Here is a 57,029-nt window from a genome sequence, read left to right as displayed (position 1 = left end):
TTCCAACGAAGTCAACAAGCTGCTCGCCGGATTGCTCGGAACCGTTTTCGTGGTGTTCTCGGTCGGCATCGTGTCGGACGCGCTGTTTGCCTCGCCCGCTCCGGAAAAGCCCGGCTTCGCTATCGAGGCCGCCGAGCCCGCCGAGGGCGGCCCCGCCGCTCCGGCAGCAGCCGAAAAGCCGATCGCGGATCTTCTGGCCAACGCAAGTGCCGAACAGGGCGCTGCCATCTTCAAGAAATGCCAGGCCTGCCACTCCGGCGAGAAGGGCGGCCCGAACAAGGTCGGCCCGGATTTGTGGGATCTCATCGATCGCCCGGTCGCCGAGCATGAGGGCTTCGCCTATTCGGCCGGCATGAAGGAGTTTTCCAAGGGCGGCACCGAGAAGTGGACCTACGACAACATCAACCACTTCATCACCTCGCCGAAAAAATTCGTGAAAGGCACGGCGATGGGCTTTGCCGGCCTGCCGAAGGAAGAAGACCGCGCCAACGTCATTGCCTATCTGCGCACGCTGTCGGACAATCCCAAGCCGCTGCCCGCGCCGGGCGCTGCCGCCGATGCATCCGCCCCCGCCAAGCCCGTCGAAGGGACCGCACCGGCCAAGCCGGCCGAAGGCGCAGCTCCTGCCAAGCCGGCGGCACCTGCTCCGGCCGCTCCCGCACCGGCGCCTGCTCAATAATCCGGATATCGTCTCGATGACCTTGAAAAAGCCGGGTTCAGCCCGGCTTTTTCGTTAGGAAACCGCATATGCGGCGACAAAGCCGCGCATGGCGGTTTTCACGCGCGGCAAATCATCTAGATTGCCTTTCTGGATGATGGCACGCATTGCGAAGAGGACAGTGGATGACGCTTGGCCGAGTGCTTCTCAAATCGTTGCTGGCGGCCGCCCTGCTGGCCGCGGGGTTGCAGGCGGCCCTGGCCGATGAATGGCGCACCACATCATCGCTGATCGGCCAATCCAAATACGGCGACAATTTCCAGCACTACGACTACGTGAACCCCAACGCGCCCAAAGGCGGTACGCTGAATTCGGTGGTGCTGGGCACGTTCGACAGCTTCAATCCCTATATCGTGCAGGGTTCGCCGGCCGCCGGCCTGGTCGGCTTCGGCGGCGGCCTGCTCTACGACACGCTGATGGAGCAGGCGACCGACGAGGGCAGTGTCAGCCATCCGCTGATCGCCGACGCTTACAAATACCCGGCCGACTTTTCCTCGGCGACCTATCGGCTCGATCCGCGCGCGAAATGGCATGACGGCCAGCCGATCACCGTCGACGACGTGATCTGGTCATTCCAGGTGCTGAAGGCGAACAGCCCGATGTACAGCCGTTATTTCGAGAACGTCACGGATGCCGTGGCCGTCTCGGACCGTGAAGTCGAGTTTCATTTCAACCAGAAGGGCAATCGCGAGCTGCCTAAGATCCTGGGTGATCTCGCCGTGCTGCCGAAACACTGGTGGGAAGGCACCGATGCCAACGGCAAGAAGCGCGACGTCACCAGGCCGACGCTGGAGCCGCCGCTCGGCTCCGCCGCCTACAAGATCGCCAGCTTCAAGCCGGGCTCGGAAATCGTCTGGCAGCGCGTGCCGGACTATTGGGGCGCCAAGCTGCCGGTGAAGATCGGCCGCGAGAATTTCGACAGGCAGCGTTTCACCTACATCCTTGATGACAATGCCGCCTGGCAGGCCTTCACCAAGGGCGGACTTGACGACATCAAACCGGAAAACAGTTCGAAGCGCTGGAAGACATTCTATGATTTCCCGGCGGTCAAGGCCGGCGATGTCATCAAGCAGGAATTCAAGACCACCTCGCCAGAGCCGATGCAGGCTTTCATGCTCAACCAGAGGCGCCCGCTGTTCCAGGATCGCCTGGTGCGGGCCGCGCTGACCTATCCTTTCGACTTCGAGACGATGAACCGCACGCTGTTCTACGGCTTCAACACCCGCACCAGCAGCTATTTCCAGGGAACCGAACTGGCTTCCAGCGGCTTGCCGCAAGGCAAGGAGCTGGAAATCCTGGAACAGTATCGCGACAAGCTGCCGCCCGAACTGTTCACACAGGAATTCAAGCTGCCGGTCTATGATTCACCGCAGGCCGAGCGCAAATATCTGAAGCAAGCCGTTGATCTGTTCGCCAAGGCCGGGTGGGTGATCAAAGGCGGCAAGATGGTCAACGCCAAGACCGGCGAGCCGTTCAAATTCGAGATACTCGGCTGGAACGACACCGACCAGGTCATCTCCAGCCCCTATATCGCCAATCTGCGCAAGATCGGCGTCGATGCCACATTGCGCATCATAGACCAGACCCAATATGTCAACCGGGTCAACAATTTCGACTACGATGTCATTATCGGGCAACTCGGCCAGTCGGAATCGCCTGGCAATGAGCAGCGCGACTTCTGGAGTTCCAAGGCCGCCGACCGTCCGGGGTCGCGCAACTACGCCGGCATCAAGAACCCGGTCGTCGATGCCCTGGTCGACCGCATCATCTTCGCCACCGACCGCGAGGATCTGGTTGCCGCCACCCATGCACTCGACCGCGTGCTGCTGTGGAATTACTACGTCGTGCCGCAGTACTATCGCGCCGTGGTCTGGCTGGCTTACTGGAACAAATTCGGCATTCCCGCCAAACAGCCGAGCTATATCGGCGCCGACCAGAATTCCTGGTGGATCGATCCGGAGAAGGAAAAGGCGCTGGCGGCCAAGTACAAGGGCAACAATTGATGGCGCTGCTGCCGCGTCGCGATTTCCTGGCCCTGGGCGGTGCCGCCGCAGCCACCGCCCTGTTGCCCGCAAAAGCCTTTGCCGACATTGCGACCGGCACAAAACTGCACGGCCTGTCCGCCTTCGGCGACCTCAAATACAAACCGGATTTCGCACATTTCGACTACGTCAATCCGGACGCCCCCAAGGGCGGCCAGATGAATTTCGCGCCGCCGAACGCCACGTTCAACCAGAGCTTCCTGACCTTCAACACATTGAATTCCCTGGTGTTAAAAGGAGATGCGCCGCCGCGCACCGAACTCTGTTTCGATTCACTGATGGCAAGCGCGCTCGATGAGCCGGATGCGGTCTACGGCCTGCTTGCAGAGTCCGTCACCTTGTCGCAGGACCGCAACGGCTTCCGCTTCGCGCTTCGACCGCAAGCGCGTTTCCACGACGGCTCGCCGCTGACCGCCGAGGACGTCGTCTTCGCGTTGAAACTTTACAAAGAGCAAGGGCATCCGAACCTTTCCCAGGCGTTGCGGTATATGACCGACGCGGTCGCCGAGGATCCGCTCACCCTCAATCTTACCTTCAACGGCGAACAGTCCGCGCAAAACATCCTCAGGATCGTGGCAATGCCGATCGTGTCCAAGGCCTTTTATGCGGTCAATGATTTCAATGCCTCGACGATGACGCCGCCGCTCGGCTCGGGACCGTACAAAATCGGGCGAGTGGCCGCGGGACAGACAGTCGAATATGAGCGCGTGGCCGACTATTGGGGCCGCGACCTCCCGGTAAACCGCGGCCAGTACAATTTCGACCGTATCCGCATCGACTTCTATCTCGACCGGCAGGCGGCGTTCGAAGCCTTCAAGAAGGGCGACACGCATTTTCGCGAGGAATTTACCGCACGTGTCTGGGCGACCGGCTACGATTTTCCCGCGCTGAAGGGCGGCAAGGTCGTCAAGCGGGAATTTCCCGGCGAGAAGACGCCAGACATGCAGGGCGCCGCACTGAACCAGCGCCGTCCGCAATTCCGCGATCCGCGCGTGCGACGGGCGATCGCCAGATGCTTCGATTTCGAATGGATGAAGCGGGCCCTGTTCTACGGCTCCTATGAACGCTCCCAATCGAACTTCGAACGGTCACAGTACAAGGCCGAAGGCCTGCCTTCGCCCGCGGAATTGGCCCTGCTGGAGCCGTTTCGAGCCGAGTTGCCGCCTGAGGTGTTTGGCGAGCCGGTGACGCAGCGTGCGTCCGACGGTTCGGGCCATGACCGCAAGCTGCTGGGCGAGGCTTCGAGGCTGCTTGCCGAAGCCGGCTGGAAGCGGGCGGGCAATTTCGTCGTCAACGACAAGGGCGAGCGACTGCGGGTGGAGATGCTGGCGCAAGAGGATGGCATCGTCCGCATCTTTACCCCATGGTCGGAGAATATGAGGGCGATCGGGATCGACGCTTCGATCCGACAGGTCGATTCGGCGCAATATGAACAGCGGCAGAACGATTTCGACTTTGATCTTACCCTGCTGCATTGGTCGATCGGGGCGACGCCGACTGACGACAGCCTGGAGATGCTCTATGATTCTCGAATGGCGAAAATCCCAGGGCAGCGCAACTACCCCGGGACGCAAAGCAAGGCCATAGACGCGTTGATCGTGGCAGCCGGCAAGGCGCGAAGCCGGACAGAACTCGTCACCGCGCTCAGAGCCCTCGACCGGGTCTTGCGCGCGCGGCTGGACTGGATTCCAACATACTATCTGGCGAATCACCGCGTCTCCTATTGGGACATGTTCGGCTTCGTCGAGCAAAAGCCCGATTTCGGCTTTCCGGTCGAGACGCTGTGGTGGTTTGATAAGGGCAAGGCGGCAAGAATTGGCAAAGGCTGAGATATCGCTCCGCAGAGGGCAAGAAGCCTGATGGGCGCCTACATCCTGCGCCGCATCCTTTTGATGATCCCGACCCTGTTCGGCATCATGGCGATCTCGTTCGCCGTCATCCAGTTTGCGCCGGGCGGCCCGGTCGAGCAGGTCATCGCCAAGCTGACGAACCAGGGCGGCAGCGACCGTCTCGGCGGTGGCGGCGGCGATGCGGGCGGCGGCAATTTCGATGCTGCCGGCGACGTCGGCTCAAAATATCGCGGCGCGCAGGGGCTCGATCCGGAATTCATCAAGAAGCTGGAGAAGCAGTTCGGCTTCGACAAGCCGCCGCTCGAGCGCTTCGGCCTGATGCTGTGGAATTATATCAGGTTCGATTTCGGCGACAGCTATTTCCGCGACATCTCGGTGCTCAACCTGATCCTGGAGAAGATGCCGGTGTCGATCTCGATCGGGCTGTGGATCACGCTTCTGTCCTACCTGATCTCGATCCCGCTCGGCATCCGCAAGGCGGTGAAGGACGGCAGCCCCTTCGATATCTGGACCAGCGGCGTCGTCATCGTCGGCTACGCCATTCCGGGTTTCCTGTTCGGCATCATGCTGATGGTGCTGTTTGCCGGCGGTTCGTTCTGGGACTGGTTCCCGCTGCGCGGCATCGTCTCGGACAACTGGGACCAGTTGTCGTGGCCGGCCAAGATCGCGGACTATCTCTGGCACATGACCTTGCCGCTGACGGCGCTGGTGCTGTCGGCCTTCGCCACGACGACGCTGCTGACCAAGAATTCCTTCCTGGAGGAAATCCGCAAGCAATATGTGGTGACCGCCCGCGCCAAGGGCCTCTCGGAACGACAGGTGCTCTATGGCCATGTCTTCCGCAACGCCATGCTGATCGTCATCGCCGGTTTTCCCGGCGCCTTCATCTCGGCCTTCTTCACCGGTTCGCTGCTGATCGAAAACATCTTCTCGCTCGATGGGCTCGGCCTGCTCGGCTTCCGGTCGGTGGTCGAACGCGACTATCCCGTGGTGTTCGCCAACCTCTACATCTTCTCGCTTCTCGGCCTGTTCGTCGGATTGCTGTCGGACCTCATCTACACCTGGGTCGATCCGCGCATCGATTTCGAGCGGAGAGACGTTTGATGTCGGAGGCAAGCGTTACCGCCGGGGTCGTGCCGGAGCGGATGCCGCGGCCGTTTCTGTCGCCGCTCAACAAGCGCCGCCTGGAGAACTTCAAGGCCAACCGGCGCGGCTACTGGTCGCTGTGGATCTTCCTTGTCCTGTTCGTGCTGTCGCTGTTCGCCGAATTCATCGCCAATGACAAGCCGATCATCGCCTCCTACAAGGGCGAGATCCTGTTTCCGGTGCTGGTCGCCTATCCCGAAGAGAAGTTCGGCGGCTTCTACGCCGTCACCGACTATCGCGACCCGGTCATCCAGGACGAGATCAACGCCAATGGCTGGATGATCTGGCCGCCGATCCGCTATTCCTACCAGACCGTCAACAATGCCATTCCCGAGGCAGCCCCCGCCAAGCCGTCCTGGCAGTATGACGCCAAGACGCGCTGCAACCAGTACCCGCAAGGGGCTGCCGATCCGGCCTGCAGCGTCGGTAACTGGAACTGGCTGGGCACCGACGACCAGGCGCGCGACGTGCTGGCGCGGGTCATCTACGGCTTCCGCATCTCGGTGCTGTTCGGACTGATCCTGACCGCCGGCTCGGCTCTGATCGGCGTCGCGGCTGGAGCCCTGCAGGGCTATTTCGGCGGCTGGACGGACCTGCTGTTCCAGCGCTTCATCGAGATCTGGTCGGCTATTCCCGTGCTCTATCTCCTGCTCATCGTCGCGGCCATACTGCCGCCGGGCTTCTTCATCCTGCTCGGGCTGATGCTGCTGTTCTCCTGGGTGGCGCTGGTCGGCGTGGTGCGGGCCGAATTCCTGCGCGCGCGCAATTTCGAGTACGTCAACGCGGCGCGCGCGCTCGGCGTGCGCAACCGCACCATCATGTTCCGGCACCTGTTGCCCAATGCCATGGTGGCGACACTGACCTTTCTGCCGTTCCTGCTCTCAGGCTCGATCTCGACGCTGACCTCGCTCGACTATCTCGGTTTCGGCCTGCCGCCGGGCTCGGCCTCGCTTGGCGAATTGCTCAAGCAGGCGCAGCGCAATCTCAACGCGCCGTGGCTCGGCATTTCCGGTTTCGTCGTCATCTCGCTGATGCTGTCGCTGCTGGTCTTCGTCGGCGAGGCGACACGCGACGCCTTCGATCCGCGCAAGACGTTCCGATGAGCGAGACCCCCTTGCTCAGCGTGCGGGACCTCAGCGTCGCCTTCAGCCAGGGCGGCGGCCAGTCGCTGGCCGTCGATCACATCTCCTTCGACATCGCCAAGGGCGAGACGGTGGCGCTCGTCGGCGAATCCGGCTCCGGCAAATCGGTCTCGGCGCTGTCGGTGCTGAAGCTCTTGCCCTATCCCAGCGCCAGCCACCCCTCGGGCAGAATCCTGTTCCAGGGCGCCGACCTGCTCGCCATGAACGAGAAGCAATTGCGGCAGGTGCGCGGCAACAAGATCACCATGATCTTCCAGGAGCCGATGACCTCGCTCAATCCGCTGCACACGATCGAGCAGCAGATCGTCGAGATCCTGAAGCTGCACCAAGGCATGGCCGACCGCGCGGCCAAGGCGCGCACGCTGGCACTCCTCAACGAAGTCGGCATTCGCGAGCCGCAGAAGCGGCTCGACGCCTATCCGCACCAGCTCTCCGGCGGCCAGCGCCAGCGCGTCATGATCGCCATGGCGCTGGCCAACGAGCCGGAACTCCTGATCGCCGACGAGCCGACGACGGCGCTCGATGTCACCGTGCAGGCGCAGATCCTCGAGCTGCTGGCCGGCTTGAAAAGCCGCAAGGGCATGTCGATGCTGTTCATCACCCATGATCTCGGCATCGTGCGCAAGATCGCCGACCGGGTGTGCGTGATGACCAAGGGCAAGATCGTCGAGATGGGGCCTACCAAGGACATCTTCGCCAATCCGCAGCACGCCTATACGCGCCATCTCCTGGCGGCCGAGCCCAAGGGCAAGCCACCCGCGGCCAACAGCGCCGCGGCACCCGTGATGACCGGCAAGGACATCAAAGTCTGGTTTCCGATCAAGCAGGGCTTCTTCCGGCGCACCGTCGACCATGTGAAGGCGGTCGACGGCATCGATGTCACCGTGCGGGCCGGCCAGACGCTGGGTGTGGTTGGAGAGTCCGGGTCGGGCAAGACCACGCTCGGCCTAGCGCTGGCGCGGATGATCTCGTCAAGCGGAACCATCCAGTTCAACGGGCGCGACATCAACCAGCTCTCGTTCAACGCCATGCGCCCGCTCAGGCGCGAATTGCAGATCGTCTTCCAGGATCCTTTCGGCTCGCTGAGCCCCCGCATGTCCATCGCCGAGATCATCGAAGAAGGCTTGAAGATCCACGAGCCGAAGCTGTCGCTCGACGAGCGCGACGACAAGGTGGTCGACGTGCTGAAGGAAGTCGGGCTCGATCCGGCCACGCGCAACCGCTATCCGCACGAATTCTCCGGCGGCCAGCGCCAGCGCGTCGCCATTGCACGCGCCATGGTGCTCAACCCGCGTTTCGTCATGCTGGACGAGCCGACCTCGGCGCTCGACATGAGCGTGCAGGCGCAGGTGGTCGACCTCCTGCGCAGCCTGCAGGCCAAGCATGACCTCGCCTATCTCTTCATCAGCCACGACCTCAAGGTCATCCGGGCCCTGGCCAACGATGTCATCGTTATGCGCAATGGCCAGATCGTCGAAGCCGGTCCTTCCGAACAGATTTTTGAAAAGCCGCAAACCGACTATACTCGGGCGCTGATTTCGGCCGCCTTCAAGATAGAAACCGCCCCGACCGGGGTCGTCAGCGAGTGACTTCTCCCTTCGCAATTCCGGACGGAAAGCCGCCGCGCGCCTTTCCCGCAATTGCTCCAAACCGAACAACAGGACAAAATCCATAAATGGAAAAAGGCAAAATCCTGCTTGCCGTCACCGGCTTTCACCCGCAGCGCTGGCGTGAACTGCTGTCCGCAGAGCGCGAGGTCGTGCTCGAGCCGGACGGCGCCAGCGATCCTTCCATCACCTATGCGGTGGTGTGGAAGCAGCGGCCGAACCTGTTGGGGTCGCTGCCCAATCTGCGCGCCATCTTCTCGATCGGCGCCGGCGTCGACCACATCTTCTCCGATCCCAGCCTGCCGGACGTGCCGATCGTCAAGGTCGTCGCCGGCAATTTGGCCCAGCACATGACCGAATATGTCGTCTGGCGGGTGCTCGATCATCACCGCCAGGGCCTGCTCTACCGGTCGCAGCAGCCGAAGAAGATATGGCGCGAGCCGGCGCAGCGCACCGCTGAAGACATCTCTGTCGGCATCATGGGGCTCGGCAGTCTCGGCCGCGCTGCGGCGTCGGCGCTATTGTCGCTCGGCTTCGCGGTCAATGGCTGGTCGCGCACCGACCGGCCGATGGAAGGTGTCGCGACCTATTGCGGCGAGGCCGGGCTGATCCCGTTCCTCAATGCGACAGACATATTGGTCGTGCTGCTGCCGCTGACGCCGGATACCAAGGGTATCATCAATTACGGCGTGCTGAAGGAATTGCGCAAGCGCAACGGTCTTGGCGGCTCGGTGCTGATCAATGCCGGTCGCGGTCGCCTGCAGAAGGACGCCGACATCGTGCGCGCGCTCGACGACGGCACGCTGAAGGAAGCGAGCCTCGACGTGTTCGAGGTCGAACCGCTGCCGAAGACCAGCCCGCTCTGGGCCCATCCGAAGGTGTTCGTGACGCCGCACGCCGCGGCCACGTCCGATCCCGTCCACCTGGCGCCGATCATGCTGCGCCAGATGGACGCCTTCGAGCGGGGCGAAAAGCTGGAGAACCTGGTGGACCGGAAAGCGGGGTATTAGCGGATCTCGACGCGGCTCGTGCTTCCCGCTGTCCGGCGGGACGGTGAGGGTGGGGTATCGCAGAGGCCAGCTTAGCCGGGCAGAGCGAGCTTCTTCTGCTTGTCCGGCTTGCCGCAATCGCGGCGCTCGATCGACCGGTTCATGGCGTCGATCTCGCCGCTTGCCTTGTCGGCATCGCGCTTGGCCTTGGAGCGCATGTCCGGGATGAACGGGCCAAAACCCATCGCCGGATTGGAGAATGTCGGCTTGGCCTGCTGAGAAAGGTTGTGTTGCTGCGCCAATGCGTTGCGTTGCGCCAGCAACTGGCCGCAAGGCACGCTGTCATATTGCAGTGAGGACTGGACGTTTTCATCCTGGCGCTCGGACATGGAGTTGCCGACACAGCCGGCCGTAATGAGGCAAGATGCCAAGGCCATCATGTTCCAGCGCATGGAAATCCCTCCGTACGACACCGCCCCTGCATAATCCGACACGCGATTGGGGCTTTTTCGCAGCAGAGGCGCCCCGGAAGCCTCAGACCGCGTGGCCTGACTGCTGCCCGGCGGCTGGCTGTAGGACGAGTCAGCAGTCTCTTGCAACAGGCTTCCCGCGCCCGAATTAGCCACTATCTTGGAACAATGCGCGCCAGCGACCTGCTCCATCCCCGGCCCGAGGGCCTTTACTGCCCGCCGGGCGACTTCTTCATCGACCCGGTGCGGCCGGTCAACCGGGCGCTGATCACGCACGGCCATTCCGACCACGCCCGCTCCGGCCACGGCTCGGTGCTGGCGACGCAGCAGACGCTGGACATTATGGGGCTTCGCTATGGCGAGGGCTTCGCAGGCACGACACAGGCGGCCAGACTGGGCGAGCGAATTGCCTTCAACGGCGTCGACATCAGCTTTCATCCGGCCGGCCATGTGCTGGGCTCGGCGCAGATCGCGGTCGAGCACCAGGGTATACGCATCGTCGCCTCCGGCGACTACAAGCGACAGCAGGACGCGACATGCCTGCCGTTCGAGCCGATCGCGTGCGACGTGTTCATCACCGAAGCGACCTTCGGCCTGCCGGTGTTTCGCCATCCGCCAGACGAGGAGGAGATCGCCCGGCTCCTGAAATCGGCGGCGCAGTTCCCCGAACGCTCGCATCTCATCGGCGCCTACGCGCTGGGCAAGGCACAACGCGTGATGCGGCTGTTGCGCGACGCCGGCTACGACAGGCCGATCTATATCCACGGCGCGCTGGCCAAGCTCAGCGACTATTACCAGAGCCAGGGCATCGATCTCGGCACGCTGGAGCCGGCGACGGTGGAAAGCGCCAGCAAGGATGATTTCACCGGCGCCATCGTCGTCGGGCCGCCGGCCGCCTTCGCCGATCGCTGGGCGCGGCGCTTTCCCGATCCGATCTCCTGCTTCGCCTCGGGCTGGATGCGCATCCGCCAGCGCGCCAAGCAGGGTGGCGTCGAGCTGCCGCTGATCATTTCGGACCATGCCGACTGGGACGAACTGACCGCCACGATCAGGGAAACCGGGGCAGAGGAAATCTGGGTGACACACGGCCGCGAGGAGGCGCTGGTGCGCTGGTGCGAACTTGAAGGCATCGCGGCGCGGCCCCTGCATCTGGTGGGGTATGAGGACGAGGGCGATTGATGATGGAGTGCTCGCCAACCGTCACAGCCGAGCTCTACGGCGCCCCCTTCTGGCCTGCCGGCCATCTCCCCCTCAAGGGGGGAGATTGGCAGCTTCATTGGCTCCGCTCTTTGTGCAGCGTTAGCGATTGGCGAAAGCAGATACGATATCCGATCTCCCCCCTTGAGGGGGAGATGGCCGGCAGGCCAGAGGGGGGCGCCTCGCGCCGGGTTTCGCTATTGGCGAGTTGCACCTCGCCATGAACCGCTTCGCCGAACTGCTCGACCGCCTTGTGCTGACGCCGTCGCGCAACGGCAAGCTGACGCTGCTGATCGATTATTTCCGCAGCGTCGAGGATCCTGATCGCGGGCTGGCGCTGGCTGCCATCACCGGCGATCTCAACATTGCCGCGATCAAGCCGGCGATGCTGCGCACCCTGGTGACCGAACGCATGGACCCGGTGCTGTTCGGCTATTCCTACGACTATGTCGGCGATCTCGCCGAGACCGTGTCGCTGGTCTGGCCGCAGATGCCCGGAACCATACCGAACCGTGAGCCGACGCTCGGTGAGGTGGTCGCGAAACTGCAGGCGGCGAGCCGCTCCGACGGCCCGAAAGTGCTGTCAAACCTGCTCGACAGTGCCGGCATCTCGGCCCGTTTCGCCATCATCAAGCTGGTCACCGGCGGGTTGCGCATCGGCGTGTCGGCGCGGCTGGCCAAGCAGGCACTGGCGGATTTCGGCAAGGTCGACGTCGCCGAGATCGAGGAACTCTGGCACGGGCTGTCGCCGCCGTACACAGCCTTGTTCGCATGGCTGGAAGGCAAGGCCGCAAAGCCCGAGAGGGCCGCGCGGGCACTGTTCCGGCCGGTGATGCTGTCCAATCCGGTCGGTGACGGCGATCTCGACAGGCTCGACCCCGCCGACTATGCGGCCGAGTGGAAATGGGACGGCATCCGCGTCCAGGCGGTGTCGGAAGGCGGCATCCGCCGGCTCTATTCGCGCACCGGCGACGACGTCTCCGGCGCCTTTCCCGACCTCGCCGAGGCGATGGTTTTCTCGGCCACGCTCGACGGGGAATTGCTGGTCGGCGATCCCCGGGAAACGACAGGGACGTTCTCGGATCTCCAGCAGCGGTTGAACCGCAAGACGGTGTCACTGAAGATGCAGCAGCAATACCCGGCTTTCATGCGTTGCTATGACCTTTTGCAGGTCGGCGCGGAGGATTTGCGGGGGTTGCCCTTCCGGGAGCGGCGCGGCCGCCTCGAAAGCTTCGTGAAAACGCTCGACCCGAGCCGCTTCGATCTTTCGCCATTCGTCGCGTTCTCGGACTGGCAGGCGCTGGAGGACCTGCGCCGGGCGCCGCCGCACCCGATCATCGAAGGCGTGATGCTGAAGCGCTGGGATTCGCCCTATGTCGCCGGCCGGCCGAAGGGCCCGTGGTTCAAATGGAAACGCGACCCGCACACGGTGGACGCCGTGCTCATGTACGCCCAGCGCGGCCACGGCAAGCGCTCGAGCTTCTACTCCGACTATACGTTCGGCGTCTGGTCCGGGGCGGAAGGCGAGGAGGAACTGGTGCCGGTCGGCAAGGCCTATTTCGGCTTCACCGACGAGGAATTGAGGCAGATCGACAAATATGTCCGCGACAACACGATCGAGCGTTTCGGGCCTGTGCGCTCGGTGCGCGCCGACCGCGACAACGGACTGGTACTGGAAGTGGCCTTCGAAGGGCTCAACCGTTCGACGCGCCACAAATCCGGCGTCGCCATGCGTTTCCCCCGCATCTCGCGGCTGCGCTGGGACAAGCCCGCCAATGAGGCCGACCGCATCGAGACGCTGCAGACGCTACTCGATCGTTGATCGCACCCTTTCCGGTGCCGGCCCTCAAGGCTCGATGGAGACGCGGATCTCGTAGATGTTGACCGCCTTGCCCTGCTTGTCGAAATCGGAGTTGATGGCGATCGTCCCGGCCGAGCCGGGCCGCTTGTCGGGGAATTTCACGTCGAACAGATATTCGTTGCGCTGCTGGCCGACCGCATAGCGTTTGCGGCCGCAATCACCGAGCTCGCCGAAATTGCAGTCGATGGAGATCTGCGTGTCCTTGCCATCCTCGGCGCGGGCGACGATATCGAACACGGCATGCTTGCCGGCGAGCTTCTCCAGCACGCCTTGCCCCACATCGAAGCTGATCGCCGAACCGGAAGCGCCGGACTGGATGCGCAGGAATGGCCCGGAATCGTCCTTCATCGCTTCCGCCTTGGCATCCGACGGGGCGCTGACATGCGCCGGGTCGGTGGGCGAAAACACGTTGATCCAGTTGCGCGCCTGATCGGCAGCGCCAGGCTTTTCCGGCCCGGTCTCGCCATCCGCCGGCGTGAAATCGTCGTCCTCGACGGTCGGTGGCGCTTCGGGCGGCGCGGTGTCGAGCTGGGCCTGGGTCTTGAACACGCCGGTCTGCATGGCGAAAAACAGACCGATGCCGACCGCGGCGAGCAGCGTCACGGTGAGGAAAATGGCGGTCAGTGGCAGGCGCCGGCCCCTGATGCGCCTCTCGTCGCGATCGGGCGCCACTTCAGCCGTGGCTTCGGACGAAGCAGGAGCCGACATATCGATGGACGGCACGCCGGGAAGGGTCGCATCGGGCATGATGTCTGGAACGACCGGCAAGACGCGCGAGCGCGGCGCATCGGCAGCGGGCTGTGCAGGCTCGTCGAGCGAAACTGCGGGCGGTGCGGCGCTCTCGCCGGTTACGGCGGGCGCGACCGGGCTCGCCGGAAGCTCGACCGCAGGTGCATCGGACTCAGCCTGGGGAGCGGCATCCGGCACCGCCGGCAGGAATTCGGATTCGATTTCGGTGATCTTGGCCTGTATCGCCTTACGGCGCTTGATGGCGAGTTCCACCGTCACGCCGGGATTGGCCTGGAGCGCACGGTCGAGCGCGGCGAAAGCCGAGCGATAGACCTTCTCGCGGTACCCGCGGTCCTCGGCATTGCCTCGTTCGAGGGCGTTCCGGATCGCTTTTTCGATTGCGTCCAAGCGAGATCCCTCTGTGCGTTGCCCAAACCTCGCCATGATCGTTAGCCGCAGCCGACCAATCAATCAACGGGCGAGCGTCCGCATTCTGCCTCGTTGGAGTGTCCAAAGTCCATCTTGGCGGTATTCCGGCAACGAAATCAACATGCTTCATTGATCTTTGCCGGCACGGAGGCACGGGCCAAGCGCCATGTCCCGGCCGATCGGTAAAGGGCGTGGCAGCCGGCTTTGTCGGCGATGTGTCGGGGCGGAACGACGCGCAACACGAATTGCCGGGCCGCATCCTGAATTCGCGATCGCCCATCTTGAATTCGCCGTCGGTTGAGTCTATCACCCAGCCCATCTTGGAGGCCTAACGCTTCCCGGGCCGCTTTAGCTCAGTTGGTAGAGCACATCATTCGTAATGATGGGGTCGCGTGTTCGAGTCACGCAAGCGGCACCACTTCCCGTCCGCTGCCGTCCTTACGGCATCTGTCCCTGCCACAAGGGCAATCCACTTTCCGTAGCGAATTCTTTGTCCTCGGCGTAGATCGGTTCGCCTCTTCTCACCACCCGTCGAAGCAGATCCGCATCTTCGTTGGCGTGATATCGAAAGGCATTTCGGGTGTCGTATCCATGCCCGGCCTGGGACAGGGAAAACCCGCTGACCACCACAGGGGCGAAACCGGCGAAACGCGCCAGTATGATCGCGAAGGCTCCGGTGGAGATTTTCCGGTGCCAGCCGCGGAACATATGATACTTGCCGCTAAGCTGCCAGACGACGTTGGCAAGCTGCCATTTGGTAAGCGCCTGCAAGGTTTCATAACGATAGTTGAAGGTGCGACAACCGGCTTTCAGCTTGTCCTCGACATCAGGCCAAACCGGGATGATCAGGTGCTTTGCCTGCCGTCCGTTTAACAAATCACGCTTGTAGAAATCCTGCTCGCTGGCATCGACGAAAATGCCGCGGCGGATCACGGCGATATCGGGAACGGGGAGGCCGACGGTTTCCGCCAAAAGCTGGGAAGCATTGACGGTCACAAGTGCCCAATCGGCATCATATCCCTGCGGGAGGCGAAAATTCGGCGCCGACCCCATCACCAAGGCGGGCCCCGTGGCCCTGGGCAGGCGAAGAATTGGCTTTGAGAAGGCTGGCAAGAGATCCGAAAGCGGAGTTTTCATCCGGGAATCTGGACCGCCTGTTCCTCAAACGCGCGCAGGATGCTCTCTTCCCGGCTCCACAATTCGTCCCATTGCGTGGTCCCGGACCAGCCCGCAAACCAAGGGCCGCCGAGCGTGTAGTGCGCCAGAGAGACATCGGCGGGATCGAGTTCGGAAGCCGAAGCCCCGACGAGATAGTTCCACGCCAGGGGCAATTCGCCGATCTCATGATCCTCAAGCCATTTGAAGGCGTGGAGGTCACGTCCGGGCCACGTATTGAGCATCTCCTTGGTCAACCGCTTGTTGGCGGGATGATCCAGATTCCATAAAACGACCGACGACCAGTTTTTGCGGCGATAGAACGTCTGCGTTTGTCCGTCCATCTTGACCGCTTCGGATTCGCGTTGCTGGTGCTTGACCGCCATGATCGCGTAGGAAGGATCGAGTAGATCGAGCAGCTTGACCGGATCCTTCAGGAACAGGACGTCGCAATCGCAGAACATGGCCCAGCCGCTCTGCCTCATGAACGGAACGGCAAAGCGCGATATGGCGAACTCGGTCGCCATCGGTGCCTCGGAAATCGGGCACCAGAGCTTACCGTCACGGACTTCCATCGGTCGCGTCATGATTCCTTGGGCTACAAGGTCCTTGAGCACGAGCGGCTGTATCTGCAACGGGGTGCTTGTCCGCCGGTAGGCGCTCCATCGCGCCACGTCTAGAACTCGGGATTCGCGCGGATCATAGCCAATGTAGATTGGTATCATGTGGCAGTTCTACAATCTGATGTGAATTTACACGAATCTAGCATGGCAGCACTGGACGCGGAAGACCAGAAGCACATTCGCCAATGCCGTGCGTCTGGTTGCCAGGACCGTTTCATCTCGAAAGGTGTGGATGGTGTTTTGCGCGACAAGAGCCAGCCACCGCATCGCGCCTCTTCACGACGGAGCTGTCCATCAGATCGTCGCACTCACATTTCAGACAGCTCACCAGCAAGCCACATCGACCGTTGTCATTGGACCTCACATCTCCTGGCCTGGCCCGTCCAGAGTGGCAGACCGAGTGAGTCCGCCACATGCGGATCGCTCGTATAAAGGGGGAAACCGAGCGCCAACAGCGCTAGCAGGGTGGCACGGTCGGAGCCGACGTGCATCCGGTCGATGTTCAGCTTGTTGTACACATGGCCGTGCGAACCCGGGTCAATACCCGTGATGATCACGGCCGGCGCGCCGTTATGCAAGGCGTAAAGGACCGCTGTGATCCCGGTCGAGAACTTCTCCTCCAGATGCATCTCGAAATTGGGCACACCCATCACTGCTTCGTAGAGCGCCATGCGCTGGTGGCGGGTCATCGTGCGCAGGTCGCGGCAGCGGTAGTTGAAGGCCGCGATGTTGCAGCGCAATTCCTCCATCGTGCGGTGTGCGCGCACAATCCAGAGCAGATCGGTTTCCTGGCCGGTCAAGACGGCGCGCACGGCCAAAGCGTTGGGCTTGGTCGCGTCAAGCTGGTTGACGTAAAGAAATGTTGCGTCAGGGGTCCCCATCCCCCAGCGGGCTGTGACGGTCTGCGAGCCATTCACGGTAAAGAGTGTGAAAGCATCGCGCTGAAAACCCACCGGCGGGTTTGAGACCGGCGCGGAGCCCACGACGAGGACCGGCTTTGTAAGCGGCACAGGGTGCCGTGGCGCCTGGGGGTGCAGCAGGCGATATAACAGTTTCCGCTTAACCACGAGAAGCGGGTGGTCGAACAAGCGCTTGCGCAGCGGCTTCTGTGCATCGGGATTCGCTGCGCTATGCTCTGCAATCTCTAGAGCGATCCCCTTGGCCTTCGCCAAAACTGTCCTCCTCTCAATGCTTCCCGGGCATGTACTCGCCTGCCAGCCCTCGTTGATCAGCGGCCTGATCGTTGGGACAGGCAGCAACCATGACGCGACGAATCATTTCCTCCGGCGCTCTGATGGGAACCCCTCGCCTTTCCCCAAGCGCTTCAAGTCTCTTTCAGTCAATGTCGCAACTCTACTGTATTCGGAATCAGGATGCATACGGGTTGCTTTTGTTTGTTGCTTCTGATCACGGCGCAATAAGATCCCGTTCGAAACTCACAGTGCCGGATCCGCAGCATCGCAGAAGCGATAGCAGCGCTCAATACTCGGCAGATGCCAATCTCGGCCAGCCGAACGGAAATTTCAACATCCAATTTCGACAACCAACGGCAACACACATTGCTGCATATGCGGCCGGATCTACAACCCGACCGGGCCCCAAAACGCCGCCTGGCACTGTGGATCGCGATGCTGGTCGAACGCATCCGCCATTGTCGAGACCGAGGTTTGATGTGAAACTCCCGGCGTCAGCATGGGAGGCCAAAATGCCCAACAGTTTCAAGACCGGAGACGTCGTCAAGCTGAAGTCCGGAGGCCCGAAGATGACGATAAGCGACGGTGCCGCCTCCGGCACATATATGTGCCATTGGTTCAATCGCGAGGGCGATGTGTGGACCCCGCAGCATGCCGGCTTCAAGCCGGACCAGTTGGTGATGGCGGACCAATCGACATAATTCCTGCCCTTCGGCTGAAGGGTTCGAATATGGCGCAAGCAGCGCCCGATCGGGCGCATTGTTGCGGCATTCGCCCGCCGGCACAAAAGTCACCGACGGATTTTTCCCGCCGCTGCGTTTAACGGGAGAAGCGTCGCCACGGCACAACGTGGCAGCGCGCCAACCGGAGACGCCAGCATGATACGCCGTTCGATCCTTGCCGCTGCCTTGAGCCTGCTGACCGCCACGGCGTTCGCCCAGACGGCGACACAGCCTCCGGCCGCGACGCCACCTTCTGCACCGCCCCCCGCTGCCGCGCCAGCCACGTCAAAGACCAGGCCCGACATCACGCTGGCCAAGTTCCAGAAGCGGCGTGAAAAGGCGGTCATGGCCGCCGACACGGATGGCGACGGCAAGATCAGCCTGCAGGAATGGGAGGCCTTCCAGGCAAAGCGTGGCACCAAGGGCGACCCGACACAGTCCTTCGCGCGCGCGGACTCGGACCATGACGGCTTCATCGACCGCGCCGAACTCGATGCCCTCTTCGCCAAGCGCTTTGCCAGGCTGGACAAGAACGGCGACGGCGTTCTGAGCGTCGACGAAATGCCGGGCCACAAAACCGCTCCCAAGGCGGAGCAATGAACGGGGGTAATGGCACGCGATGACCATCAGGAGTGCGCCAGCCGATGAGCGCGGATCCGGACGAGGAGCTGGTTCGCCGTGTCGGCGCCGGCGATCCGGCGGCCGTGCAAACGCTCGTCGCGCGCAAACTGCCGCGTATCCTGGCGCTTGCCGTGCGCATGCTGGGCGACGCGGCGGAGGCCGAGGATGTCGCGCAGGAGACTTTCGTCCGAATCTGGCGCCATGCTTCGAGCTGGCGGCGCGGCAATGCCCGTTTCGACAGCTGGATCCACCGGGTGACGCTGAACCTTTGCTACGACCGGCTGCGCCGCCGCCGCGAATGGGTGACAGACGATTTGCCGGAGGTGACAGACCCGGCGCCGCTTCCGGATGCCCAGCCGCGGGAAGACACGCAGCGCGTCGAACATGCCTTGCAAGCCATCGCGCCGCGCCAGCGCGAAGCCATCATCCTGGTCTACTATCAGGGCATGTCGAACATCGAGGCGGCCACGACCCTGGAGATCAGCGTCGATGCCCTGGAGAGCCTGCTTTCGCGCGGCCGCAGGGCGCTGCAGGCGATCCTGGCCAGGGACCGTGTCCATGAATGAGAACCGCGCCGGCATGAAGGCGCAGCGTTCGCGCCTTGCCGACACCGCCTGGCGGCCGGCCCCGACGATCGCCGCCCCGTGCGGGCACGCGATGCCAGCAGGCAAGGGGCCAACAGGCAAGGGAAAGACCAATGTCTGACCGATCCAGGGACGCACCGACGATGGATGCCGAACGCTTTGCCGCGCTAGCGGGAGCCTATGGCGGCGATTTGCGGCGATGGCCGCAGGCCGAACGCGCGGCGGGCAGCATCCTTGCCGCAAGCGACGCGGGCGCGGCCATTCTGAGGGACGCCGGCAAGCTCGACGCCCTGCTCGACAGCTATCGCGTCGAAGCGCCCGGCAAGGCGCTGCACGGCGGCATATTGAGGGCTGCCGACGGTCATCTTGCCCAACGCTGGCGCCAGCGTCTGTGGTGGCTGGGGCTCGGACTTGCCGGCATCGGCCTGGCCGGCGCGGTTGCCGGATCGGCTTTGGTGATCGTCGCCACTCCCCAGGTTCAGCCCGATCAGTATGTGCTGGACGCCAATGCGACGGCGTTCGGCGATGCCGGTCCCGACGGCGACACGATCGAGGAAAACCTATGAGCACGGGCCGCAAGCTCCTCATCGCGTCCGTTGCGCTCAACGTCTTCCTCGCCGGCGCCCTTGCCGGCGGGGCAGTCTGGCTGAGAAGCGGCAAAGCGGGCCAGGGCTATTCGCTGGAAGCGGCCGGAGGCCGGCTTCCGGACCAGGAACGCAGGATATTCCGCAAGGCGCTGCGTGAGGTCCGGCGCGAATCCCGCCAGGTCATTCTCGACGGCCAGCAGGCCAGGCGCGAGGCCGCCGACCTGCTGCGTCAGCCCGCCCTCGACACCGCAGCCCTGACAGCCGCGCTCGAGCGGGCCCGCAACGCCGATGTCACCATGCGCGCGCGGCTGGAGCAGCGCATCGTCGAGTTCGCCGCGGCGAGTTCCGCCGAGGATCGCGGCGTGCTGGCGGAGGGGCTGACAAGACGCGCGGGGCTGCCGCCGGCGGCAAAAAAATCGCCATAAGCACCGACGGAATGCGCCGAAGCCGCCGTTTAAGGCAAGAAGGGCACACCTGCCGGACCGCCCGGTACGAACAGGTTTTCAGCTTCGAGACCATTGGAGTATCGTCATGAACCGTCTCACACAATACGCGGCCGCCGCCGCGCTTGCCTTGACCGGAACGGCCGCGACCGTTGCGGCGGCATCCGCCGTGCCAATGATGGCCCAGCCAAGCGCCCCGGCGCTGATCGAGCATGTGGCGTGGGGTTGCGGCCCCGGCTGGCATCCCAATCGCTGGGGGCGCTGCGTGCCTAACCGGGTGGTGGTGTATCCGCGTTATTACCGGCCCGGCCCAGTATTCCACGTCTGGCACCCCCATCGTGTCTGGCACCCACATCGGGTCTGGCACCGCTGGCATCACTGATAAGTTTTGGCGGGCCGGGCGCGCTTCACCGACCGGCCCGCTCCACCGCAGCAGCCGATCCGACCTAAGCGCATCGCGCCGAAAACGGGGTTCATGCGCCGCGCTGGGCCTGAACAAGGAGAGCTGACGTGGCTATCCCGGCCAAAGGCTCCATGCCGCCAGATGCCGCCCTGGTCGCGTTCAACCGCTTCGGGCTTGGGGCGCGGCCGGGCGATCGAGACAGGCTGCTCGGCGATCCGCGCGGCTATCTCAAGGCGGAACTCAGACGGCCCGACATTGCCCTGATTTCGCTCGACGATCCGGTCTATGCGGATCTCAAGGGCAGCACGTTCGCCATCCAGGCGAGCATGGCGGAAAATCTCCAGCGCAAGCTGGACCGAAAGCGGATGGCGGCGGTGGATGGCGCCCCGGCAGCATCGCCCGCGGTTCCGGCCAAACCCGCCATGCCGCGCAGCGAGGGCACGCTGTTCCGGGCCGAAGCACAGGCACGCTTCGACAAGGCCTTGCGGGCCGAGGCCGGTTTCATCGAACGCCTGGTCTATTTCTGGTCGAACCATTTCTGCGTCTCGGCGGCGAAGGGCGCCATCGTGCGGGCCAGCGCCGGCTCCTTCGAGCGCGAAGCCATCCGCCCTTTCGTGCTTGGCCGCTTCGCCGACATGCTTCTCGCGGTGGAGCGTCACCCGGCGATGCTGTTCTATCTCGACAACCAGCAATCGGTCGGTCCGGATTCGCGCGCCGGCAGGAACCGCAAGCGTGGCCTCAACGAGAACCTCGCCCGCGAAATCCTCGAACTGCACACGCTCGGCGTCGGCGGCGGCTACACCCAGGCGGACGTCACCAGCTTCGCGCGCATCCTTACCGGCTGGACCATGGCCGGGCGGGAAGGACGGCTGGGCGAACCCGGCAATTTCGTCTTCAACGCCAATGCGCATGAGCCCGGCGATGCGATGCTGCTCGGCAAGACCTATCCGGCCGGCGGCATGGGCCAGGCCGAGGCCGCGCTCAACGATATCGCCCGGCATCCGGCGACGGCGCAGCATATCGCCGCCAAGCTCGCCCGCCATTTCATATCGGACGATCCCCCGCAGGCTGCGGTCGCCCGCCTCGCCACGGTCTTCGCCAAGCGCGACGGCGATCTGCGGGCGCTGGCCTCGGCCCTCATCGACATGCCGGAGGCCTGGTCGACGCCACTGGCCAAGATGCGCTCGCCGTTCGATTACGTCGTCGCCGTCAGAAGGGCGGCCGGCCCAGGCCCGGCGAGCGGTCCCGGCCAATCGCTTGGCTGGCTCGCCGCGCTGGGCGAGCCGCTGTGGCAGCCGCCGGGGCCGAACGGCTTTCCCGACCGGGCGGACAGTTGGGCATCGGCAGCGGGCATGAAGACCCGGCTCGACATCGCCTGGCAGGCGGCCCGCCAGATCAAGGAGATCGGCAACCCCAACGACATGGTCGACGCGATCATCGGCCCCTCCGCCTCGCCGGATACGCGGCACGCGGTCGCCCACGCCGAGTCCAAGCAGCAAGGGCTGGCGCTGCTGCTGATGGCGCCCGAATTTCAGCGAAGATAGGGAAAATGATCCCGGCGGAGACAATGCCATGACCCTGCTGTGCGAAGTGCCTCACCCTTCCCGTCGCTCCATGCTGAAGGCAAGCGGCGCCCTGTTTGCCTGGGCCTATCTGCCCCGCTTTGCCCGTGCCGCCGACAATCGCGACCCGCGCCTCATCGTCATCGTCCTGCGCGGCGCGCTGGACGGGCTTTCGACGGTCGGGCCGGTCGGTGATCCCGATTATGCCGGGCTGCACGGCGACATCGCGCTGTCGCTCGCCGGTCCGCACGCGGCGCTGCCGCTCGACGGCTTCTTCGCGCTCAACCCGGCCATGCCGGTGTTCGCGCGGCTGTTCGGGAACAAGCAGGCGGCGGTCGTGCACGCGGCCGCGACCGGCTATCGCGACCGTTCCCATTTCGACGGTCAGGATGTGCTGGAAAGCGGCTATGCCGGCCCCGGCCATGTCGCCACCGGCTGGCTCAACCGGGCGCTGGCGAGCCTGCCGCCGGGCGAGCGCGTGGCAACGCTCGGCGGGCTGGCCGTCGGGCCGTCGACGCCGCTGGTGATGCGCGGGGCGGCGCCGGTGCTCGGCTGGGCGCCGCAATCCCTGCCTGCGTCCGGCGACGGCCTCGCCGCACGGGTGCTCGATCTCTATCGGCATCGCGACCCGGTCCTGGCGGTGGCTCTGCAAAAAGGGCTCGATGCCGAGCGCATGGCGCTAGAGGGACAGATGGGCGCCAAGGCGATGAAGCCACATGCCGGCCTCGGCAGCGCAGCCGGCATGCGGCAGGCGGCAAAGGGCGCGGCCAGGCTGATGAACGCCGACGAGGGGCCTCGTGTCGCAGCGCTTGCCTTCGACGGCTGGGACACGCATGTCAACGAAGGCGGCGCGACGGGCCGGCTTGCCTCCCTGCTCGGCGGCCTCGACGGCGCCTTCGAGGAATTCGAGACAGGCCTCGGCGAGCGCTGGAAGGACACGGCGATCGTCGCGGTCACCGAGTTCGGCCGCACCGCCCGCATCAACGGCACCATCGGCACCGATCACGGCACCGGCACGGTGGTGCTGCTCGCCGGCGGCGCGATCAAGGGCGGCCGCGTCATAGCCGACTGGCCGGGCCTGAAGCCCGCCCAACTCTACGAACAGCGCGATCTGGCGCCGACCAGCGATGTCAGGGCGGTGCTGAAAGGCCTGCTCGCCGACCAGTTCGGGCTTTCGGCAGCGGTGCTCGGCGACAAGGTGTTCCCGGGGTCCGCGGCGGTGAAGCCGACGCGCGATCTGGTCGTCTGAATTCCCGTTACCTACGGCGGTTAAGGTTAAATTTACTATGGAATTGTTCGAAAGCGGCAAATGACACAAAGCTCCCCCAAAGGAACGCACAGACATGTTCGTGGGGAAAGCAATATCTCGACTTCAAGGGCCTTTGCGGGCCTTCTGCCATCCGCTGGCGTTGGTGCTGATCAGCCTTGCGGGCGTTTTTGGTGCCGGCCGGGCCGAGCATGAATGGCTGTCGGTGCCGTTCTCGCTGACATTGGTGGCGGCGCTCGCGGGAGCCGTGTTCCTGACATCGGGGCGCCTCGCCTTTTCCGTCTATCTTGCCTGGATGGCCGTTGCCCTCGTGACGCTGATCTCGGCGGTGAAATTCCGGATGAAGGGGTTCTCGCTGCACTTCTACGACACGATCTTCGTGTCAACGGATCCGGGAGTGTATCGCTTCCTGCTCGGCTCCTATCTCCACCTCATCCTGCCTGTCGCCGCGGCGTTGGTACTTGGCATCGCCGCAGCGATCCTGATCTTTCGCGCCGACCGGAAGCTTGGCTGGCCCGCATCGGCGCGCGCCCTGCTTCTGGCCGTCCTCGTCACACTGGTGCCGCTGACCTTTCCAGCCGAGGCTTCGAAGGACCGGTACTTCTACTATATGCAGGGCCGGCACATGTCGGCCTTCTTCATCTCACTGATGGATCTGCGCAACCTGGTCGTCGAGCCGGCGTTCGAGAAGCGGCTGCAGGCCGTCGCGCCACAGCCACCCTTCGCCGACACGGTCGACTGCGGCGACCGGACAGCGCTTCCCGATATTTTCTTCGTGTTGAGCGAAAGCCAGTCCGATCCAAGCTATTTTCCGCAGATCGCCAGTGGCGCGGGATTCCTGCAGCGATTTGCACCTGCCGCCGCCGAGCCTCACCCGATGCAGGTCGAGACGTTCGGCGGCGGCACCTGGATCAGCAATTTGTCGTTGATGACCGGGGTTTCGGCCACAGACTTCGGCTGGCGAAGTCCCTATCTGACGATCACGCTACAGGATAAGGTCGCCGGAGCATTGCCGGAGTTGCTGGCGCGCTGCGGCTATCGAACGGCCGTCATGACGCCGATGGACTTTACCTTCGTCAACGAGGGACCTTTTTTGAAGTCGATCGGGTTCGAGAACGTCCTCGACATCAGGGATATCGCCGCGCCCTTCTACCATCTGCGCGACAGTTTCTATTATCAGGCGGCGGAGGCATTCATCGGCAGGCACCGCCGGGAAGACGGCCGGCCACTGTTCCTCGAAATCCAGACCATGTTTCCGCACTCGCCCTATGAGGGGCGGATGGAGCCGGGATTGAAGATGGAAGGCGAGCCCTTCACGGACGATTTCCAGGCCGGCGAATATCTGCGCCGCATGGCGATCGCGCGCGGCGACTTTCAGGATTTTCTCAAGCAGCGGGAAGCGGAGGCCGGCACGCGCGGCGCCGTGGTGCTCGAATTTGGCGACCACCAGTCCTCGGCGACAAAGCCATTTGTCGATGCGACCGCAGGCAGTGACGCGCTGGCCAAGCTTGACTCGCTCGCCTATCGCACCTTCTACACCCTCACGACCTTCCATCATCCACTGCGTCATCCGATGCCTGATATGGCGTCGCTCGATATTGCCTTTCTCAGCGCAAGCCTGCTCGATGCCGCCGGCCTGCCGATGTCACCCCTCATGTCTGATCTGGTGCGGTTGCGTGACCATTGCGGCGGCAGGTTCCATGGCTGTGCTGATCGGGCCGAGGTGGATGCACATCTGCGCCGCCGCGCCGATTCAGGACTGCTGCATCTTTTCCCGCAAGCTGCGCCGCTTCATTCACAAGTCGGAACACAGTGACGTCGCGACGCGGCCTCAGCGTGTCGGCCCGGCCCCCAACGTCGCCACCGTCTTGAGGGCGCCATCGAGCATGTCGCCCTTCTCGTCCTTCAGCGCCGCCTCGCGCAGCCGGCGGATCCAGTCGGCGGCATCTTCGCGCCCCTTGAGCAGGTCGAGCGCCGACAGCACGCGGTCGAATTTCGACTGGGCACGGACATGGGTGTCGCTGTAGCCCTTGATCAGACGGCGGCAGTTGAGGATCTCGACGGCCAATGCATAGTCGTCACGCGCATGGCCCAGCGCCAGCGCGTACCAGCGCTCCAGATGCGCGGCTTCCACCTTGTGGCGCAGCAGCCGGCGGCGCCAGCGGCGCAGGCCGCCGATGAACCACAGAGCGGTGAAGCCGGCAAAACTGTCGGTACGGATGCGCCGGCCGCGATTGATGCGACGGTCAAGGAAGGCGGCGAGCTTCGGCCGGTTCTCGATGTAGCTGCCCAGCGCCGCCGGCAGCGTGCCGCAGAACTCCTCGATGCGCGGATGGAAATACTCGGTCACCTGCAGGACCGAGCCATCCTTGACGCCGACCTCCTTGCGCACGCGTTTGTCGCGGGTCGAGCGCGTTTTGAGATCGGCGACCCGGATCATGTCGTCGTAACATAGGGCGTTCGCCAGATGCTTGGCGGCGGCGATCGAGAGGGCATAGGCTCGATCAGGCCCATCCAGCACGACGGCTTTGTCCAGGCGGTCGAGATATTCGCGCCCATAGGCAATGTCCTGATAGTCCACGACCTTTCGCAGACCGCGCAATGCCATGTCGCGCACTGCCACGGGCATCACGTCGATGCGGGCGGCCAGAGCCTGCCAGCCTTGCAGGAGGTTTTGCGGGCCACGCACCTGTCCGGCAGCAAGGGCGGAGCCGACGACAGCTGCTTTCACCGGTCTTGGTGCAGCGGATGACGCCGTGCCGCGCGCGCGATCATAGGCGGCATCGAAGGCGGCGAGGCTGGCCTTGACGCCGCGGCCGCCGGCGCCGATCGCCTCCTGGTAGCTTTCGCGCGTGAACGGCAGGGCGTCAGAGCCCGCCAGCGCGCCAAGCAGGCTGGCCGAGATCATCGACCCGTTGTCGGCGGCGATCTTTTCCATGTCGAAGGCGATGAAGCGCTTCGATGCGGCTTGCGCCGTCGCGTGCACCTTCGACGATGACGCCCTGCCGTCGCCGGGCTCGATCTTTTCCGACACGGCGGCGATGCGGTGCGAAGAGGTGATCAGCGTCGTGCGCTCGGGGGTGACGAAGCCGCGGATAATGGCGCGGCCGGCTTCCATCAGTTCGGCGGCGATCAATATGTCGACGTCGCCTTGCGAGGGCGACAGCGCGAAGACCGGCAGGCGGCCGGTGTCACGGGCCATCTCGACGTAATAAATCGTGGCGCCGGTGCGCTGGGCGACGCCGGCCACCGAGGTCGATTGCGCGACGTAACCGTTGCGCTCGGCGACATCGGTGATCCAGTCGGCAAGCACGCCGCCGCCCTGGCCGCCGACGGCGAGCACCGCAAGCTTGATAACGCGTTCATCGTCGGCGGCGCCTGTCTTCGGGCGCAGTGAGGCGTTGTGATCAAGCATCGGCGAACACCAGGCGGCGGCCTTCGCGGCGACGCTGCAAAAGGCCGATGACAGCGCGCCGGGCGCTCTCGAGGAAGCGGTCCCAGCGGCTCGGATTGTGCACGACATCGGCGCGATAGAAGGACGGGCACAGCACGGCCGCATCGGCGACCTCGCCGCAATTGCCGCAGCCGACGCAGTTCTGGTCGATGCTCGCGACGGGATCGTCGCGCAGCGGATCGTCGAGCGACTTCACCGACAGCGACGGGCAGCCGGACAGCCGCATGCAGGCATGGTCGCCGGTGCAGATATCCTCATCGACGCCGAACTTCGGTTTGACGACGCGGGTCCCACCCTTGATCGCGTTGTCGACCAGAGGCTTTTCGCGGCGCTGGCGGTTGAGCATGCATTCAGACGAGGCGACGATGACCTTCGGCCCTTTCTCGTCGGTCGTCAGCGCTTCACGCAGCGTGTCCTGCATCTTGCCGACATCATAGGTGCGGTCGACATGGCGCAGCCACTTGACGCCCATGCCTTTCACCGCCTCGGTGATGGGATGCTTGGTCGACTTGGTCTTGTTGCCGGCGCGGGACGACAGGATGTCCTGCCCTCCCGTCGCGGCCGAGTAGAAATTATCGACGATGACGATGACGCCGTCGTTCTTGTTGAACACCGCATTGCCGATCGAGGAAGTCAGGCCGTTGTGCCAGAAGCCGCCATCACCGACGAAGGAGATCGAGCGGCGTTTTGCATCGGGCGAATTGAAGGCCGAGGCCGAGGCCGGGCCGAGCCCGTAGCCCATTGTGGTGGCGCCGAGTTCGAAGGGCGGCATGATCGAGAACAGGTGGCAGCCGATGTCGGATGCGATGTGGTGCTTGCCGAGGTCCTGTTCGACCAGTTTTGTCGCGGCAAAGATCGGCCGCTCCGGGCAGCCGATGCAAAAACCGGGCGGTCGTCCTGGAACGACATTGATGAGGTCCGCCGTATCGACGCCCTCACCGACCTTGTTGGGCGCCCGCACTTCGCCGGGCAGAAGGTGCGGCGCCTCGGCGCGCAGGAAGGCGCCGATGCCGTCGAGCATGACCTGCCCGGTATATTCGCCGGCCATCGGCAGGTGCTCCTTGCCGACCAGGCGGGTGCCACGCCCGGCCTTGTGCAGCATGGCGGCAAAGGCCTGTTCGATGTAATTGGGCTGGCCTTCCTCGACGACCAGCACCGCCTGCTTGCCTTCGCAGAAGGACAGGAATTCGTCGTCGATCAGCGGATACACGGCATTGAGCACGTAGAGCGGCACGTCGGTCCCGCCATAGGTGTCGGCAAGGCCGAGCCGCTGCAAAGCGCGGATGACGGAATTGTACATGCCGCCCTGCATGACGATGCCGATGGAGCCGTGATCGGAACCGAAGAATTCGTTGATCTTGCGGCTCTTGATGAAATCCACCGCCGCCGGCCAGCGCTTCGCGACCTTCTCCTTCTCGTGCAGGAAGGAAGCGGGCGGCAGCACGATGCGGCCGGTGTCGCGGCGCGGCGCTGCAAGCGCATCGGCCACCGTCATCGGCGGCCGCTTGTTGTCCTTGGCGATGAAATGGCCGTGGACATGGCAGCAACGGATACGCACCTGCAGCATGACAGGCGTGTTGGAGGCCTCGGACAGTTCGAAGCCGTCCTCCACCGCCTTGACGATCGAGGGCAGGTTCGGGCGCGGGTCGAGCAGCCAGACCTGGCTCTTCATGGCGAAGGCATGGCTGCGCTCCTGCATGATCGAGGAGCCCTCGCCATAGTCCTCGCCGACGATGATCAGCGCGCCGCCGGTGACGCCGCCGGAGGCGAGGTTGGCAAGCGCGTCGGAGGCGACGTTGGTGCCGACCGTCGACTTGAAGGTCGCCGCGCCGCGGATCGGATAATGCACCGAGGCCGCCAGCATGGCGGTGGCGGTTGCCTCCGAGGCGCTCGCCTCGAAATGCACGCCGAGTTCGCCCAGAATGTCCTGCGCGTCAGCCAGCACGTCCATCAGATGGCTGATCGGCGCACCCTGGTAGCCGCCGACATAGCCGACGCCGCATTGCAGCAGCGCCTTGGTGATGGCGAGGATGCCTTCGCCGGCAAATTCTTCGCCGGCGCCGAGCCTCAGCTTTTCGACTTCCTTGGCAAAAGACCGTTCGGCCATTTTTGGCCTCCTTCCGTTGCCGCCCGGCTTCGGCGGCGCGTAGCTCTAGATGTCGTGCTTGCGAATGTTCTTCAGCATCTTCTGCAATGTCGCGATCAGCGCGGCGTATTCGACGTCGTCCACATCGTCGAACATGGCCTCGAAAGCGTCATGCATGGCCGGCCAGGCACGGGTGAACTCGGCACGGCCTTCGTCGGTCAGGAACACATGGCGGATGCGACTGTCGCTAACCCCCTGCTCGCGCCGCACAAGCCCCTGCCCCTCAAGCGTGTCGAGCGTGCGGCTCAAGGTGGACTGCTCGATCACAGTGTAGACCGAGAGGTCGTTGACGGTGACGCCGTCGGTGACCGACAGCACGGCAAGCGCCCGCACCTGCGAAATGGTCAGGCCCTGCTTGCGGAAATCGTCGCGCAAGGTGGCGTTGTAGCGGCCCATGATGCGGTTCATCAGATAGGGCGCGAATTGCTGCAGGCCGATCTGACCCAAGGTCGAAATGCGCTGGCGCTTTTCCGCGATTTTTTGCTCCATCACAGTCTCCCCGCCAGGAGAAAGCCGGAGCCGCCGCCGAGGCCCGCGCCGGGATGGGTAGAGGCGCCGATGTGATAGAGGTTCTTGATGCCGGTCTGGTGGTTGCGGCTGGTCTTGAACGGCCGCCACAGGAAGGACTGGTCGATGGTCGAGGAACCGCCATAGGGGTCGCCGCCGACCAGGTTGATGTTCATCGCTTCGAGATCGGCCGGCGAATAGGCGCGGCGCGCGATGACGCTGTCCTTGAAGCCATCGATATGGCCGGCAAGGATCGCTTCGGCGCGATCGGCATAGGCCTCGCGCAGGCCGTCGGTCCATTGCCCGTCCGCCGGCGCCTGCAGCTTGCCGGCGGCATCACCCTTGATGTGACGGGGCGCCTCGGGCAGTTGCAGCCACAGGATCGCCTTGCCTTGCGGGCAACGCGAGGGATCGAGCGCGTGCGGCTGGCCGACACAGATGGTCGGCACTTGGGGCAGCATGCCCCGCACCGCCTCGTTGCAGGCCTTCGACACACCGTCCAACCCAGGCGTCAGATGCAGCAGCGCCACCTTGTCCAACCCCTGGCCCCGCCAGGACGGCGGCTTGTCGAGGGCATAGTGGATCTGGAAATTGCCTTTGCCGTAGCGGTATTTTTGCGTCGCCTCGATGTCATTCCCGGGGCTGTCGTTGCCGAGCAGCCGGCCGTAAAGCTGCGTCGGCGTGACCGAGCAGATGACGCTCTTCTTCGCATTGACGGTCTCGCCCGAGGCCAGCCGCACGCCGGTGGCGCGACCTTCGGTCAGGATGATCGAGGCAACGTCGGCGTTGGTGGAGATGACCCCGCCTCGCTCCTTGATGAGCGCCTCGAAGGCCGACAGCAGGTTCTTCGCCCCGCCCTTGACGACCGGTGCGCCCGCAGCCTCCAGCGCGAAGGCGATGACCTTGGCGATCTGGCCGGAGAAAGCATCTTCCGGCCCAAGTCCGGCATGCAGCACCCAGGGCGCCCACAGTGCGCGAATGGTCTCGGACCGATAGGTGCTTTCCAGCCATCCGCGCGCCGGCACCAGCGCTTCGCCGAGAAAGGCGGCCAGCCCGCGCGGGCTCCGCTGCCAGGCATCACCGGCCAGCAACTTCGCCGTCGGATAGGACCACAGGCTGCCGCCGAGCAGGCCGAACAGCAGCCCGGCATTGCGCTCGATGCCGCCGACGTCCTCGGCGTGCCGATCGCCGTCGCCTGCCTGGATCGCATTGAAGGCGGCGATGTTGGCGGCGCGGTCGGTGCCGAGCACCGCATGGCTGCCGTCCGGGCGCAGCACGCCGGTCGGGGTGGCCGCGTGACAGAACTCCAGGCCATGCCGGGCGAGGTCCTTGCCCAGCGCCGCATAGGCCGGCGAGGTGATGAACAGCACGAAGGTCGTCGCCATCACATCATGGATGAAACCGGGCGCGGTGATTTCCTCGGTGCGCATGCAGCCGCCGATGCGGTCGTTGCGCTCGAGCACCAGCACTTTGGCGCCCTTGCCGCCCAGCATCGCCGCGCAGACCAGCGCGTTGATGCCGCTGCCGACGATGATGTGGTCGGGGGCGTTCATTGGCGGTTCCCCGTAGACAGCGGATAAGCTTGGGAGGTCAGCCCTCTACGGCGCCCCCCTCTGTCCTGCCGGACATCTCCCCCTCCAGGGGGGAGATCGAATGTCGTCTCGGATTTCGTCAATCTCCAATGTTGCAAGAAGCGAGCCGTCGGCGAAGCTGCCAATCTCCCCCCTCGAGGGGGAGATGTCCGGCAGGACAGAGGGGGGCGCCGTAGAGCTCCAGCGTTGCCCTTCTCCCACCTCGTCACTGCATCATCGCCCGCGCGCATGATCTTCTCCCGAAGACCGCCACCCTCGCCTATTTGCCCGGCACCAGCGCCAGTGCGCGGATCGGGCTGCCGGTGCCGTGCTCGATCTTGAGCGGCGCGGCGATCAGGATGGCGCCCTTCGGCGGCAATTGGTCGAGATTGCACAGGCTGGCCAGGCCGTAGCGGTTGGCCTTGTGCATCAGCGTGTGGGCCGGGAATGGCGGCTCCATGCCGCCGGCCTTGCCGGCATCGGTGCCGATCGTCTCCGAGCCCCAGCCCTTGATGTCCTTGCTGATCAGGAACTGGATTGCTTCCGCCGTGGGGCCGGGCGTGTGCGGGCCGGTCTCGTTGGCGTTGAGGAATTCGGCTTCCGAGCCGTTGCGCTTGTACCAGTCGGTGCGCATCACCACCCATTCGCCTGATTTGATGGCGCCATGCTTGGCTTCCCACGCCTTGATGTGGTCGACGGTGAGCAGGAAATCATGGTCTGCGGCGGCTTCTTTGGAGCAGTCGATGACATTCACCGGACCGATGAAGTTCTGCGCCGGAATGGTATCGGTGGCGCCGTCGGGATAATCCTTGCCGCTGATCCAGTGCTGCGGCGCGTCGAAATGCGTGCCGGAATGCTCGCCGAGCTTCAGCCAGTTCCAGGCCCACCAGGGACCATTCTTGTCGTAACGGGAGATGTTATGGATCTCGACCTTCGGCGTGTCGACGGCGAGTTCGGGCGGCAGTTTGATCAGCGGCGTGTCGGGACCGAGCGGCGCCGACAGGTCGACCACCTTGATGGCGCCTGAAAGAAGCTGGCCGGCGACCTCGCCGAGGAGTTTTTGCGTGTCCATGGTCTCTGTTCCCTCTTGTCTGATGTGCTGAAGGCTCGTCTCGGCCCTTAATATCCTACTAGACGAAAACATATGCATCTGCAATTATCTTTAAGCATAAAGGAAATGGGTGCGGGGCGTGAGCGAGTTCGACGCCATCTTTGTCGGGGCGGGCCACAACAGTCTGGCTTGCGCCGCGCATCTGGCGCTCAAAGGCTGGAAAACCGCGATTTTCGAGCGCAGTGCAACAATCGGCGGCGCCGTGCAGACCCGCGAATTCACGCTGCCGGGGTTCCGCCACGATTTCGGCGCGATGAATCTGAGCCTGTTCGCCGGCTCCGCCTTCCACCGGAAATATGCAAATGAATTGAACGCCCACGGGTTGGAGTTCGTGCCGGTCGCCGACTGTTTCGCCAGCGCCTTCCCGGAGGGACGCTGGTTCGGCGTCAGCAACGATCTGGAAAAGACGGCCTCGCGCATGGCTGCCTTCTCCGCCGCCGACGCCGCCACATGGCGCAAGCTGGTCGCCGCCTTCCCGGCGGAGGCCGAGCATCTGTTTCGCCTCTTGGGATCGCCGATGGGCGCACGCGCGCTTGCCGGCACGGCGTGGAAGCTGTGGCGCAAGAAGGGCCTTGCCGGGGCGCTCGGCACCGGCCGCCTGCTGCTGTCATCGCCTCGCGCGTGGCTGGAGGAGACTTTCGAGTCGCCCCATGTGCGGGCGACGCTCGCCACCTGGGGCATGCATCTCGACTTCGCGCCCGACATCGCCGGCGGCGCCGTGTTCCCTTATCTGGAATCGATGGCCAACCAGAGCTTCGGCATGGTGCTGGGCAAGGGCGGCGCAGACACCATCATCCGTGCCTTGTCGGGCATGGTCACGGCAGCCGGCGGCAAGATATTCACCGACGCCGAGGTAGCCGAAATCACGGTTTCCGCCGGCAAGGCGACGGGTGTGCGGCTCGCGTCCGGTGAGACGCACACGGCCACAAGGGCGGTCATTGCCGGCGTTGCACCCAAGGCGTTGGCCGGCACGCTTTTGCCCAACGGTTCCGGCGACGCCGGCTTCGACACGGCGATGCGGAAATTCCGCCACGCGCCGGGCACGATGATGATCCATCTGGCGCTGGACGACCCGCCGGATTGGCGCGCCGGCGCCGAGTTACGGCAGTTCGCCTATGTGCATCTGTCACCGTCGCTGGACGCCATGTCGCGCACCTATCAGCAGGCGATGGCCGGCATACTGCCGGACGAGCCGGTGCTGGTCGTCGGCCAACCGACGGCGGTCGATCCGTCGCGCGCGCCTCAAGGCAAGCACGTTCTGTGGGTGCAGGTGCGCATGCTCCCCGCTGAGATCCTCGGCGATGCCGCCGGCAAGATCGCGCCCGCGCATTGGGATCAGGCCAAGGATCGCTATGCCGGGCGCGTGCTCGACATCATCGAAACCTACGCGCCTGGCCTGCAAGCCAAGATCCTTGGCCAGGCGGCGTTTTCGCCCATCGACCTCGAGCGCGAGAACCCGAACCTCGTCGGCGGCGACCAGCTTTGCGGCAGCCACCACCTGGCGCAGAACTTCCTTTTTCGCCCGGCACGCGGCTACGCCGGCTGGAACACGCCGGTGGCCAATCTGCATCTCACCGGTGCCGCGACCTGGCCGGGCGCCGGCACGGGTGCCGCCTCGGGCTTCATGCTCGCGCAACAGCTTGGCGGGAGGTAGGAGCCGAAACAGATTGGGGCGAGCAAGGCGAGGCGCGGTTGCCCAGCAAACCCACTGATCAGACAATGAAGCCGCGCGCAGAAAACAGAAAACCAATAAGGGGAACGACCATGACAATCAACAGACGCGAATTGCTCGGATACGGTGCCGCCGCACTGGGAGCCACTGCCATCGGCCTGCCGAAGGTCGCCAGGGCGGCGGCCGGCGAACTGACCATCGCCTACAATGTCAACCTGCCGTCCTGGGATCCGACCACCGGACCTTCGGCGGTCAATCCGACCATCCAGGGCCTTTACCAGTCGGTGTTCGACCAGTTCATCCCGCAGAAGCCGGACCTGTCCTTCGCGCCGGGCCTGCTCACCGAATGGGGCTGGAACGACGACCGCACCAAGATCATGATGACGGTCCGCGAAGGCGTGACCTGGCATGACGGCTCGCCGTTCACGCCCGAGGACGTGGTCTGGTCGTTGCAGCGGGCTGGCGATGAAAAGACCGGCAACCCGATCCAGTTCGTGTGGAAGAACGTCAACAACTTCAAGATCGACGGCAACAAGATCACGGGCGATGTCGTGCAGTTCGACCCGGTCTATTTCAAGTGGATGTCGTTCCTCACCGGCTACATCATGCCGAAGGCCTATTACGAGAAGGTCGGCGCCGAAGGCTTCGAAAAGGCTCCGATCGGCACCGGCCCCTACATGGTCGAGAAGTTCGAACGCAACGCCTTCCTGCGGCTCAAGGCCAATCCGAAATACTGGGGCGGCAAGCCGGCATTCGAGAATGTGACGATCAAATTCGTCACCGACGCGGCGAGCCGTGTCGCCGAGATCGAATCCGGCTCCTCGCAAGTGACGCTCGAGATCCCCTATGAGGAGTATGACCGCCTGATCGCCAAGGACGGCCTTGCCGGCTCGATCAAGAATGTTTCCGACATCGGCATGATCTTCTTCAACGACATCGAGGCGATGCTGGACAAGAACGTGCGCCAGGCAGCCGTCATGGCGGTCGACAAGGAGCTTCTGGTCAAGCGGCTGCTGCGCGGCTACGGACAGCCGCTCGCCACGCTGGAAACGCCGGAATACGCGGCCTACGATGCCTCGATCAAGGTCGAGCACAATCCGGAAAAGGCCAAGGAATTGCTGGCCGCTTCCGGCTACTCGCCGGAGAAGCCGGTCAAGTTCACCATTCAGACGACCAAGGGCTTCAAGCCCAAGGACTATGAGATGATCCAGGCGATCGTCGGCATGTGGCGCAAGGTCGGCATCGAGGCGACGATCGAGGTCTACGAGATCGCCAAGCACTACGAACTGCGCGCCGCCGACAAGCTGGCGCCGGCGGCCTTCTACAACTGGGGCAATGCCATCGGCGACCCGACCACCTCGACCGGTTTCGCCATGTATGGGCCGAGCCCGCACTCGGTGTGGGACAGCCAGGACCTGATCGACATGATCAACCCACTGTGGGGCGAGAAGGATGAGGCCAAGCGCATCGCCGGCTGGAAGGCGGTCGACAAATACATCGCCGAGCAGGCCTATGTGCTGCCGCTGATGCAGTACGCGCAGCCGATCGTGCATGCCAAGGGCGTCAACGTCGTCCAGCACGTGTCCGGCGCGCTGTTGCCGGCCCTGATGACCCCGGCTTGATTTGTGGCGGGAGGCACGCTGTCGCGATACGGCGCGCCTCCTCCAACGTCGCTGTTTCACTCCGACAGTCAATGGAATGCGTAGGCCTACGCTAGAATGCTCCTGCAACGATTCCTGATCCGTCTTTTGACGATGCTGATCACGCTGTTCGGCGTGGCCGTCGTCGTCTTCGTCGTGATCCGCATCGCGCCCGGCGATCCGATCGCCATGATGCTGCCGCCCGGCGCGACCGATGCCGACATCGCTCGGCTGCGGGCGCTCTACGGCCTCGACAAGACGATCATCGAGCAGTTCTTCATCTGGCTGTCCGGCGTCGTCAGGGGCGATTTCGGCACCTCGATCTCGCTGCGCCAGGATGTGCTGGGACTGGTCTTCAACCGGCTGCCGGCGACGTTGGAGCTTGCCATCGTCGCACTTGTCATGGCGGTGGCTATCGGGGGGACGACGGCAATCCTCGGCGCCCGCGAACGAGGCACGGCGGTCGAAGCCGGCATCGACATCGCCAGCGGGGCGGCACTTTCCATTCCCGACTTTCTCTGGGGCCTGGTGCTGATCCTGCTGTTCGGGGTGCTGGTGCCGATCTTCGACATTTCCGGGCGGGTCTCGCCGCAGCTAGACCTGCCCTTCGTCAGCCAGTTCTATCTGTTCGAAAGCTTGCTTCGGCTGCGCCTCGATCTCACATGGGACCTCCTGAAGCACATGCTTATGCCGGCAGTGGCGTTGGCATTGCCGCTGGCGGCGATCATCTCTCAGCTGCTGAAACAGTCGCTGAAGGAAGTGCTCGACCTCGACTATGTCGTGCTTGCGCGGGTGAAGGGTTTTTCGGAAACGCAGGTCATCCTGCGCGAGGCGCTGAAGAATGCCGCACTGCCGACGCTGACGCTGGTCGGCGTGCAGTTCACCTTCCTGATCGGCGGCACGGTCATCGTCGAGCGGCTGTTTTCCTATGAAGGCCTCGGCAACATGGCGATCGACGCCGTCATCAACCGTGACCTGCCGCTGATCCAGGGCATCGTGCTGGTCTTCGCGCTGCTGTTCGTGCTGATCAATCTCGCGGTGGACATGATGTATGCGCTGCTCAATCCGAGGCTGCGCCATGGATGACGGCCGCATCTCGAGACACGGCTCAAGCGCCAGGCTTTGGCTGGCCGGCGGCTGGCTGCTGCTGGCGCTGGTGGCGGCCATCCTGGCGCCGCTGGTCGCGCCACAGGATCCGTTGGCGCAGGATCTGATGCTGGAACGGCTGCCGCCGTTCTGGCTCGATGGCGCCGAGCCCGGCTATTGGCTAGGCACCGACAGCCTCGGGCGAGATCTCTTGTCTCGCCTGATCTTCGGCGGGCGCATCGCCTTCATCGTTGCCTTCGCCGCCGCCGTCGCTGCATGCCTGGTCGGCTCGACCCTTGGGCTGATCGCCGGCTATTTCGGCGGCTGGGCCGACCGCATCATCTCGCGCATCGTCGATGTCTGGATGGCCTTCCCGCCGGTGCTGTTCGCCATCCTGCTGGTCGCGGTGCTGGGGACAGGCCTCAGTTCCGTCATCCTCGCCATCGCCATCATCGACTGGACGCGTTTCTGCCGGGTGATCCGCGCCGAGGCGATGGGCCAGTCGCGCATGGACTATGTCGAGAACGCCCGCATCGCCGGCTATGGCCGCATCGGCATCATGCTGCTCGAAGTGCTGCCCAATGTGGTGCCGTCGATCGTGGCGCTGCTGTCGCTGGAAATGGGCATCGCCGTCATCGTCGAGGCGATCCTGTCCTTCGTCAACCTGTCGATCTCGACCGACGACCCGACCTGGGGCGGCATCATCGCCGAGGGCCGGCTGTCGATCCACCAGGCCTGGTGGGTGCTGGTATTCCCGCTGATCACGCTGATCCTGACCGTGCTGTCGTTCAGCCAGTTCGGCGAAGCGCTGAAGACGCGTTTCGATCCGGTGCTGCGATGAGCGCCTGTCTCGACATCAAGGAGTTGAGCGCCGTGCTGCCGAACGGCCAGCGCGTGCTGCGCTCGGTGTCGCTTTCCGTGCAGTCCGGCGAAGTCCGCGCGCTGGTCGGTGAAAGCGGCGCCGGCAAGACGATGATCGGCAAGGCGGTGCTGGGCGTCTTGCCGTCGAGCGTGCGTGTCGTCGAGGGCGCCATGCAGCTCGAGGGCGAGGACCTCGGCAAGCTCACCCCGAAGGCACGGCGCACGCTGATCGGCGCGCGTACCGCACTCATCCCGCAGGATCCGCTGACCGCGCTCAACCCGTCGCGCCGCATCGGCCCGCAGATGACCGACCGGCTGGTGCGCATCCTGGGCTGGAGCGGCGGGAGGGCCGAAACCCGCATCCGGCAATTGCTGGACGAGGTGCAGATCCGCGACCCCGACCGCGTGCTGAAAAGCTATCCGCACGAGCTCTCCGGCGGCATGCGCCAGCGCGTGCTGATCGCCGCCGCCTTCGCCGCCGAGCCCCGGCTGATCGTCGCCGACGAGCCGACCACGGCGCTCGACGTCACCGTGCAGAAGCAGATCCTGAGGCTCATCGCTGCATTGCAGCGCGAGCACGGCACGGCAATCCTGTTCGTCACCCACGATCTCGGAGTGGTCGCAAAGATAAGCCAGAAGGTCTCTGTGCTCTATGCCGGCAAGGTGGTGGAAGAGGCCGAAACGGCTGCTCTCTTCGCCGCCCCGCAGCACCCCTATACGCGGGCGCTGATGGCCGCCACGCCGCGCTACACCGATCCCTTCGCCTCGCTAAAGCCGGTGGACGAGGCAGTGCTGGCCGGGCTTGCTGCTGAGATCACGGCCGCCGATCAGGTCTGGAAGCGCCCGCATGGCTGAGCCGCTGTTTTCCGTGCGCGGGTTGAAAGTCGCGCTGCCCGACATGACGCGCAAGCCGCTGATCGGCCGCGCGCCGCTGGGGGAAATCCTAAAAGGCCTGGACTTCGACCTGCCCAGGGGATCGGTGACCGGCATCGTCGGCGAGTCCGGATCCGGGAAGTCGACGCTCGGCCGTGCCCTGGTGCGACTGCTGGAGCCCAGCGCCGGCAGCATCAGTTTCGAGGGCCGCGACATCACGCATCTGCCGGAGGCGGAGTTGCGGCCGCTGCGGCGCAATCTGCAGATGATCTTCCAGGATCCGATGTCGTCGCTCAACCCGCGCCGCACCATTGCCAGCATCATCGCCGCGCCGCTGAAGCAGAACGGGCTTGGCGACAATCTCAGGGACCGCGTGGCCGAGGCCTTGCAGCGCGTCGGCCTGCCGCAGAGCTTCGCCGGCCGCTACCGCCACGAACTTTCGGGCGGCCAGCGCCAGCGCGTCGGCATAGCGCGCGCCCTGGCGCTGTCGCCGAAATTCGTGCTGGCCGACGAGATCGTCTCCGGCCTCGACGTCTCGACGCAGGCGCAGATCCTCACCCTTCTGGAGAAGCTGGCGGCGGAGATGGGGCTGACGGTCGCCTTCATCAGCCACGATCTGTCGGTCATCCGGCGGCTGTGCCGGCAGGTCATCGTCATGCGCGAAGGCAGGATCGTCGAAGCGAGCGCGACGGACGCTCTATTCCAGAATCCCCAACAGAACTACACGCGCGACCTTATCTCGGCCATCCCGCTGCCCGAAATCGACGAAGGCTGGCTGGACATTCCTGCCGCCGCCAAGCTCCGACATGAATGCATACGCACGCCGAAAAGCGGGCTCGGATGTGCGACCGGCCAATAACAAAGCCCCGCCAAATGGAGGAGAAACTGACATGAAGATAATAATTCGAAATGCCGCGCTCGCTGCCGCCATCCTCGGCAGCACCGGTATGGCAGCAGCCAGCTCGATCCCCGGCATGCGCGGGCACGACCACACCGGCATCACGGTTCCCGACATGAAGCAGGCGGTCGACTTCTTCACCGACGTGGTCGGCTGCAAGAAGGCGATGTCGTTCGGCCCGTTCGCCGACGACAAAGGCACCTTCATGCAGGATCTTCTCGGCGTCGATCCGAAGGCTGTCATCGAGCAGGTCACCATGGTTCGCTGCGGCTATGGCTCGAACATCGAGCTGTTCAAATACACCGCGCCGGACCAGAAGAACCTGACACCGAAGAACAGCGACATTGGCGGTTTTCACATCGCCTTCTATGTCGACGACGTCGCGGCGGCGAAAGCCTATCTCGAGGCCAAGGGCGTCAAGACCAGGTTGGGGCCGCTGCCGGTCAAGGAAGGACCCGCTGCCGGCCAGACCATCCTCTACTTTCAGGCGCCCTGGGGATTGCAACTGGAGGCGATCAGCTATCCCGACGGGATGGCTTACGAGAAGGGTGCCGAGACGGTGCTGTGGAGCCCGAAGAACCCGGAAAAGTGACCCCAAGGGCCGCGCGTGCGGCAATGCGCGAGCGCGCGGTCCGCTATTTCGCATAATCGTTTCGGCATAAAACTTTAAGCTTGAAATATCTTGCCCCTGGCGCGATACTGAAATCCAGCAAGCGAAGAGGAGATCGCACAGATGAAGGTTGCGGTTCTCGGCGGCGGACCAGCCGGCCTTTACTTCGCCATTTCGATGAAGCTGAGGGACGCCGCGCACGATGTGACGGTGTTCGAGCGTAATCGCGCCGACGACACGTTCGGCTGGGGCGTCGTTCTGTCAGCCGAAACGCTCGAGAATCTGGCCAGGAACGATCCGGTCAGCGCCGTCTGGATCAAGAAGCATTTTGCGTATTGGGACGACATCGCCGTGGTCCATGACGGCGTGCGCACTGTGTCCTCAGGCCACGGCTTCTGCGGCATCGGCCGCAAGCGGCTCTTGATCCTGTTGCAGCGGCGCGCACGCGAGCTCGGCGTCAAGCTGATGTTCGAGACCGACATCGCCGATCCGAAGCCCTATATGGAGACGCATGACCTGGTCGTCGCCGCAGACGGACTGAACTCCAAGGCGCGCAACAGTTTCGTCGATATCTTCAGGCCCGACATCGACACGCGCAAATGCAAGTTCGTGTGGCTCGGCACCCACCAGAAATTCGACGACGCGTTTACGTTCATTTTCGAGAAGACCGAGCATGGCTGGGTGTGGGCGCACGCCTACCAGTTCGACAGCGACACCGCGACCTTCATCGTCGAGTGCAGCGAACAGACCTGGGCCGCCTTCGGCTTCGGCGCGATGACGCAGCAGGAATCCATCGCCGTCTGCGAACGCATCTTCGAAAAACATCTTGGCGGCCATGCGCTGATGACCAATGCCAACCATATCAGGGGTTCGGCCTGGATCAATTTCCCGCGCGTGCTGTGCGAACGCTGGTCGTTCGAGAATCTGGCGCTGATGGGCGATGCTGCGGCATCGGCGCATTTCTCGATCGGCTCCGGCACCAAGCTGGCGCTGGAAAGCGCGGTGGCGCTGGCCGAGTATGTCGAAACCGAATCGGACCTCGACGCCGCCTTCCGCAAATATGAGGATGCGCGCCGCACCGAGGTGCTGAAGCTGCAGTCGGCGGCGCGCAATTCGCTCGAATGGTTCGAGGAGGTGGAGCGCTATCTCGGTCTCGATCCGGTGCAGTTCAACTATTCGCTGCTGACCCGCTCGCAGCGCATCAGCCACGAGAATTTGCGGCTGCGCGACGCCGAATGGCTTGAAAGCGCGGAGGAATGGTTCCAGCGCCAGGCGGGCGCGGGCGCCAACAGGCTCCGCCGCGCACCGATGTTCGCGCCCTTCAAGCTGCGCGACATGCGGCTCAGCAACCGCGTGGTCGTCTCGCCGATGGCACAATACAAGGCTGTCGATGGGTGCCCGACGGACTGGCATTTCACGCACTATGCCGAGCGCGCCAAGGGCGGCGCCGGGCTCATCTATATCGAGATGACCTGCGTCAGCCCGGAAGGGCGGATCACGCCCGGCTGCCCGGGCTTCTATGCGCCCGAACATGAGGTGGCGTGGAAACGGCTGGTCGATTTCGTCCATACCGAGACCGAAGCGAAGATCTGCGCACAGATCGGCCATTCCGGCGCCAAGGGCTCGACACGGGTTGGTTGGGAAGGCACCGACGTGCCGCTGGCCTCCGGCAACTGGCCCGTCATGGCGGCATCGGCGGTCGCGTGGTCACCTGAGAATCAGGTGCCGAAGGCGATGGACCGCGCCGACATGGACAGAGTGCGCGACGAATTCGTGGCTTCGGCGCAGATGGCCGACCGCTGCGGCTTCGACATGCTGGAGATCCACGCCGCGCACGGCTATCTCCTGTCGTCCTTCATCACGCCGGTCACCAACCGGCGCACCGACGACTATGGCGGTTCGCTTGACAACCGCATGCGCTATCCTCTCGAAATCTTCCGCGCCGTGCGCGCCGCCTGGCCGGCGCAGAAGCCGATCTCGATGCGCATTTCGGCCAATGACTGGGTCGGCATCGAAGGCGTGACACCTGCCGACGCCGTCGAGATCGCGCGGCTGTTGCATGAGGCCGGCGTCGACATTTGCGACGTCTCGGCAGGACAAACTTCGGTGCTGGCCAAGCCGGTCTATGGCCGCATGTTCCAGACGCCGTTTTCCGACCGCATCCGCAACGAGGTCGGCATGGCGACGATGGCGGTGGGCAACATCTATGAGCCGGACCATGTCAATTCGATCCTGATGGCCGGCCGCGCCGACCTGGTGGCGCTGGCACGGCCGCATCTCGCCGATCCCTACTGGACGCTGCATGCGGCGGTGACGCTCGGCGACCGTGGCGTCAAATGGCCGGATCCCTATCTGCCGGGGCGCGACCAGACCTACCGGCTGGCCGAACGCGACGCCGCGGCGGGGCTGAAAGTATGACGGCCGCCGCGATGATCGCCGGCAGCCACGCCCTTGTCACCGGCGGCGGGTCCGGTGTCGGCCGCGCCATCGCGCTGGCGCTGGCCGGTGCCGGCATCGACGTCACCATATGCGGCCGGCGCGAGGCGGAGCTGGCCAAGGTGGCTGGCGAAAGCAAAGGCATTTTCGCCATCACTGCCGATGTCACCAATGAGGCGGCGATGGCATCGCTTTACGAGGCGGCTGAAGCGGCGCGAGGCCCTTTCGACATCGTCGTCGCTAATGCCGGGATGGCGGGCAGCACGCCGGCGCACAAGACCACATTTGCCGACTGGCAGCGGACGCTGGACGTCAACCTGACCGGCGCCTTCCTGACGGTGAAGCCGGCGCTCGCCGGCATGGCCGCGCGCAAGGCGGGGCGGATCGTGTTCATTGCCTCAACGGCGGGACTGAAGGGCTATGCCTATGTCGCGCCTTACGTGGCGGCCAAGCATGGCGTCATCGGCCTGATGCGGGCGCTTGCCGCAGAGACAGCGAAGTCCGGCGTGACCGTCAATGCGGTGTGCCCGGGTTTCGTGGAAACCGAAATGCTGGAGGAGTCCATCCAGCGCATCGTCGAAAAAACCGGCCGCTCGACTGAACAGGCGCGGGCGAGCCTTGCCTCGACCAATCCGCAAGGCCGCTTCATCCAGCCGCAGGAAATTGCCGCAGCCGTGCTGTGGCTGTGCGGCGATGCGGCGGCGTCGATCACCGGACAGGCAATTTCGATCTCAGGAGGCGAAACATGGTAGCCGGCCCCCTGCCCGCGCCGTCGGGACCCGGCAAGGACCGCTTGCGGCTGTGGATCAGGCTGCTGCGCGCCTCGCGCACGATCGAGGCCGAACTGCGCGAGCGCCTGAAGAAGGAATTCAACACGACACTGCCGCGCTTCGACGTGATGGCCGCGCTCTACCGCGCGCCCGAAGGCATGCTGATGAGCGACCTGTCACGCTTCCTGCTGGTGTCTAACGGCAATGTGACGGGGATCGTCGACCGGCTCGTGTCCGAGGGGCTGGTCGCCCGCGCCCGCCGCAATGGCGACCGCCGCACCTCGATGGTGCGGCTGACGGATGAAGGCTCCAAATCCTTCGCCGTCATCGCTGCCGCTCACGAGGGCTGGGTCGGCGAATTGCTGGGCAAGGTGAGCGAGGACGACGCGCGCCGGCTGACCGGCATGCTGACCTCGTTCCGCAGCAACTGGGAGGGACGCGAATGAGCAAGATGGCCGGCTTCAAGCCGAAGCATTTCCTCTGGGAGGTCGAAGAGCGGATCGCCAAGATCCGGCTCGACCGGCCGGAGCGCAAGAACCCGCTGACCTTCGACAGCTATGCGGAACTGCGCGATACGTTTCGCGACCTCGTCTATGCCGACGACGTCGACGCCGTGGTGTTCCTTTCCAATGGCGGCAATTTCTGCTCCGGCGGCGATGTCCACGACATTATCGGGCCGCTGGTCAAGATGGACATGAAGCAGCTCCTGGCCTTCACCCGCATGACCGGCGATTTCGTCAAGGCGATGCTGAACTGCGGCAAGCCGATCATTGCGGCGGTGGATGGCGTGGCGGTCGGCGCCGGCGCCATCATCGCCATGAGCTCCGACATCCGCATCGCCACGCCGGAAGCCAAGACCGCGTTCCTGTTCACCCGCGTCGGCCTCGCCGGCTGCGACATGGGCGCCTGCGCGATCCTGCCGCGCATCATCGGCCAGGGCCGCGCCGCCGAACTGCTCTACACCGGCCGCACCATGATGGCTGCCGAAGGCGAGCGCTGGGGGTTTTACAACAGGCTTGTAGAGGCAGCTTCCTTGGAAGCTGACGCGCTCGACATGGCGGCGCGCATCGTCTCCGGCCCGACCTTCGCCCACGGCATCACCAAGACGCAGTTGAACCAGGAATGGTCGATGGGGCTCGACCAGGCGATCGAGGCGGAAGCGCAGGCGCAGGCGATCTGCATGCAGACGCGCGATTTCGAGCGGGCGTACAAGGCGTTTGTTGCCAAGGAAAAGCCGGTGTTCGAGGGGGATTGAGATGGTCGCTTTGCTGGAGACGCTGGCGGACCAACGTAGAGCGCAGCTCCTAAGGAACAGCGGCGGAGGCCAACATGCCTGACCGTTCCTTCCTCGGCTGGCCGTTCTTCGAGGACCGCCATCGCGAACTGGCCGGACACCTCGAGGCATGGTGCGCGAAGAACCTGCCTGTCGATCATCATGACGTCGACGCCGCCTGCCGCGAGCTGGTGCAAAAACTCGGCCGCGACGGCTGGCTGAAACCGACGGCGCTCGACACCGACAATCCCGGGCCGCTCGACGTGCGCAGCTTGTGCATCACGCGCGAGACGCTGGCGCGGCATGACGGGCTCGCCGATTTCGCCTTCGCCATGCAAGGGCTCGGCACCGGAGCGCTCAGCCTGTTCGGCACGCCGGATCAGCAGCAATGGCTGGCGAAGACGCGCGCCGGCAAGGTCATTTCCGCCTTTGCGCTGTCGGAACCGCGCTCGGGATCGGATGTCGCCAATATGGAGATGACCGCGAGCCGCGATGGTGACGGCTATGTTCTGTCGGGCGAGAAGACCTGGATCTCCAATGGCGGCATCGCCGATCTCTATGTCGTCTTTGCCCGCACAGGCGAGGCACCCGGCGCCAAGGGATTATCAGCCTTCATCGTGCCGGGGGACAGCAAGGGCCTCGGCATCGCGGAGCGCCTGGAAGTCATCGCGCCGCATCCGCTGGCACGCCTGTCCTTCGATCAGGTGCGCCTGCCGGCCGCCGCACTGATCGGCAAACCGGGCGACGGCTTTCGCATCGCCATGTCGGTGCTCGACGTGTTCCGCTCGACCGTCGGCGCGGCGGCACTCGGCTTTGCGCGCCGCGCACTCTATGAAAGCATCAAGCGGGTGGCCGAACGCAAACTGTTCGGCGCGCCGATGACCGAGCTGCAGATGGTGCAGGGCCATATCGCCGACATGGCGCTCGACGTCGATGCCGCGGCGCTCCTGGTCTACCGCGCCGCCTGGACCAAGGACAGGGGCGCGGCGCGGGTGACGCGCGAGGCGGCGATGGCCAAACTGTTCGCCACCGACAAGGCGCAGGAGGTGATCGACAAAGCGGTGCAACTGCATGGCGGCGACGGCGTCCGCAAGGGTCACATCGTCGAAAGCCTGTATCGCGAGATCCGCGCGCTGCGCATCTACGAGGGTGCTTCCGACGTGCAGAAGGTGGTGATCGCGCGGCAAGTGATGGGCGCTGCCTGAACCCGGTCGCGTCAAGGTTTGGACTGTTTCGAACGCGGATATTGCGGAGAGCTGAGATGCACGAGATTCTGCAGCCGGATGGCTGGGCCAAGCCGGTCGGTTACGCCAATGGCGTAGCGGCCCGCGGGCGGCTTGTCTTCGTCGGCGGACAGGTCGGCTGGAATGGCCAGTGCCAGTTCGAGACCGACGATTTCGCCGGCCAGGTGCGGCAGACGCTTCAGAACATCGTGGCGGTTCTGGCGGAGGCCGGCGCGGAGCCGCGGCACATCACGTCGATGACCTGGTATTTCACCGACAAGCGCGAATATCTGGCCAATCTCAGGGGCATTGGAGAAGCCTATCGCGAGGTGATCGGCAGGCATTTCCCGGCGATGGCCGCCATGCAGGTGGTGGCGCTGGTCGAGGACCGCGCCAAGGTGGAGATCCAGGCCACCGCCGTCATCCCGGAATAAAGAATTCGTCGCTCCTGGAATAATTTATCCGCGAAGGCCAGCCTGCCTCAGCAGCGGCAGCACGTGATCGCAGAAATAAGGCAATTCCTGCGTGTAGTTGACGAAGGACAGCGCAATGCCCTGGTAGCCATGCCCGGCAATGGCGGCCATGTCGGCGGCGATCATCTCCGGCGTTCCGATCAAGGGATAGGTGCCGGCGCCGCCGGCGAAACGCTGGCGGTAGCGGTCATAGGCATGCGGGTCGTGCGATCGCGAGAATTCCTTCTTGCCGGCCATATGGGCATCGACCGCCTCACGGTCGGCCAGATCGACGGCATAGCGCGTATAATAGGCCCGCGCCTCCTCCATCGTCGGGCGGCAGACGACGTGCGCTACGGTGTAGACGCCGACCTCGCGGCCAGCCTTGTCGGCTCGTTCGCTGATATCGGCGACATGTTTGCCGGCATCGGCCATTTCGGAAAAGGTCGTGAACAGGTAGTCGCATCTGGCGGCGGCGAAATCGCGGCCCGGTCCGCCGAAAGCCGCGTTCATCGTCACCGGGCGCGGAACTTGCAGGCTGGCCGGCCGACTGACGGCTTCCTTGAGATGGTAATAAGTGCCCTCATAGTCGAGAGGCTCGGCGGATGCGTAAAGCCTTTCGAGGATCTCGATCCATTCAACGGCCTGATCGTAGCCCTTCTCGACGAGCGGCGTGCCGAACATGCCGAATTCCTTCGGGTTCCAGCCGCAGACGATGTTGAGGCCGGCGCGGCCCTGGCTGATATGGTCGACCGTCGCCAGCGCCTTGGCGGCATAGAGCGGATGCACCAGCGGCACATGCACGGTCGTGAACAGGCCGATCCGCTCGGTGGCGACGGCAAGAGCCGCCGCCCAGGTGAAGGTCTCGAACGACCATTCGCGCACCTTGTTGCGGCCGCCAAAGCCGCGCCAGCGCGCGATCGGCAGCAGGAATTCCAGCCCGGCGCGGTCGGCGATCTGCGCTGCCGTTAGATTGTCGTGCCAGCTTGCCGTCCAGCGTTCAGGCACATCCGATATGGCAAGGCCACCATCGGCATTGGTCGAGAAGACGCCGAGCTTCAGTCTGTTTGGGCCGTGCAGGGGATGGGCTTTGATCATGTCCGGAACTCGCGGCGGGAGATCGACACGCTAGGCCCGCGCGAAAATATTTCAAGCCTGAAATAGCTTCGCCTCGCCGCTGTTTGCGGATATGAATTCCGGCACGACAACAAAGGGATGGAACGATGAGCGGGTTTCGCCACAAATGCATCGGCAGGGAAAGCCTCGTCGGTTCCTTTGCCGCCATTCCGCATCCCGTTGCGGTCGAGGTGATGGCGCAGTCCGGTTTCGATTTTCTCTGCATCGATTGGGAACATGCCCAGATTTCGCGCGATATGATCGAGGCAATGGTGCGCGCGGCCGACATCCATCGCGTGCCGGCCATTGTGCGCGTGCCCGGCCATGCACCGGAAGCGATCGCGGCGGCATTGGACAGCGGCGCGCAAGGCGTGCTCATCCCGCGCGTCTCGACATCAGCCCAGGCGCAGGCGGCGGTGAAGGCCTCGCGTTATCCGCCGACCGGCGAGCGCGGCGTCGGGCCCGGACGGGCCGCCGGCTATGGCTACCGCATCTCCGAATATCTCGCTCAGGCTAATGACAACATCGTCGTGGCGGTTCAGGTCGAGACATCGGAAGGGCTGGCCAATATCGAGGCGATCGCCGCTGTCGAGGGCGTCGATGTGATTTTCGTCGGGCCCGGCGATCTCTCCGTGTCGATCGATGCGATCGGCCCGGAAGGCGCCGACAGGCTCACGCAAGCGATCCGCAGGATCATCGGCGCGACGATCGCGCATGGTAGGACATCCGGGATCTTCTGCGCGAGGCCGCAGGATGTCGCCCAATGGGCGGCACTCGGCGCCAGTTTCTTCATCCTGGCCAGCGACACGATGTTTCTGGGAACTGGCGCTGCCGCCGGAAGAGCCGGCGCGGATGCCGAGCTGGGCAGGAGCGGCCGCGGCTAGCGCTATCGAAAGGTGTGCCAGGCGCTGTCGCCGCCAACTTTTTAAGCTTAAAACTTTTGCCTTGAAAACTGCCGCGGTTTGGATAAGCATTCCTCGATCGATGTGACTGCCGTTCCGGACGGGCTTGCCGGATCGTGGTGCATCGGGTGGGATCAAAGGGTTTCAGTCCTTGTCGTTCATGCTGCCCAGTCATCCTCCAGCGCGCGCTCTGCGTTCCATGGCGTGCGTGCGCAAAGCCATGATTTGCATACCAAGAACATCGCCAGCCTTGCCTTCCTGCGCATGTGCGTTCGCCGCGACCGAGCCGACCGCATGGTCGCGAGCATGAATTGACGCCCCGCTGGGAGGTGGGGCGGCAAGAAACCGTGCGGGCATCAGCCCGCCCGATCAACAACCAGAGGGAACACCCCAGAGGGACCAACAATGAGCCTGACCCGTCGCAATCTCATCCTTCTCGCGACCGCCATCGGCATCGCCGCCGGACCGGCAACCGCCTATGCCGCCGATGTGCTTAATGTCGGCGCCTACCCGACCAACCCGCCGTTCGAGTACAAGAACGAGAGCGGCACTTTCGAGGGCTTTGAAGTCGACATCGTCAACGAAGCGGCAAAGCGCGTCGGCATGACCACCGACATCGCCGATCTCGGCTTCCAGGCGCTGTTCGCCGCCACCACGTCGAAGCGCATCGACGTCGCCATCTCGTCGATCACCATCACGCCGGAGCGGCTGAAGTCGCAGTCGTTCACGCAACCTTACTATGATTCCGACATGGGCATCGCAACCAAGACGGACAGCCCGATCAAGGCCGAGGCCGACCTCAAGGGCAAGATCGTCGGCGTGCTGTCCGGCTCGACCGGCGAGACCTGGGTCAAGGCGCACCAGGAGGCCGATGGCTTCAGCGACGTGAAGGGCTATGACACGCAGCAGAACCTTTTGCTCGATCTCAGCGCCGGGCGCATCGACGCGGCTGTCAGCGACATTCCGGGCATGCAGTACTCCTTCACCAAGATGAAGGATCTCACCGTCAAGGAACGCATCAAGACCGGCGAACAGTACGGGCTGATGATGACCAAGGACCACCCGCTGCTCGGCAAGCTGAACGACGCGCTGACAGCGATGAAGAAGGACGGCACGCTGGCCGCGATCCACAAGAAGTGGTTCGGCAGCGACGCGCCCGCCGATTCCTCGACCGCCAAGGAAATGCCGGTTCCGAAGGCCTGAGCGGCGGCCGCCAAGGAGAACGTGCCGGTTCGAAAGGCCGGCACGTTTCGTTTGACACATAACCCTCCCGGAACCAGCTCGGCGCGGCAAACCCGCTTTCGCTGTTCCGGCTTCTGCTCCAGCGTCACGGGACGCCAAACGGTTCGGGAAAGCCTCCCATGTCGCTGCTCGATACCTTCTTCAACGCCGACGTCATCGCGTCCAGCCTGCCGGCGCTGCTGCGCGGCTTTCTCAACACGCTGCTGCTCGGGCTGCTCAGCATCGGCATCGGCATCCCCATCGGCCTGGTGATCAGCCTGTTGCGGCTCTATGCGCCGAAGCCGCTCAGGTGGCTGGCGGTCGGCTACACCGACATCTTCCGTGCGCTGCCGGTGCTGGTGGTGCTGATCCTGATCTATTATGCGCTGCCCTTCCTCGGCATCCGCCTGTCGTCCTGGGCTTCCGCCGTGACGGCCTTCGCCATCATCATGTCGGCCTATTCGGCGGAAGTGTTCCGTTCCGGCATCGAGAGCATTCCGCGCGGCCAGTTCGAGGCGTCGCAGGCCCTCGGCCTGCCCTTCCTTTTGACCTTGCGCAAGGTGGTGCTGCCGCAGGCGGTGCGCGTGGTCATCCCGCCGATGACCAGCAACTGCGTCTCGATGTTCAAGGACACCTCGCTCGCCTCCACCGTGGCGCTGCCGGAACTCCTGAAGGAAGCGACCAATGCGCAGTCGCTCTACGCCAATCCCTCGCCGCTGATCGGCGCGGCGCTGGTCTATCTCATCTTCCTGTGGCCGATGGTTCGCCTCGTCAGCCTGCTTGAAGACCGTTTCAAAAGCGAGAAGACGCGCTGACCGCGCCTACCATTTCCCATCTACCGAGACCTTCGCAGGAGACGACCATGAACAAGCATCAAGCCGCCAATGCGACCGGCACTTCCGGCGCGTTCCCTGTTGAAAGAATCCGGGCGATGTTTCCGGCCTTGCAGCGCGCAGGCGACTTCATCTTCCTGGACAACGCCGCCGGCGCGCAGATCCCGCAGAGCGTGCTCGACGCGGTGACCAACCATCTGGTCTCGCACAATGTGCAGCGCGGCGGCCGCTATGGCCGCAGCGTCACCGTCGATCAGTCGGTCGCCGATGCGCGCGAGAGCGTGGCACTGCTGATCAATGCCTACAGCCCATCCGAGATCTGTTTCGGCATGAACGCCACCTCGTTCATCCGCCTGGTCAGCCTCGGCATCGGCCAGATGCTTGGAGAGCGCGACGAGATCGTCGTCACCGACATGGACCATGACGCCAACATCGCGACATGGCTGGCGCTCGAATCCGCCGGCGCCAAGTTCAAGTGGTGGCGCATGCGCGAAGACGGCAATTTGCATGTCGACGATCTGCGCCCGCTTGTTTCCGATCGTACCCGGCTTGTCGCCTGCACGGTGACGGCGCATTCCATCGGCTCGATCGTCGACGTGGCTTCGGTGGCAGGGATCGCGCACGCCGCCGGCGCCGAAGTGTTCCTCGACTGCGTGCATTACGGGCCGCATGGGCTGATCGACGTACAGGCCTGGGATTGCGACTATCTCGTCTGTTCCGGCTACAAGAATTTCTCGCCGCATATGGGCTTCCTCTGGGGCCGCTTCGAAACGCTGAAGCGGCTGCCGACCTTCCGCGAGGACTTCATCCCGGACGAGCCGCCCTACAAGGTCGAGGCCGGCACCTTCATTTACGAGAACGTGTCGGGCATGGATGCGGCGGTCCAGTATCTGGAACTCATCGGCCGCAACCTTGCCCCGTCCAACAACCGCTCGCGGCGCGAAAACATCGTCGCCGGCATGGGCGCCATCCGCGACTACGAGCTGGTGCTGGCGCGCGAGATGCTGGCTGTGCTGAAGAGCTGCGGCGCGACGATCTACGGCGTTTCCGAGGAGGCCCGGATCAACGAACGCGTGCCGACCTTCTGTTTCAACATCGGCAAGTTGTCGCCGCAGCGGATCGTCGAGGAAATGGCTGAATTGCAGATCGGCATCCGCGACGGCCACATGTACGCCCCGCGCCTGATGAAGCGCCTCAACCTGTCGATGGACAGGGGCGTCATCCGCGCCTCGCTGGTGCACTACAACACGGTGGAGGAAGTGCACCGCTTCGGCGAGGCGCTGCGCGCGATCATCGCGAAGCTGTCGTGAGCGGCGGTCGGTCTAGGAAGGGGCCGTAAGCGTCCAGTCGGATATGCGGTTCGGAACGGCGGGAACGGGGCCGTTTGCTGCCCGCTGGTTCTGCCGGGGAATTTGGTAAGCCGCCGTTGGGCTGACGACTCAAGACCGTCATTCCAGAGCCGCAGTTCACGCCGGAAAGCGGACGTTGCAGATGTAGCGCGATTTCGACAGGCTTTGAACACGGAGCGGGCTGGCTGCGTTCAGGCGGCGGTCGGATGGAAGCAGACGTTCGGATGCTGCGGCCGCTTCGCAATCGTTTGACAGCGGATATCCGCTGAGTGCGATCCCACTGCTAAGTCGCAGTTTTCCGCAGGTTCGGATCGATGCTCACTCCCCGGGGCGCGCGATCGCGTCAGCGAACTCCTGAAGCTGCTGGAGGGCGTGCTGAACAAAGCCTTCAATGAGATTGGATTGACGGGCGGCTCTCGGCTGGATCAACCAGACGTCGAACTCAACGCGAGGCTCGAAGCGCCGGAGCACGATCCTCGGGTCATTCAGATAGTACGTGCTGATCGGATCGATAACGGCGACGCCCGCGCCAGCTGCGACGAACGAAATCGCCGTTTCCGACTGTCCGACCTCGATACGGGAGCGGCGGGTAATCTTCTTTTCGTCGAACACCCGGTCGATCATGAAGCGTGAATGGTCCTGCGGGCCTAAGGACACGAAATCCTCGTTCTCGAGGTCATGCGCCTCGATGGATGTTTTCGACGCCAGCCGATGCCCCACCGGCATGATGCAGAGACCACGGAGGCGATGCAGGCGCGTGCTTTCCACTTCCGACCGATCGCCCGGAAGAATGCTGAAACCAATATCGACATGCTGCGTAGCGACGGCATCGATCAAACTGCGTGACCGCATGCTTTCGATCCTGCACTGAACGTCGGGCCGATCGGCACAGAAGCTCCAGAGGATGTCGGGTATCAAGCGTCTCGCGATCGCCGGAAAGGCAGCAATGCTCAACGCGCCCCAGCGCTGGTCGCGAATGGCAGCAGCAGTCCTCGATATCTGCCCCAGCCCCACATAGACCCGCTCCACTTCGAGGAAGAGTGCCTGTGCTTCGCGAGTCGGCGAGAACTTGCCAGCCTGCCGTTCGAAGAGTCTGAAGCCACAGCTCCGTTCGAATTGCGAGAGAAGCTGACTGACGGCCGGCTGGGAAACGCTCAACCGTTCGCCGGCGCGAGTCACGCTTCCGGCCATCATCACCGCCCTGAATGCTTCGATCTGCCGACCGTTCATGATGCACCATAAGTTCTGCTTATTTTGCTTGGACAATTTTCTATTGGATATTTATGAGCCGGAAGGCAATGCTCTTTTCCAAGATCGACGAGACAGCTGATGTGGTCGTCGTCAAAGAGATCGATAAAGGGGAATCCGAAATGCCGTCGAAGTCTGTCGTCGCCAAATCCGCCGGCCTCACCAAGAGGGCGCTGTCGATGCGCATTCTGGCTGGAGCCGTACTGCTGGGACTAGGCTCCATCGCCTCCACGACCCACGCTCTGGCCGACCAGCTCGAGCGGGTGAAGAGCCGCGGCAAGCTGATCGCTGGCATCCGCAACGATTACGTTCCGTTCGGCTACCTGGACGCCAACGGCAAGAATGTCGGCTTCGAAGTGGAAATCGCGCGCAAGGTCGCGAAGGAGATTTTGGGCGACGAGAATTCCATCGAGCTGGTGCCGGTCATCGCGTCGAACCGTATCGAGTTCCTGAACGCCGGCCGCATCGACGTGATCTTCGCGACCTTGGGTGTCACGGCTGATCGCGGCAAGATCATCGATTTCACCGAAGAATATTACAGCATGGCCGGTATGGTCCTGATGGCCCCCAAGGACGCTGAATACACGAGCTGGGATGACCTGAAGGGCAAGAAGGTCTGCGGCAGCCAAGGCAACATGTACAACCGCTCGCTGAGCGAGCAGATGGGCGCCGAACTCGTGCTGTTCGGTGGGCCGGCCGAGATCTACAGCGCATTTCAGAGCGGACGTTGCGAGGCCATCGCCTATGACGGTCCGAATCTCAACATGAAGCTCGCCGAGGACGGCTGGAGGGACAAGTACAAGATCGCGCTGCAGGCCTATGAATACGTGCCGATCGCCGGCGGCGTACGCAAGAACGAGCCCGCCTTCCTCGAGGCCGTGAATAAGGCCATCCTCAAGGCGGAGAGCGAGAACCTCATGGTCGACAACGAGCTGAAGTACAATCTGGGCGCGAGCGAGTACGTCCAGAGGCGCGCGGAAAAAGCCAGGAAGGCGCAATAGCCAGCCTGTCACCGCACGCTTTCCCCGACCTCGGTTTGTCCATCGATGTATGCCGCAACAATCAAGCCGTCGGTCGACCGCGCGTCCATCAACGAGGACTCGGGCCTTGCCGGGCTTTGGCCTATGGCACGGCGCCGCTTGCCGCCGGCCCTGTTCCACTATGTAGCGGGCGCATCGGAGGACGAGGTCACGGCCGAACGCAACGGCAGCAGTTATCGCGACTACGCATTTCTTCCGCGCGTTCTAAGGGATGTATCTTCGCGATCGTTGGCCAAGTCGCTGTTCGGCGTGGAGTACAAGCTTCCTTTCGGCATCGCGCCCATGGGGTTCACCCGCATCATTGCCGCGGACGGCGACGTCGCCTTCGCTCGCGCTTCTCAACGCGCGGGAATTCCCTTCATACTCAGCGGCGCATCGCTGACCGCGATGGAAACTGTCCGCCAGGCAGGCTCCAGCACCTGGTTTCAGGCCTATGTGCCGGGCGAGCGAGATCGGATCGGCGCTCTCGTCGAACGAGTCGAGGCTGCCGGGTTCGATACACTGGTCATCACCGCCGATACGGCGGTCCATCCGAAGCATGAGCGAGCGGCGCGTTACGGTTTCCGGTCTCCCGTTCGTCCAAGTCCCTTCTTGGCGTGGCAGGGGCTGTCCCGGCCGGGATGGTTATGGCGTACCCTGCTGCGTGATCGCATGAAAGGCACGAAGTTCTGTTTCGAGAATATGGATGCCGGCCGCGGCCCTCCTGTCTTTTCCTCGACGTTGGTCCGCGACATCGGTCGACGCGACGCGCTTTCCTGGACGCATGTCGAGGAAGTGCGCAAGCGCTGGAAGGGCAAGCTTTTGATCAAGGGCATCATGAGTGGTGAGGACGCGGCAATCGCGGAAAAAAGCGGTGTCGATGGGATCATCGTCTCCAATCATGGCGGGCGGCAGGTCGACTGCGCCGCAAGTTCGTTGGATGCTCTGCTGCGGATAGCCCAGCGCGGCCTGTCCCTTGTGCTGATGCTCGATGGCGGAATCCGGCGCGGTTCGGATGTGCTGACGGCGCTTCGCCTGGGCGCAGACTTCGTGTTTGTCGGCCGTCCCATGCTTTTCGCTGCGGCCATCGGCGGTGAACAGGGCATTCGCGAAGCGATTTCGCTGCTGGCGGGCGAAATTGACATCGCCACGGCCCTGTTGGGGGCGACTGATATCGATGCTCTGCGGAAGGTCGAGCTTGTCCATGCGCGGAGGATGGCTGCATGAGCCTCGACTTCAGTTGGCTTGGCGACAGTCTCTACCAATACTGGCTGCTGCGCGGCCTGGGTACGACAATCGTGATGAGCCTGCTCGGCATCGTGCTGATGTTCGGCATCGGGGTGGTGGGCGCCATGTGCCTTCATTTTCGGCTGCCCTTTCTCGAAGCGCTGACGACCGTTCTTGTGGAGTTGTTTCGCAACACGCCGCCTCTGGTGCAGCTCTTCTTCCTCTATTTCATGTTGTCGGAGGCAGGTCTCACGCTCACGGATCCGGTCAGCGGGCGCAGTGTTCCGCTGTTCTCCGGATTCACTTGTGCCGTCCTCTCGCTCGGGCTTTACAACGGTGCGATTGCGGTTGAGATCATCCGGTCCGGCTTGCTGGCCGTACCGTCGCAGACAGTCGAAGGCGCTCGTTCGCTCGGCTATACGCAGGCACAGACGTTCCGGTTTGTCGAACTCCCGATCGGGCTGCGTCTGTCGCTTCCGGCAATGACCAACAATGTGGTCAGCCTGGTCAAGACCTCGTCTCAGGCCGCACTCGTTGCAGTACCGGACATCATGTATGGCGCCACTCAGATTTCGCTCGAGACCTATCGAACCCTCGAGATCATGATGCTCGTCTGGGTGTTGTACGTCTCTCTCGCAAGCCTGGTTGTCATGGCGCTTCGTCGAGTTGGAGCCGCCTTCCGGATCCCGGGTTACGGGGTACAGATATTATGACCGGGGAATGGCGTGCTTTCATTCTTGGAATCATCGGGGTCCCTCTCGTGCTGGCCATCCTTCTGTTTGCCGTCTACGGCGCTGAGACGGGCTCGATCGTGGCTCAGATCGCGGCGCGAACGCCACTGCTGCTCACTGGCTCTCCCGATTTCAGCAGCCTGACCGGCGGGTTTTCGGCCAACATCATCATCAGCTTCTGGGCTATGCTGCTGTCGATCCTCTTCGGAACGATCCTGGGCATCGGCCTCATTGCCGAGGCAAAGCTGGTGCGCGTGTCTTCCGAAATCCTGATGAACGTGCTGCGCAATTCACCATGGCTCGTGGTGCTCTACGCGATGCTTTATCTTCTGCCGTTCGAGATCACGCTCTTCGGCAGCACCTTCTTCCTCTCGCCGCTGGTGAAATCCGTCATCGGACTGTCGTTGCCCGCCTCCGCCAACGTCGCCGAGGTCTTTCGCGGTGGAATCGAGGCGATCGCCAGCGGCCAGTGGGAATCGGCACGGTCGCTTGGTTACCGTCGCCTGCAGATCCTGCGGCACGTCATTTTCCCGCAAGCGCTGCCGCTCATGACGCCGAACCTGATGACGATCTACACGATGCTGTTCATTGGCACGAGCCTCGTCGTTGTGACTGGAACATCGGATGTTCTTTCGGTGGTTCGGATCGTCACTGGCAGCGACGGCGATGACCTCGCAACGGGCCTCTACATCTACGTCCTGCTGTTGTTCTTCCTCTTCAGCTTCCCGATCGCCATCCTTACGCGCTCGCTGGAGCGGCGCGTGCAAGCCAAGTGACCCCATGACCTCCCATTCCTCTCGCCCCTTCATCGAAATGCGGGACGTGCGCAAATCCTTCGGCGCAGTGAACGTCCTTAACGGCGTGTCGCTCTCCGTCCGCGACGGCGGAGTGGTCTGCGTCATCGGCCCTTCTGGATCGGGCAAGTCGACCATCCTGCGATGCATGAACGGTCTGACGCCGATCAATGGCGGCAGCATTCGGGTCGGTGACTTCGCGGTCGAGACGCTGAAGACGGATCGGGCTCTGATCCCCCTGCGCCATCAGGTCTCGATGGTGTTCCAGCAGTATAATCTCTTCCCGCACCGCACCGTGCTGCAGAATCTCACAATGGCGCCGACACAGGTCCTGAAGGAAAAACCTGCTGCCGTGCGCGAACGCGCGCATGCCCTTCTTGCCAAGGTCCGATTGTCGGGCAAGGAGAACGCCTATCCAGGCGAACTGTCAGGTGGTCAGCAACAGCGTGTCGCGATCGCCCGCGCGCTTGCCATGCAGCCGCGCGCAATCCTCTTCGACGAGGTTACCGCCGCGCTCGATCCGGAAATGGTGAGCGAAGTTCTCAACGTGATCCGTGACCTTGCTCGCGAGGGCATGACTTGCGTGCTGGTCACGCACGAGATGCGTTTCGCGCAGGAAGTTGCCGACGAGGTGTTCTTCACCGATCGCGGGGTCATCGTTGAGCA

Annotated in this window: 53 protein-coding genes and 1 tRNA gene (2 of these 54 only partly in view); 42 read left to right on the top strand and 12 right to left on the bottom strand. The window is 63.8% G+C overall.

Going from position 1 to position 57,029, the window contains the following annotated elements; all coding sequences use genetic code 11:
- From LB566_RS14660 to LB566_RS14630, 7 genes are all read left to right on the top strand, one after another.
- A protein-coding gene (locus tag LB566_RS14660; protein ID WP_224624923.1) for a c-type cytochrome crosses the window boundary here: on the top strand, positions 1–679 show its 3' portion. The gene continues 5 nt to the left of window position 1, outside the view; 679 of the gene's 684 nt are visible here — the last part of the coding sequence; its start codon lies beyond the left edge, outside the window; it ends in the stop codon at positions 677–679.
- 164 nt (positions 680–843) lie between these two features.
- The gene (locus LB566_RS14655) at positions 844–2,721 is read left to right on the top strand and encodes an extracellular solute-binding protein (protein WP_224624922.1); all 1,878 of its coding nucleotides are present in this window, start codon (positions 844–846) and stop codon (positions 2,719–2,721) included.
- Entirely contained in the window at positions 2,721–4,589 is a 1,869-nt protein-coding gene (locus tag LB566_RS14650) for an extracellular solute-binding protein (protein WP_224624921.1), read from the top strand. The genes LB566_RS14655 and LB566_RS14650 overlap by 1 nt, the downstream gene beginning before the upstream one ends.
- Before the next feature lie 30 nt (positions 4,590–4,619).
- Positions 4,620–5,714 carry a microcin C ABC transporter permease YejB gene (locus tag LB566_RS14645; RefSeq protein ID WP_140550129.1) on the top strand — a complete coding sequence of 365 codons (1,095 nt, stop codon included), beginning with the start codon at positions 4,620–4,622 and terminating at the stop codon, positions 5,712–5,714.
- A complete protein-coding gene (locus LB566_RS14640) occupies positions 5,714–6,859 on the top strand; it encodes an ABC transporter permease (RefSeq protein ID WP_140556756.1) in 1,146 nt (381 codons plus the stop codon). Before LB566_RS14645 ends, LB566_RS14640 begins: the two co-directional genes overlap by 1 nt.
- On the top strand, positions 6,856–8,487 hold the full coding sequence (locus LB566_RS14635) for an ABC transporter ATP-binding protein (protein ID WP_224624920.1): 1,632 nt from the start codon (positions 6,856–6,858) through the stop codon (positions 8,485–8,487). Before LB566_RS14640 ends, LB566_RS14635 begins: the two co-directional genes overlap by 4 nt.
- Before the next feature lie 86 nt (positions 8,488–8,573).
- Positions 8,574–9,515 (top strand): 2-hydroxyacid dehydrogenase, encoded by a 942-nt coding sequence (locus LB566_RS14630; RefSeq protein WP_140496893.1) that lies wholly within the window; start codon positions 8,574–8,576, stop codon positions 9,513–9,515.
- A 71-nt stretch (positions 9,516–9,586) separates the two neighbouring features.
- Here LB566_RS14630 and LB566_RS14625 read toward each other — a convergent pair whose 3' ends face one another.
- Positions 9,587–10,156 (bottom strand): hypothetical protein, encoded by a 570-nt coding sequence (locus LB566_RS14625; RefSeq protein WP_224624919.1) that lies wholly within the window; start codon positions 10,154–10,156, stop codon positions 9,587–9,589.
- On the opposite strand from LB566_RS14625, the gene LB566_RS14620 reads away from it, so the two are divergent.
- On the top strand, positions 10,133–11,143 hold the full coding sequence (locus tag LB566_RS14620) for a ligase-associated DNA damage response exonuclease (RefSeq protein ID WP_224624918.1): 1,011 nt from the start codon (positions 10,133–10,135) through the stop codon (positions 11,141–11,143). The two genes, LB566_RS14625 and LB566_RS14620, sit on opposite strands and share 24 nt — an antisense overlap.
- A gap of 238 nt (positions 11,144–11,381) precedes the next feature.
- On the top strand, positions 11,382–12,983 hold the full coding sequence (locus LB566_RS14615; protein ID WP_224624917.1) for a cisplatin damage response ATP-dependent DNA ligase: 1,602 nt from the start codon (positions 11,382–11,384) through the stop codon (positions 12,981–12,983).
- Positions 12,984–13,007: 24 nt separating this feature from the next.
- Here LB566_RS14615 and LB566_RS14610 read toward each other — a convergent pair whose 3' ends face one another.
- On the bottom strand, positions 13,008–14,159 hold the full coding sequence (locus LB566_RS14610; RefSeq protein WP_224624916.1) for a hypothetical protein: 1,152 nt from the start codon (positions 14,157–14,159) through the stop codon (positions 13,008–13,010).
- Between the two features lie 363 nt (positions 14,160–14,522).
- On the opposite strand from LB566_RS14610, the gene LB566_RS14605 reads away from it, so the two are divergent.
- Positions 14,523–14,598 (top strand) — tRNA-Thr (locus LB566_RS14605).
- A gap of 20 nt (positions 14,599–14,618) precedes the next feature.
- Here LB566_RS14605 and LB566_RS14600 read toward each other — a convergent pair.
- The 3 genes from LB566_RS14600 to LB566_RS14590 all read right to left on the bottom strand — a co-directional run bounded on the left by LB566_RS14600 (position 14,619) and on the right by LB566_RS14590 (position 17,130).
- Complete coding sequence (locus LB566_RS14600) at positions 14,619–15,317, bottom strand: hypothetical protein (protein WP_224624915.1); 699 nt, start codon at positions 15,315–15,317, stop codon at positions 14,619–14,621.
- Positions 15,314–15,952 (bottom strand): hypothetical protein, encoded by a 639-nt coding sequence (locus tag LB566_RS14595; RefSeq protein ID WP_224624914.1) that lies wholly within the window; start codon positions 15,950–15,952, stop codon positions 15,314–15,316. The genes LB566_RS14600 and LB566_RS14595 overlap by 4 nt, the downstream gene beginning before the upstream one ends.
- Before the next feature lie 356 nt (positions 15,953–16,308).
- Positions 16,309–17,130 (bottom strand): membrane-anchored protein, encoded by an 822-nt coding sequence (locus tag LB566_RS14590; protein ID WP_224624913.1) that lies wholly within the window; start codon positions 17,128–17,130, stop codon positions 16,309–16,311.
- A gap of 533 nt (positions 17,131–17,663) precedes the next feature.
- Here LB566_RS14590 and LB566_RS14585 point away from each other — a divergent pair.
- The 10 genes from LB566_RS14585 to LB566_RS14540 all read left to right on the top strand — a co-directional run bounded on the left by LB566_RS14585 (position 17,664) and on the right by LB566_RS14540 (position 25,156).
- Positions 17,664–17,852 carry a YodC family protein gene (locus LB566_RS14585; protein WP_140550142.1) on the top strand — a complete coding sequence of 63 codons (189 nt, stop codon included), beginning with the start codon at positions 17,664–17,666 and terminating at the stop codon, positions 17,850–17,852.
- 177 nt (positions 17,853–18,029) lie between these two features.
- Entirely contained in the window at positions 18,030–18,473 is a 444-nt protein-coding gene (locus tag LB566_RS14580; RefSeq protein ID WP_224624912.1) for an EF-hand domain-containing protein, read from the top strand.
- A gap of 44 nt (positions 18,474–18,517) precedes the next feature.
- Entirely contained in the window at positions 18,518–19,060 is a 543-nt protein-coding gene (locus LB566_RS14575) for an RNA polymerase sigma factor (protein ID WP_224624911.1), read from the top strand.
- Complete coding sequence (locus tag LB566_RS14570; protein ID WP_224624910.1) at positions 19,053–19,199, top strand: hypothetical protein; 147 nt, start codon at positions 19,053–19,055, stop codon at positions 19,197–19,199. Before LB566_RS14575 ends, LB566_RS14570 begins: the two co-directional genes overlap by 8 nt.
- Positions 19,192–19,644 carry a hypothetical protein gene (locus LB566_RS14565; RefSeq protein WP_224624909.1) on the top strand — a complete coding sequence of 151 codons (453 nt, stop codon included), beginning with the start codon at positions 19,192–19,194 and terminating at the stop codon, positions 19,642–19,644. The genes LB566_RS14570 and LB566_RS14565 overlap by 8 nt, the downstream gene beginning before the upstream one ends.
- Entirely contained in the window at positions 19,641–20,090 is a 450-nt protein-coding gene (locus LB566_RS14560) for a periplasmic heavy metal sensor (RefSeq protein WP_224624908.1), read from the top strand. The genes LB566_RS14565 and LB566_RS14560 overlap by 4 nt, the downstream gene beginning before the upstream one ends.
- Positions 20,091–20,196: 106 nt before the next feature.
- Complete coding sequence (locus tag LB566_RS14555) at positions 20,197–20,490, top strand: GCG_CRPN prefix-to-repeats domain-containing protein (protein WP_224624907.1); 294 nt, start codon at positions 20,197–20,199, stop codon at positions 20,488–20,490.
- Positions 20,491–20,642: 152 nt separating this feature from the next.
- Positions 20,643–22,055 carry a DUF1800 family protein gene (locus tag LB566_RS14550; RefSeq protein WP_224625051.1) on the top strand — a complete coding sequence of 471 codons (1,413 nt, stop codon included), beginning with the start codon at positions 20,643–20,645 and terminating at the stop codon, positions 22,053–22,055.
- 28 nt (positions 22,056–22,083) lie between these two features.
- Positions 22,084–23,322 carry a DUF1501 domain-containing protein gene (locus tag LB566_RS14545; RefSeq protein ID WP_224624906.1) on the top strand — a complete coding sequence of 413 codons (1,239 nt, stop codon included), beginning with the start codon at positions 22,084–22,086 and terminating at the stop codon, positions 23,320–23,322.
- A gap of 94 nt (positions 23,323–23,416) precedes the next feature.
- On the top strand, positions 23,417–25,156 hold the full coding sequence (locus LB566_RS14540) for a sulfatase-like hydrolase/transferase (protein WP_224624905.1): 1,740 nt from the start codon (positions 23,417–23,419) through the stop codon (positions 25,154–25,156).
- 15 nt (positions 25,157–25,171) lie between these two features.
- Here the strand turns inward: LB566_RS14540 and LB566_RS14535 are convergent, their stop codons facing one another.
- From LB566_RS14535 to LB566_RS14515, 5 genes are all read right to left on the bottom strand, one after another.
- On the bottom strand, positions 25,172–26,755 hold the full coding sequence (locus LB566_RS14535; RefSeq protein ID WP_224624904.1) for an indolepyruvate oxidoreductase subunit beta family protein: 1,584 nt from the start codon (positions 26,753–26,755) through the stop codon (positions 25,172–25,174).
- The gene (locus tag LB566_RS14530; protein ID WP_224624903.1) at positions 26,748–28,901 is read right to left on the bottom strand and encodes an indolepyruvate ferredoxin oxidoreductase subunit alpha; all 2,154 of its coding nucleotides are present in this window, start codon (positions 28,899–28,901) and stop codon (positions 26,748–26,750) included. The genes LB566_RS14535 and LB566_RS14530 overlap by 8 nt, the downstream gene beginning before the upstream one ends.
- 45 nt (positions 28,902–28,946) lie before the next feature.
- Positions 28,947–29,429: a MarR family winged helix-turn-helix transcriptional regulator gene (locus tag LB566_RS14525; protein ID WP_224624902.1), complete on the bottom strand. Its 483-nt coding sequence runs from the start codon at positions 29,427–29,429 to the stop codon at positions 28,947–28,949.
- Entirely contained in the window at positions 29,429–31,000 is a 1,572-nt protein-coding gene (locus LB566_RS14520; RefSeq protein WP_224624901.1) for a phytoene desaturase family protein, read from the bottom strand. The genes LB566_RS14525 and LB566_RS14520 overlap by 1 nt, the downstream gene beginning before the upstream one ends.
- A 298-nt stretch (positions 31,001–31,298) precedes the next feature.
- Positions 31,299–32,090 carry a cyclase family protein gene (locus tag LB566_RS14515; RefSeq protein ID WP_140550154.1) on the bottom strand — a complete coding sequence of 264 codons (792 nt, stop codon included), beginning with the start codon at positions 32,088–32,090 and terminating at the stop codon, positions 31,299–31,301.
- Positions 32,091–32,208: 118 nt separating this feature from the next.
- On the opposite strand from LB566_RS14515, the gene LB566_RS14510 reads away from it, so the two are divergent.
- The 13 genes from LB566_RS14510 to LB566_RS14450 all read left to right on the top strand — a co-directional run bounded on the left by LB566_RS14510 (position 32,209) and on the right by LB566_RS14450 (position 45,905).
- The gene (locus tag LB566_RS14510) at positions 32,209–33,783 is read left to right on the top strand and encodes a phytoene desaturase family protein (protein ID WP_224624900.1); all 1,575 of its coding nucleotides are present in this window, start codon (positions 32,209–32,211) and stop codon (positions 33,781–33,783) included.
- Between the two features lie 110 nt (positions 33,784–33,893).
- Positions 33,894–35,423 (top strand): ABC transporter substrate-binding protein, encoded by a 1,530-nt coding sequence (locus tag LB566_RS14505; protein ID WP_140550156.1) that lies wholly within the window; start codon positions 33,894–33,896, stop codon positions 35,421–35,423.
- 96 nt (positions 35,424–35,519) lie between these two features.
- Positions 35,520–36,527, top strand: a complete 1,008-nt coding sequence (locus LB566_RS14500) for an ABC transporter permease (protein WP_224624899.1) — start codon at positions 35,520–35,522, stop codon at positions 36,525–36,527.
- The gene (locus tag LB566_RS14495; RefSeq protein WP_224624898.1) at positions 36,520–37,368 is read left to right on the top strand and encodes an ABC transporter permease; all 849 of its coding nucleotides are present in this window, start codon (positions 36,520–36,522) and stop codon (positions 37,366–37,368) included. The genes LB566_RS14500 and LB566_RS14495 overlap by 8 nt, the downstream gene beginning before the upstream one ends.
- Positions 37,365–38,243 (top strand): ABC transporter ATP-binding protein, encoded by an 879-nt coding sequence (locus LB566_RS14490; RefSeq protein ID WP_224624897.1) that lies wholly within the window; start codon positions 37,365–37,367, stop codon positions 38,241–38,243. The genes LB566_RS14495 and LB566_RS14490 overlap by 4 nt, the downstream gene beginning before the upstream one ends.
- Positions 38,236–39,120, top strand: a complete 885-nt coding sequence (locus LB566_RS14485) for an ATP-binding cassette domain-containing protein (protein WP_224624896.1) — start codon at positions 38,236–38,238, stop codon at positions 39,118–39,120. The genes LB566_RS14490 and LB566_RS14485 overlap by 8 nt, the downstream gene beginning before the upstream one ends.
- A gap of 31 nt (positions 39,121–39,151) precedes the next feature.
- A complete protein-coding gene (locus LB566_RS14480) occupies positions 39,152–39,751 on the top strand; it encodes a VOC family protein (protein ID WP_224624895.1) in 600 nt (199 codons plus the stop codon).
- Positions 39,752–39,892: 141 nt separating this feature from the next.
- Entirely contained in the window at positions 39,893–42,187 is a 2,295-nt protein-coding gene (locus tag LB566_RS14475) for a bifunctional salicylyl-CoA 5-hydroxylase/oxidoreductase (RefSeq protein ID WP_224624894.1), read from the top strand.
- Positions 42,184–42,957 (top strand): SDR family NAD(P)-dependent oxidoreductase, encoded by a 774-nt coding sequence (locus LB566_RS14470; protein WP_224624893.1) that lies wholly within the window; start codon positions 42,184–42,186, stop codon positions 42,955–42,957. The genes LB566_RS14475 and LB566_RS14470 overlap by 4 nt, the downstream gene beginning before the upstream one ends.
- Complete coding sequence (locus tag LB566_RS14465) at positions 42,951–43,421, top strand: MarR family winged helix-turn-helix transcriptional regulator (RefSeq protein ID WP_140513060.1); 471 nt, start codon at positions 42,951–42,953, stop codon at positions 43,419–43,421. The genes LB566_RS14470 and LB566_RS14465 overlap by 7 nt, the downstream gene beginning before the upstream one ends.
- A complete protein-coding gene (locus tag LB566_RS14460; RefSeq protein ID WP_224624892.1) occupies positions 43,418–44,230 on the top strand; it encodes an enoyl-CoA hydratase family protein in 813 nt (270 codons plus the stop codon). Before LB566_RS14465 ends, LB566_RS14460 begins: the two co-directional genes overlap by 4 nt.
- Positions 44,231–44,304: 74 nt before the next feature.
- Positions 44,305–45,453 (top strand): acyl-CoA dehydrogenase family protein, encoded by a 1,149-nt coding sequence (locus LB566_RS14455; protein WP_224624891.1) that lies wholly within the window; start codon positions 44,305–44,307, stop codon positions 45,451–45,453.
- Between the two features lie 56 nt (positions 45,454–45,509).
- On the top strand, positions 45,510–45,905 hold the full coding sequence (locus LB566_RS14450) for a RidA family protein (RefSeq protein ID WP_224624890.1): 396 nt from the start codon (positions 45,510–45,512) through the stop codon (positions 45,903–45,905).
- A 24-nt stretch (positions 45,906–45,929) separates the two neighbouring features.
- On the opposite strand, the gene LB566_RS14445 is transcribed toward LB566_RS14450, so the two are convergent.
- Positions 45,930–47,021, bottom strand: coding sequence for an LLM class flavin-dependent oxidoreductase (locus LB566_RS14445; protein WP_224624889.1), 1,092 nt, complete (start codon positions 47,019–47,021; stop codon positions 45,930–45,932).
- Between the two features lie 125 nt (positions 47,022–47,146).
- Between LB566_RS14445 and LB566_RS14440 the strand changes: the two genes are divergently transcribed.
- The 4 genes from LB566_RS14440 (at position 47,147) to LB566_RS14425 (ending at position 51,305) form a co-directional block, all read left to right on the top strand.
- Positions 47,147–47,923, top strand: a complete 777-nt coding sequence (locus tag LB566_RS14440) for an HpcH/HpaI aldolase family protein (RefSeq protein WP_224624888.1) — start codon at positions 47,147–47,149, stop codon at positions 47,921–47,923.
- 423 nt (positions 47,924–48,346) lie between these two features.
- Positions 48,347–49,144, top strand: a complete 798-nt coding sequence (locus tag LB566_RS14435) for an ABC transporter substrate-binding protein (RefSeq protein WP_140550170.1) — start codon at positions 48,347–48,349, stop codon at positions 49,142–49,144.
- Positions 49,145–49,302: 158 nt separating this feature from the next.
- Positions 49,303–49,977 (top strand): amino acid ABC transporter permease, encoded by a 675-nt coding sequence (locus LB566_RS14430; protein ID WP_140550171.1) that lies wholly within the window; start codon positions 49,303–49,305, stop codon positions 49,975–49,977.
- A gap of 47 nt (positions 49,978–50,024) precedes the next feature.
- Positions 50,025–51,305 carry a cysteine desulfurase-like protein gene (locus LB566_RS14425; RefSeq protein ID WP_224624887.1) on the top strand — a complete coding sequence of 427 codons (1,281 nt, stop codon included), beginning with the start codon at positions 50,025–50,027 and terminating at the stop codon, positions 51,303–51,305.
- A gap of 357 nt (positions 51,306–51,662) precedes the next feature.
- Here LB566_RS14425 and LB566_RS14420 read toward each other — a convergent pair whose 3' ends face one another.
- Positions 51,663–52,574: a LysR substrate-binding domain-containing protein gene (locus LB566_RS14420; protein WP_224624886.1), complete on the bottom strand. Its 912-nt coding sequence runs from the start codon at positions 52,572–52,574 to the stop codon at positions 51,663–51,665.
- Between the two features lie 68 nt (positions 52,575–52,642).
- Here LB566_RS14420 and LB566_RS14415 point away from each other — a divergent pair, with 68 nt between their 5' ends.
- From LB566_RS14415 to LB566_RS14395, 5 genes are all read left to right on the top strand, one after another.
- Entirely contained in the window at positions 52,643–53,593 is a 951-nt protein-coding gene (locus tag LB566_RS14415) for a transporter substrate-binding domain-containing protein (RefSeq protein ID WP_224624885.1), read from the top strand.
- A gap of 138 nt (positions 53,594–53,731) precedes the next feature.
- A complete protein-coding gene (locus LB566_RS14410) occupies positions 53,732–54,838 on the top strand; it encodes an alpha-hydroxy acid oxidase (protein WP_263498162.1) in 1,107 nt (368 codons plus the stop codon).
- Positions 54,835–55,551 carry an amino acid ABC transporter permease gene (locus LB566_RS14405; protein WP_224624883.1) on the top strand — a complete coding sequence of 239 codons (717 nt, stop codon included), beginning with the start codon at positions 54,835–54,837 and terminating at the stop codon, positions 55,549–55,551. The genes LB566_RS14410 and LB566_RS14405 overlap by 4 nt, the downstream gene beginning before the upstream one ends.
- A 47-nt stretch (positions 55,552–55,598) precedes the next feature.
- A complete protein-coding gene (locus LB566_RS14400; protein WP_224624882.1) occupies positions 55,599–56,345 on the top strand; it encodes an ABC transporter permease subunit in 747 nt (248 codons plus the stop codon).
- A 37-nt stretch (positions 56,346–56,382) separates the two neighbouring features.
- Positions 56,383–57,029: the 5' portion of an amino acid ABC transporter ATP-binding protein gene (locus LB566_RS14395; protein ID WP_411910478.1), read on the top strand. 73 nt of this gene lie beyond the right edge of the window; the window shows 647 of its 720 coding nt (coding positions 1–647); its start codon is at positions 56,383–56,385; the stop codon falls past the right edge of the window.

Source organism: Mesorhizobium sp. CA13, assembly GCF_020165235.1.
Taxonomy (GTDB): Bacteria; Pseudomonadota; Alphaproteobacteria; order Rhizobiales; family Rhizobiaceae; genus Mesorhizobium.
The sequence above is the reverse complement of the archived record's forward strand: the minus strand, read 5'-3'. Positions and strand labels throughout refer to the sequence as shown.

Coding starts and splice junctions, on each gene's coding strand:
- LB566_RS14655 (WP_224624922.1), top strand. CDS start 844: ATGACGCTTGGCCGAGTGCTTCTCAAATCGTTGCTGGCGGCCGCCCTG.
- LB566_RS14650 (WP_224624921.1), top strand. CDS start 2,721: ATGGCGCTGCTGCCGCGTCGCGATTTCCTGGCCCTGGGCGGTGCCGCC.
- LB566_RS14645 (WP_140550129.1), top strand. CDS start 4,620: ATGGGCGCCTACATCCTGCGCCGCATCCTTTTGATGATCCCGACCCTG.
- LB566_RS14640 (WP_140556756.1), top strand. CDS start 5,714: ATGTCGGAGGCAAGCGTTACCGCCGGGGTCGTGCCGGAGCGGATGCCG.
- LB566_RS14635 (WP_224624920.1), top strand. CDS start 6,856: ATGAGCGAGACCCCCTTGCTCAGCGTGCGGGACCTCAGCGTCGCCTTC.
- LB566_RS14630 (WP_140496893.1), top strand. CDS start 8,574: ATGGAAAAAGGCAAAATCCTGCTTGCCGTCACCGGCTTTCACCCGCAG.
- LB566_RS14620 (WP_224624918.1), top strand. CDS start 10,133: ATGCGCGCCAGCGACCTGCTCCATCCCCGGCCCGAGGGCCTTTACTGC.
- LB566_RS14625 (WP_224624919.1), bottom strand. CDS start 10,156: ATGGAGCAGGTCGCTGGCGCGCATTGTTCCAAGATAGTGGCTAATTCG.
- LB566_RS14615 (WP_224624917.1), top strand. CDS start 11,382: ATGAACCGCTTCGCCGAACTGCTCGACCGCCTTGTGCTGACGCCGTCG.
- LB566_RS14600 (WP_224624915.1), bottom strand. CDS start 15,317: ATGAAAACTCCGCTTTCGGATCTCTTGCCAGCCTTCTCAAAGCCAATT.
- LB566_RS14585 (WP_140550142.1), top strand. CDS start 17,664: ATGCCCAACAGTTTCAAGACCGGAGACGTCGTCAAGCTGAAGTCCGGA.
- LB566_RS14580 (WP_224624912.1), top strand. CDS start 18,030: ATGATACGCCGTTCGATCCTTGCCGCTGCCTTGAGCCTGCTGACCGCC.
- LB566_RS14575 (WP_224624911.1), top strand. CDS start 18,518: ATGAGCGCGGATCCGGACGAGGAGCTGGTTCGCCGTGTCGGCGCCGGC.
- LB566_RS14570 (WP_224624910.1), top strand. CDS start 19,053: ATGAATGAGAACCGCGCCGGCATGAAGGCGCAGCGTTCGCGCCTTGCC.
- LB566_RS14565 (WP_224624909.1), top strand. CDS start 19,192: ATGTCTGACCGATCCAGGGACGCACCGACGATGGATGCCGAACGCTTT.
- LB566_RS14560 (WP_224624908.1), top strand. CDS start 19,641: ATGAGCACGGGCCGCAAGCTCCTCATCGCGTCCGTTGCGCTCAACGTC.
- LB566_RS14555 (WP_224624907.1), top strand. CDS start 20,197: ATGAACCGTCTCACACAATACGCGGCCGCCGCCGCGCTTGCCTTGACC.
- LB566_RS14550 (WP_224625051.1), top strand. CDS start 20,643: ATGCCGCCAGATGCCGCCCTGGTCGCGTTCAACCGCTTCGGGCTTGGG.
- LB566_RS14545 (WP_224624906.1), top strand. CDS start 22,084: ATGACCCTGCTGTGCGAAGTGCCTCACCCTTCCCGTCGCTCCATGCTG.
- LB566_RS14540 (WP_224624905.1), top strand. CDS start 23,417: ATGTTCGTGGGGAAAGCAATATCTCGACTTCAAGGGCCTTTGCGGGCC.
- LB566_RS14535 (WP_224624904.1), bottom strand. CDS start 26,755: ATGCTTGATCACAACGCCTCACTGCGCCCGAAGACAGGCGCCGCCGAC.
- LB566_RS14530 (WP_224624903.1), bottom strand. CDS start 28,901: ATGGCCGAACGGTCTTTTGCCAAGGAAGTCGAAAAGCTGAGGCTCGGC.
- LB566_RS14525 (WP_224624902.1), bottom strand. CDS start 29,429: ATGGAGCAAAAAATCGCGGAAAAGCGCCAGCGCATTTCGACCTTGGGT.
- LB566_RS14520 (WP_224624901.1), bottom strand. CDS start 31,000: ATGAACGCCCCCGACCACATCATCGTCGGCAGCGGCATCAACGCGCTG.
- LB566_RS14515 (WP_140550154.1), bottom strand. CDS start 32,090: ATGGACACGCAAAAACTCCTCGGCGAGGTCGCCGGCCAGCTTCTTTCA.
- LB566_RS14505 (WP_140550156.1), top strand. CDS start 33,894: ATGACAATCAACAGACGCGAATTGCTCGGATACGGTGCCGCCGCACTG.
- LB566_RS14500 (WP_224624899.1), top strand. CDS start 35,520: ATGCTCCTGCAACGATTCCTGATCCGTCTTTTGACGATGCTGATCACG.
- LB566_RS14495 (WP_224624898.1), top strand. CDS start 36,520: ATGGATGACGGCCGCATCTCGAGACACGGCTCAAGCGCCAGGCTTTGG.
- LB566_RS14490 (WP_224624897.1), top strand. CDS start 37,365: ATGAGCGCCTGTCTCGACATCAAGGAGTTGAGCGCCGTGCTGCCGAAC.
- LB566_RS14485 (WP_224624896.1), top strand. CDS start 38,236: ATGGCTGAGCCGCTGTTTTCCGTGCGCGGGTTGAAAGTCGCGCTGCCC.
- LB566_RS14480 (WP_224624895.1), top strand. CDS start 39,152: ATGAAGATAATAATTCGAAATGCCGCGCTCGCTGCCGCCATCCTCGGC.
- LB566_RS14475 (WP_224624894.1), top strand. CDS start 39,893: ATGAAGGTTGCGGTTCTCGGCGGCGGACCAGCCGGCCTTTACTTCGCC.
- LB566_RS14470 (WP_224624893.1), top strand. CDS start 42,184: ATGACGGCCGCCGCGATGATCGCCGGCAGCCACGCCCTTGTCACCGGC.
- LB566_RS14465 (WP_140513060.1), top strand. CDS start 42,951: ATGGTAGCCGGCCCCCTGCCCGCGCCGTCGGGACCCGGCAAGGACCGC.
- LB566_RS14460 (WP_224624892.1), top strand. CDS start 43,418: ATGAGCAAGATGGCCGGCTTCAAGCCGAAGCATTTCCTCTGGGAGGTC.
- LB566_RS14455 (WP_224624891.1), top strand. CDS start 44,305: ATGCCTGACCGTTCCTTCCTCGGCTGGCCGTTCTTCGAGGACCGCCAT.
- LB566_RS14450 (WP_224624890.1), top strand. CDS start 45,510: ATGCACGAGATTCTGCAGCCGGATGGCTGGGCCAAGCCGGTCGGTTAC.
- LB566_RS14445 (WP_224624889.1), bottom strand. CDS start 47,021: ATGATCAAAGCCCATCCCCTGCACGGCCCAAACAGACTGAAGCTCGGC.
- LB566_RS14440 (WP_224624888.1), top strand. CDS start 47,147: ATGAGCGGGTTTCGCCACAAATGCATCGGCAGGGAAAGCCTCGTCGGT.
- LB566_RS14435 (WP_140550170.1), top strand. CDS start 48,347: ATGAGCCTGACCCGTCGCAATCTCATCCTTCTCGCGACCGCCATCGGC.
- LB566_RS14430 (WP_140550171.1), top strand. CDS start 49,303: ATGTCGCTGCTCGATACCTTCTTCAACGCCGACGTCATCGCGTCCAGC.
- LB566_RS14425 (WP_224624887.1), top strand. CDS start 50,025: ATGAACAAGCATCAAGCCGCCAATGCGACCGGCACTTCCGGCGCGTTC.
- LB566_RS14420 (WP_224624886.1), bottom strand. CDS start 52,574: ATGAACGGTCGGCAGATCGAAGCATTCAGGGCGGTGATGATGGCCGGA.
- LB566_RS14415 (WP_224624885.1), top strand. CDS start 52,643: ATGCTCTTTTCCAAGATCGACGAGACAGCTGATGTGGTCGTCGTCAAA.
- LB566_RS14405 (WP_224624883.1), top strand. CDS start 54,835: ATGAGCCTCGACTTCAGTTGGCTTGGCGACAGTCTCTACCAATACTGG.